Annotated in this window: 49 protein-coding genes and 1 tRNA gene (1 of these 50 only partly in view); 33 read left to right on the forward strand and 17 right to left on the reverse strand. The window is 65.4% G+C overall.

Annotated elements, in window-relative coordinates:
* Nucleotides 1–510: 510 nt before the first annotated feature.
* The gene (locus AC239G_RS04165; protein WP_487489872.1) at nt 511–1,347 is read right to left on the reverse strand and encodes a phosphosulfolactate synthase; all 837 of its coding nucleotides are present in this window, start codon (nt 1,345–1,347) and stop codon (nt 511–513) included.
* Nucleotides 1,348–1,416: 69 nt separating this feature from the next.
* Nucleotides 1,417–2,817 (reverse strand): MmgE/PrpD family protein, encoded by a 1,401-nt coding sequence (locus tag AC239G_RS04170; protein ID WP_229664015.1) that lies wholly within the window; start codon nt 2,815–2,817, stop codon nt 1,417–1,419.
* Nucleotides 2,818–3,023: 206 nt separating this feature from the next.
* Between AC239G_RS04170 and AC239G_RS04175 the strand changes: the two genes are divergently transcribed.
* The 4 genes from AC239G_RS04175 to AC239G_RS04190 all read left to right on the forward strand — a co-directional run bounded on the left by AC239G_RS04175 (nt 3,024) and on the right by AC239G_RS04190 (nt 5,283).
* A complete protein-coding gene (locus tag AC239G_RS04175) occupies nt 3,024–4,079 on the forward strand; it encodes a YeeE/YedE family protein (protein WP_139469227.1) in 1,056 nt (351 codons plus the stop codon).
* The gene (locus tag AC239G_RS04180; RefSeq protein WP_039207979.1) at nt 4,076–4,300 is read left to right on the forward strand and encodes a sulfurtransferase TusA family protein; all 225 of its coding nucleotides are present in this window, start codon (nt 4,076–4,078) and stop codon (nt 4,298–4,300) included. The genes AC239G_RS04175 and AC239G_RS04180 overlap by 4 nt, the downstream gene beginning before the upstream one ends.
* Nucleotides 4,301–4,391: 91 nt before the next feature.
* The gene (locus tag AC239G_RS04185; protein WP_139469229.1) at nt 4,392–4,925 is read left to right on the forward strand and encodes an O-acetyl-ADP-ribose deacetylase; all 534 of its coding nucleotides are present in this window, start codon (nt 4,392–4,394) and stop codon (nt 4,923–4,925) included.
* 4 nt (nt 4,926–4,929) lie between these two features.
* Complete coding sequence (locus AC239G_RS04190) at nt 4,930–5,283, forward strand: VOC family protein (RefSeq protein ID WP_139469231.1); 354 nt, start codon at nt 4,930–4,932, stop codon at nt 5,281–5,283.
* Between the two features lie 18 nt (nt 5,284–5,301).
* On the opposite strand, the gene AC239G_RS04195 is transcribed toward AC239G_RS04190, so the two are convergent.
* The 3 genes from AC239G_RS04195 to AC239G_RS04205 form a co-directional block, all read right to left on the reverse strand.
* Entirely contained in the window at nt 5,302–5,553 is a 252-nt protein-coding gene (locus tag AC239G_RS04195; RefSeq protein ID WP_139469233.1) for a hypothetical protein, read from the reverse strand.
* 121 nt (nt 5,554–5,674) lie between these two features.
* On the reverse strand, nt 5,675–6,355 hold the full coding sequence (locus tag AC239G_RS04200) for a response regulator (RefSeq protein WP_181271014.1): 681 nt from the start codon (nt 6,353–6,355) through the stop codon (nt 5,675–5,677).
* Nucleotides 6,352–7,530 (reverse strand): sensor histidine kinase, encoded by a 1,179-nt coding sequence (locus AC239G_RS04205; RefSeq protein WP_487489873.1) that lies wholly within the window; start codon nt 7,528–7,530, stop codon nt 6,352–6,354. Before AC239G_RS04205 ends, AC239G_RS04200 begins: the two co-directional genes overlap by 4 nt.
* A gap of 152 nt (nt 7,531–7,682) precedes the next feature.
* Between AC239G_RS04205 and AC239G_RS04210 the strand changes: the two genes are divergently transcribed.
* Together AC239G_RS04210 and AC239G_RS04215 are read left to right on the forward strand one after the other, a co-directional pair.
* On the forward strand, nt 7,683–8,087 hold the full coding sequence (locus tag AC239G_RS04210; protein ID WP_487489874.1) for a hypothetical protein: 405 nt from the start codon (nt 7,683–7,685) through the stop codon (nt 8,085–8,087).
* Nucleotides 8,084–9,592 (forward strand): multicopper oxidase family protein, encoded by a 1,509-nt coding sequence (locus AC239G_RS04215; RefSeq protein ID WP_482401479.1) that lies wholly within the window; start codon nt 8,084–8,086, stop codon nt 9,590–9,592. Before AC239G_RS04210 ends, AC239G_RS04215 begins: the two co-directional genes overlap by 4 nt.
* A gap of 36 nt (nt 9,593–9,628) precedes the next feature.
* Here the strand turns inward: AC239G_RS04215 and AC239G_RS04220 are convergent, their stop codons facing one another.
* Nucleotides 9,629–10,387, reverse strand: coding sequence for an SDR family NAD(P)-dependent oxidoreductase (locus AC239G_RS04220; protein WP_482401480.1), 759 nt, complete (start codon nt 10,385–10,387; stop codon nt 9,629–9,631).
* Between the two features lie 198 nt (nt 10,388–10,585).
* On the opposite strand from AC239G_RS04220, the gene AC239G_RS04225 reads away from it, so the two are divergent.
* Nucleotides 10,586–11,164: a dihydrofolate reductase family protein gene (locus AC239G_RS04225; protein WP_139469242.1), complete on the forward strand. Its 579-nt coding sequence runs from the start codon at nt 10,586–10,588 to the stop codon at nt 11,162–11,164.
* Here AC239G_RS04225 and AC239G_RS04230 read toward each other — a convergent pair.
* Entirely contained in the window at nt 11,145–11,894 is a 750-nt protein-coding gene (locus tag AC239G_RS04230; RefSeq protein ID WP_487489875.1) for a GTP pyrophosphokinase, read from the reverse strand. The genes AC239G_RS04225 and AC239G_RS04230 overlap by 20 nt on opposite strands.
* A 63-nt stretch (nt 11,895–11,957) precedes the next feature.
* Here AC239G_RS04230 and AC239G_RS04235 point away from each other — a divergent pair, with 63 nt between their 5' ends.
* A complete protein-coding gene (locus AC239G_RS04235; RefSeq protein ID WP_487489876.1) occupies nt 11,958–12,221 on the forward strand; it encodes a DUF2277 domain-containing protein in 264 nt (87 codons plus the stop codon).
* Nucleotides 12,218–12,604 (forward strand): DUF1304 domain-containing protein, encoded by a 387-nt coding sequence (locus AC239G_RS04240; protein WP_487489877.1) that lies wholly within the window; start codon nt 12,218–12,220, stop codon nt 12,602–12,604. The genes AC239G_RS04235 and AC239G_RS04240 overlap by 4 nt, the downstream gene beginning before the upstream one ends.
* A gap of 16 nt (nt 12,605–12,620) precedes the next feature.
* Here the strand turns inward: AC239G_RS04240 and AC239G_RS04245 are convergent, their stop codons facing one another.
* Complete coding sequence (locus tag AC239G_RS04245) at nt 12,621–13,391, reverse strand: IclR family transcriptional regulator (protein WP_039207955.1); 771 nt, start codon at nt 13,389–13,391, stop codon at nt 12,621–12,623.
* Between the two features lie 184 nt (nt 13,392–13,575).
* On the opposite strand from AC239G_RS04245, the gene AC239G_RS04250 reads away from it, so the two are divergent.
* From AC239G_RS04250 to AC239G_RS04260, 3 genes are read left to right on the forward strand one after another with little or no spacing between them, the layout of a single operon-like run.
* A complete protein-coding gene (locus AC239G_RS04250) occupies nt 13,576–15,033 on the forward strand; it encodes a benzaldehyde dehydrogenase (RefSeq protein ID WP_487489878.1) in 1,458 nt (485 codons plus the stop codon).
* A 28-nt stretch (nt 15,034–15,061) separates the two neighbouring features.
* Nucleotides 15,062–16,342, forward strand: a complete 1,281-nt coding sequence (locus tag AC239G_RS04255; RefSeq protein ID WP_487489879.1) for an MFS transporter — start codon at nt 15,062–15,064, stop codon at nt 16,340–16,342.
* 4 nt (nt 16,343–16,346) lie between these two features.
* Nucleotides 16,347–17,513: a PrpF domain-containing protein gene (locus tag AC239G_RS04260; RefSeq protein ID WP_434593949.1), complete on the forward strand. Its 1,167-nt coding sequence runs from the start codon at nt 16,347–16,349 to the stop codon at nt 17,511–17,513.
* A 3-nt stretch (nt 17,514–17,516) separates the two neighbouring features.
* Here AC239G_RS04260 and AC239G_RS04265 read toward each other — a convergent pair whose 3' ends face one another.
* Nucleotides 17,517–20,198 carry an ExeM/NucH family extracellular endonuclease gene (locus tag AC239G_RS04265; protein ID WP_487489880.1) on the reverse strand — a complete coding sequence of 894 codons (2,682 nt, stop codon included), beginning with the start codon at nt 20,196–20,198 and terminating at the stop codon, nt 17,517–17,519.
* A gap of 241 nt (nt 20,199–20,439) precedes the next feature.
* Entirely contained in the window at nt 20,440–23,847 is a 3,408-nt protein-coding gene (locus tag AC239G_RS04270; protein ID WP_487489881.1) for a bifunctional proline dehydrogenase/L-glutamate gamma-semialdehyde dehydrogenase, read from the reverse strand.
* 154 nt (nt 23,848–24,001) lie between these two features.
* Between AC239G_RS04270 and AC239G_RS04275 the strand changes: the two genes are divergently transcribed.
* From AC239G_RS04275 to AC239G_RS04295, 5 genes are all read left to right on the forward strand, one after another.
* Complete coding sequence (locus tag AC239G_RS04275) at nt 24,002–25,543, forward strand: FCD domain-containing protein (protein ID WP_181271006.1); 1,542 nt, start codon at nt 24,002–24,004, stop codon at nt 25,541–25,543.
* A 51-nt stretch (nt 25,544–25,594) separates the two neighbouring features.
* Nucleotides 25,595–26,206: a uridine kinase gene (gene udk, locus AC239G_RS04280; protein WP_139469259.1), complete on the forward strand. Its 612-nt coding sequence runs from the start codon at nt 25,595–25,597 to the stop codon at nt 26,204–26,206.
* A gap of 86 nt (nt 26,207–26,292) precedes the next feature.
* Nucleotides 26,293–27,897 (forward strand): HNH endonuclease, encoded by a 1,605-nt coding sequence (locus AC239G_RS04285; RefSeq protein ID WP_434593956.1) that lies wholly within the window; start codon nt 26,293–26,295, stop codon nt 27,895–27,897.
* A 171-nt stretch (nt 27,898–28,068) separates the two neighbouring features.
* A complete protein-coding gene (locus AC239G_RS04290; RefSeq protein ID WP_487489882.1) occupies nt 28,069–28,533 on the forward strand; it encodes a hypothetical protein in 465 nt (154 codons plus the stop codon).
* Between the two features lie 73 nt (nt 28,534–28,606).
* Nucleotides 28,607–30,133, forward strand: a complete 1,527-nt coding sequence (locus AC239G_RS04295; RefSeq protein ID WP_181271003.1) for a hypothetical protein — start codon at nt 28,607–28,609, stop codon at nt 30,131–30,133.
* Between the two features lie 19 nt (nt 30,134–30,152).
* On the opposite strand, the gene AC239G_RS04300 is transcribed toward AC239G_RS04295, so the two are convergent.
* A complete protein-coding gene (locus AC239G_RS04300; RefSeq protein WP_181271002.1) occupies nt 30,153–32,087 on the reverse strand; it encodes an FAD-binding monooxygenase in 1,935 nt (644 codons plus the stop codon).
* Between the two features lie 45 nt (nt 32,088–32,132).
* Nucleotides 32,133–33,536 carry an MFS transporter gene (locus AC239G_RS04305; protein ID WP_181271001.1) on the reverse strand — a complete coding sequence of 468 codons (1,404 nt, stop codon included), beginning with the start codon at nt 33,534–33,536 and terminating at the stop codon, nt 32,133–32,135.
* A 118-nt stretch (nt 33,537–33,654) separates the two neighbouring features.
* On the opposite strand from AC239G_RS04305, the gene AC239G_RS04310 reads away from it, so the two are divergent.
* From AC239G_RS04310 to AC239G_RS04335, 6 genes are read left to right on the forward strand one after another with little or no spacing between them, the layout of a single operon-like run.
* Complete coding sequence (locus AC239G_RS04310) at nt 33,655–35,145, forward strand: fumarylacetoacetate hydrolase family protein (protein ID WP_434593966.1); 1,491 nt, start codon at nt 33,655–33,657, stop codon at nt 35,143–35,145.
* Complete coding sequence (locus AC239G_RS04315; protein WP_167194155.1) at nt 35,106–35,846, forward strand: GntR family transcriptional regulator; 741 nt, start codon at nt 35,106–35,108, stop codon at nt 35,844–35,846. The genes AC239G_RS04310 and AC239G_RS04315 overlap by 40 nt, the downstream gene beginning before the upstream one ends.
* Nucleotides 35,843–37,348, forward strand: coding sequence for a 5-carboxymethyl-2-hydroxymuconate semialdehyde dehydrogenase (hpaE, locus tag AC239G_RS04320; RefSeq protein ID WP_181270999.1), 1,506 nt, complete (start codon nt 35,843–35,845; stop codon nt 37,346–37,348). Before AC239G_RS04315 ends, hpaE begins: the two co-directional genes overlap by 4 nt.
* Nucleotides 37,349–37,355: 7 nt before the next feature.
* Complete coding sequence (gene hpaD, locus AC239G_RS04325; RefSeq protein WP_181270998.1) at nt 37,356–38,492, forward strand: 3,4-dihydroxyphenylacetate 2,3-dioxygenase; 1,137 nt, start codon at nt 37,356–37,358, stop codon at nt 38,490–38,492.
* Between the two features lie 11 nt (nt 38,493–38,503).
* The gene (locus AC239G_RS04330; protein WP_139469275.1) at nt 38,504–39,289 is read left to right on the forward strand and encodes a fumarylacetoacetate hydrolase family protein; all 786 of its coding nucleotides are present in this window, start codon (nt 38,504–38,506) and stop codon (nt 39,287–39,289) included.
* Entirely contained in the window at nt 39,274–40,062 is a 789-nt protein-coding gene (locus AC239G_RS04335) for an HpcH/HpaI aldolase family protein (protein WP_139469277.1), read from the forward strand. The genes AC239G_RS04330 and AC239G_RS04335 overlap by 16 nt, the downstream gene beginning before the upstream one ends.
* Here the strand turns inward: AC239G_RS04335 and AC239G_RS04340 are convergent.
* Nucleotides 40,053–40,526 (reverse strand): DUF6194 family protein, encoded by a 474-nt coding sequence (locus tag AC239G_RS04340; RefSeq protein ID WP_216657199.1) that lies wholly within the window; start codon nt 40,524–40,526, stop codon nt 40,053–40,055. The two genes, AC239G_RS04335 and AC239G_RS04340, sit on opposite strands and share 10 nt — an antisense overlap.
* 26 nt (nt 40,527–40,552) lie before the next feature.
* Between AC239G_RS04340 and AC239G_RS04345 the strand changes: the two genes are divergently transcribed.
* Nucleotides 40,553–41,299 carry a MerR family transcriptional regulator gene (locus AC239G_RS04345; protein ID WP_139909695.1) on the forward strand — a complete coding sequence of 249 codons (747 nt, stop codon included), beginning with the start codon at nt 40,553–40,555 and terminating at the stop codon, nt 41,297–41,299.
* Nucleotides 41,300–41,308: 9 nt separating this feature from the next.
* On the opposite strand, the gene AC239G_RS04350 is transcribed toward AC239G_RS04345, so the two are convergent.
* Nucleotides 41,309–43,255 (reverse strand): LPXTG cell wall anchor domain-containing protein, encoded by a 1,947-nt coding sequence (locus tag AC239G_RS04350; protein WP_139907101.1) that lies wholly within the window; start codon nt 43,253–43,255, stop codon nt 41,309–41,311.
* Between the two features lie 816 nt (nt 43,256–44,071).
* Between AC239G_RS04350 and AC239G_RS04355 the strand changes: the two genes are divergently transcribed.
* The gene (locus AC239G_RS04355; RefSeq protein WP_487489883.1) at nt 44,072–45,421 is read left to right on the forward strand and encodes a PrsW family intramembrane metalloprotease; all 1,350 of its coding nucleotides are present in this window, start codon (nt 44,072–44,074) and stop codon (nt 45,419–45,421) included.
* 9 nt (nt 45,422–45,430) lie between these two features.
* Complete coding sequence (locus tag AC239G_RS04360) at nt 45,431–46,621, forward strand: MarP family serine protease (protein WP_487489884.1); 1,191 nt, start codon at nt 45,431–45,433, stop codon at nt 46,619–46,621.
* 24 nt (nt 46,622–46,645) lie between these two features.
* Here AC239G_RS04360 and AC239G_RS04365 read toward each other — a convergent pair whose 3' ends face one another.
* The 3 genes from AC239G_RS04365 to upp all read right to left on the reverse strand — a co-directional run bounded on the left by AC239G_RS04365 (nt 46,646) and on the right by upp (nt 49,407).
* Nucleotides 46,646–47,587: an endonuclease/exonuclease/phosphatase family protein gene (locus tag AC239G_RS04365; RefSeq protein ID WP_487489885.1), complete on the reverse strand. Its 942-nt coding sequence runs from the start codon at nt 47,585–47,587 to the stop codon at nt 46,646–46,648.
* 75 nt (nt 47,588–47,662) lie between these two features.
* Nucleotides 47,663–48,481, reverse strand: coding sequence for a winged helix-turn-helix transcriptional regulator (locus AC239G_RS04370; protein ID WP_139907110.1), 819 nt, complete (start codon nt 48,479–48,481; stop codon nt 47,663–47,665).
* 287 nt (nt 48,482–48,768) lie between these two features.
* Nucleotides 48,769–49,407: a uracil phosphoribosyltransferase gene (gene upp / locus AC239G_RS04375; protein WP_139469287.1), complete on the reverse strand. Its 639-nt coding sequence runs from the start codon at nt 49,405–49,407 to the stop codon at nt 48,769–48,771.
* Nucleotides 49,408–49,480: 73 nt separating this feature from the next.
* Here upp and AC239G_RS04380 point away from each other — a divergent pair, with 73 nt between their 5' ends.
* From AC239G_RS04380 to xdhC, 7 genes are all read left to right on the forward strand, one after another.
* A complete protein-coding gene (locus tag AC239G_RS04380; protein WP_139469289.1) occupies nt 49,481–50,032 on the forward strand; it encodes a tRNA adenosine deaminase-associated protein in 552 nt (183 codons plus the stop codon).
* Between the two features lie 32 nt (nt 50,033–50,064).
* The gene (locus AC239G_RS04385) at nt 50,065–50,496 is read left to right on the forward strand and encodes a nucleoside deaminase (protein WP_376906412.1); all 432 of its coding nucleotides are present in this window, start codon (nt 50,065–50,067) and stop codon (nt 50,494–50,496) included.
* Between the two features lie 63 nt (nt 50,497–50,559).
* Nucleotides 50,560–50,650 (forward strand) — tRNA-Ser (locus AC239G_RS04390).
* Between the two features lie 287 nt (nt 50,651–50,937).
* The gene (locus AC239G_RS04395) at nt 50,938–52,398 is read left to right on the forward strand and encodes an NCS2 family permease (RefSeq protein ID WP_139469292.1); all 1,461 of its coding nucleotides are present in this window, start codon (nt 50,938–50,940) and stop codon (nt 52,396–52,398) included.
* Between the two features lie 195 nt (nt 52,399–52,593).
* Complete coding sequence (locus AC239G_RS04400) at nt 52,594–54,051, forward strand: xanthine dehydrogenase small subunit (protein WP_139469294.1); 1,458 nt, start codon at nt 52,594–52,596, stop codon at nt 54,049–54,051.
* Nucleotides 54,051–56,429: a xanthine dehydrogenase molybdopterin binding subunit gene (gene xdhB, locus AC239G_RS04405; RefSeq protein ID WP_487489886.1), complete on the forward strand. Its 2,379-nt coding sequence runs from the start codon at nt 54,051–54,053 to the stop codon at nt 56,427–56,429. The genes AC239G_RS04400 and xdhB overlap by 1 nt, the downstream gene beginning before the upstream one ends.
* A protein-coding gene (gene xdhC / locus AC239G_RS04410; RefSeq protein ID WP_420097474.1) for a xanthine dehydrogenase accessory protein XdhC crosses the window boundary here: on the forward strand, nt 56,426–56,805 show its 5' portion. Its footprint extends 406 nt past the window's final position; the window shows 380 of its 786 coding nt (coding positions 1–380); the start codon lies at nt 56,426–56,428; its stop codon lies beyond the right edge, outside the window. Before xdhB ends, xdhC begins: the two co-directional genes overlap by 4 nt.

The raw sequence follows: 56,805 nt of genomic DNA on the forward strand, positions 1-56,805 counted from the left end.
ACTGATTCGAAGATGAGCCAGGGAGCGTTCACTGCGGGCAAGGTCCCGGCACCTGTCTTGACAGCTCAGTGTCAATATCGATATCCACTCCTGGGTTATGGGCGAGTGGAGATCTTCTGGCGGCTTCCGGCAGGCTATCAACTCGGTGACGTAGTCGTAGAAACGTCCACAAATGGCCTAGGCTCCGTTCTCGCTCCGCTAACTGGATTCAATCTGGCGTCGAACACAATCCCCAACGGAGATGGGACTTACACCACGGAAGTGCGCACCAACCTCCTTGGTGGGCTATTGGGGCTGGGAACTAAAGTGGAGATCGGACTCTATGTCGAGCAGGTCAGCGGTTGGCGATCTACCTCAGCATTAGTCGAGAGTAGCGCTGGTCTACTGGCCGGAGTTGGCGGAAGCTGCCGCAATCTGACGTGATTTCGGGAACCGACACTCCTTCTTGCAGGCGGATGCGCGGGTGTCCGAAAGGACGGACACCCTCGCACATTTCGACGCGACTTCAGATCACGGCGCCGGGTTGATCACCCGACCCCAGGTTGACTTATTGCCCCAGATGTTCTGGCGCAGCCCCTCGAGCTGGAGGATCTGCGAGTGGTCGACGAATAGGTTGCATTCGTTGCCGTAGTTCTTGATGTACCACTCGAAGACCGGCCCGTCGGCGGCTTCGAACATGACGTTCTCGAGGCCCAGACCGTTGATGATCGAGGCGGCCGCGGCGGTGTTCCACTCGTCGACGTTCTCCGTGATGCCCTCGGACTCGATCATGATGATCGCGGCTCCGGCGTCGAGCGCCCGCTTGCCGCGGTCGACGAGATCGCCGATGTCCTTTGCAGACTCCGCCGCCAGTTCGGCCTCACCGGAGTCTCCGCCGGAGCCGATCTGGATGCCCAGCTCCGGCTTAGCTTTGAGACCGGCCTTGACGACCTTCTCGACGAGACGCTCAAGGCCTGAGGTCGGGAGCATGATGAATCCGGTCGAGATCTCGGTGACGTCGAAGCCGACCTCCTTGGCCTCCTTGAGATACTGATCGACTGCGTCATCTCCGTAGCGCAGGACCGTCTCGATCCATCCGCCCGAGGACACATACGCCCCGTTCTCATGGGCGATATCGCTGAAGGCCTTCACCTGCTCGGCCGGGACGAGGGAGAACGATCCGCCCGCCCACTTGATCCCGTCGACCCACTGACCGGCGACATCGAAGACGTCCTGCAGGTGTCGTGTGCCGAAGGTTGAGTAGTACGGGGCGCGGATCTCGGTCATCCCGATGGTGCGGGGTTTGGCCGAGCGGTGGGCGCGGGGGACGAAGTTCATGGACACATCGAAATCGATGGCGTTCGACATGGTCTTTCCTTTCTTCGGGTGTCGGCGGTCGCCGACTGGGTGCCGGGATCTCCGGCGGGTGACTCAGCTTCAGCTGCGAGCCTGGGGGACGTGCGCGAGGACCGCGGTCAGCTCTCGGATCTGATGGTTCTCGAGGTCTTGGACAAGGTCGGCGATCTCGTCACGCAGCTCCGCCTCGGCGAAGGGGGACGTCAGTGCATCGAACTTCTTCCGGGCTCCCGTCCAGTCGAGAGGATGCGTGGTGAAACCCTCATAGTCGTCGGTGTTCGCCCGGAACTGGGTCCCATCGCCGAGGGTGACGACGAGGTCGGCGCACATCTGCTCGGGGAAGCGATCGCTGAACTCCGTGGAGGGAGTGATCGTGACCTTGTGCATGAGGTCTTGGACATCGTCGGCGACGATCCGTTCAGTCTCGTACTGCGCCGGATTGAGCTCACCGTCGAGGAGGACGACCGCGAGCATCCACGGCAGCGAATGATCGGCCTCCTCCTTCGTGCGGATGGAGCGCTTGTCGCCTTCTTCGCCGCCGCCGATGATCGAGTATGCGACATCGAAGGTCGTCAGCTCGACGCTGGCGATGGCATCGGCACGGAATCCCTCCTGGGAGCGGACGTCCTGTGCGGCGTCGAGGGCCGACTGCGAATGGATCTCCGCATTGTGCTTCTTGATGATCGTGTCCGTGACCTTCTCGAGATCCTCTGCAGACCAGTCGAGCTCGAAGTCTCCGGCCAGGGCCTTGAAGCCCTTGTTGCCTTCGAAGACCTCGGCCGGGCCTGTGATTCCGCGTGAGGCAAGGAGTGCGTCGAAGACACCCTCCTTCGACACGTGGGGATAGGCCAGGCCCTTCCAGTGGCTGAGGTCTCCGGTCCGGGTGACCCGCAGTGCGACGTTCGCGGTGCCGGCCATGGCGGCAGCATTCGCGATCTGTTCGACACCCAGACCCAACGCCTTCGCCGAGGCGGCCGCCGCAGCGAAAGCGCCCTGTGTCGTGTGGTCGAAGCCGAGGTCTCTCACCGGTGCGACATCCGAGAGCCGGGTGTGGATCTGATAAGCCACGGCGAAGGCCGTGAGAAAGTCCGCGCCCGAGGCGTCGGCCAGTTCCGCGGCCGCGAGGACCGCGCCCATATTGTCCGACGGGTGGTTGGTTTCGCCCTTGGCCAGGTAGGCATCCATGAAGTCGAGATATCGGCTCAGGGCGGAATTGAAGAACGCGGCGTGATCGGGGCTGGCCTGGCCACCGCCGATGAGCGTGGCTCCGCGTCCGTCCCCGAGGCCGTCGATGAGGGTTCTGATTTCCTGCAGTGGGGCAGCGTCCAGGGCGCCGATGGCGACGCCGATGGTGTCGAGGACGCGGATCTTGAGCTGTTCGAGGGCGGTATCGCTGAGCGTGTCCAGCGAGGCATCGGCGACGAACTGAGCGAGTGATTGCACCTCTGTCGGTGCGTGGTGCTGGTCCATTGTGACCTTCATTGTGACCCCTCCTTATTAGGTAAGGCGTACCTAAATAATGACTCCATAAGTATCTTGACGTCAAGATACTTTTGGTGAGACCTGAGTCACATCGGGCTGAGTGGGAGGCGCTGTGCCCGGCCGTGGTTGACTGATCATTGATTGTTGAGCAAAATGGACGGTTGTTGTGTTCGTCCGCGAACCTGCCGTGAACAGAAAGCAGCTCAATGATCATCACCGGACTCATCGTCGGCCTCGTCCTCGGATTCGTCTTCCAGCGAGGACGTTTCTGCGTGACCGGCGCCTTCCGTGACCTCACGCTGACGGGGAACACGCGCTGGTTCTCCGCCCTCATCGTGCTCATCGCCGTGCATTCCATCGGCCTGTTCCTGCTCAACAGCTTCGGAGTCATCACCCTCGAGGCGACGCCGTTCCCATGGCTGGCCTCGATCGTCGGCGGACTGATCTTCGGTTGGGCCATGGTCTACGCCGGAGGCTGCGCGACTGGCACCTACTACCGGGCCGGTGAAGGACTCGTCGGCAGCTGGTTCGCCCTCATCTTCTACGCCCTCTTCTCCGCGGTGATGAAGCTCGGCCCGCTCGCCGGCTTCACCGAGGGCATCCGCGCGATCACCCTGGACAACGGCAGCCTGCAGGCGAGCACCGGCATGAGCCCCTGGGTCTTCGTCGCCATCATCTCTGCAGTGGCGATCTGGCTGACCGTCCACCATGCCCGCAAACTCAAGACTCCGATGGCCACCCTGCCTCCGCGCAAGACAGGCCTGGCGCACCTGCTCACCGAGAAGCGCTGGAACCCCTTCGCCACAGCCGTGGTCATCGGCATCATCGCCACGATCGCCTGGCCGCTCTCCGCCGCCACGGGCCGCAACTCGGGTCTGGGCATCACCACCCCCTCGGCGAACCTCGTCGGATACCTCACCACGGGTGACACGCAGCTCATCGACTGGGGCGTCATGCTCGTCATCGGCATCCTTGTCGGCTCCTTCATCGCAGCAAAGGCCTCCGGCGAGTTCCGGGTCCGCGTGCCGGACAAGAGCGTGATCATCAAGTCGATCATCGGCGGTATCGGCATGGGCGTCGGCGCAGCCATCGCCGGCGGCTGCACCGTCGGCAACGCGATGGTCTCGACCGCACAGTTCGAATACCAGGGCTGGGTGTCGATGGTCTTCATGATCGTCGGCTCCGGAATCGCAGCGAAGGTCTCCATCAAACCGAAGAAGTCGCAGGCCGCAGCGCCCGCGGCGGAAAGCAGGACAGTATGAAGCAAGTACTCGAAACCGACGGCCAGGTCTGCCCCTTCCCCCTCGTGGAAGCCAAGGACGCGATGACCGGTCTGGAAGCCGGTGACGAACTCGTCATCAACTTCGACTGCACCCAGGCCACCGAGGCGATCCCGCAGTGGGCCGCCGAGAACGGCTACCCCGTCACCCACTTCGACCGAGTCACCGACGCGAGCTGGACCATCACCGTCCAGAAGGCCTGAATCGCAGGAGATGCCAACCACATCGGCCGGCGCAGCTGCAAAGCTGCGCCGGCCGATGTGCAATGTCAGTGTCGATGCATAGACTCAAGACATGAAGATCACGGTTCTCGAAGGCGATATCACCGAGGTGGCCGTCGACGCGATCGTCAACGCCGCGAATTCTTCGCTGCTCGGTGGCGGCGGAGTCGACGGAGCCATCCACCGCGCGGCCGGTCCCGCGCTCCTCGAAGCCTGCCGCGAGGTCAGGCAGACCACCCATGTGCGCGGTCTGCCGCCGGGTCAGGCCGTGGCCACCTCGGCGGGGGATCTGCCCGTCCGCTGGGTCATCCACACGGTCGGACCGAATCGGAACGCGGGCGAGGCTGATCCTGAGATCCTCGAGTCCTGTTTCGAATCAAGCCTCAACCTCGCCGAGGAACTCGGAGCCTCTTCGATCGCGTTCCCGGCCATCGGCGGCGGAGTCTACGGCTGGTCGCCCAGGGACGTCGCCGAGGCGGCTCACTCCGTCATCGTCGACGGACGATCGCGCGGCCGCTGGGAATCGATCGACGACGTCCAGTTCGTTCTCTTCAGCGATCAGATGACCAGCGTGTTCTGCCAGGTCTTCGACCACGATCAGTGGTGATGTCATGAAGGTCAACAGAGTCATTCCTGACATCGCGGTCGACGACCTCGACGCGGCGCGGGAGTTCTATGCGGGCTTCCTCGGGCTGAGCAGCGAGGAATTCAATCTCGGCTGGGTCGCACGCTTCACCTCACCGGGCACCGGCGCCAGCGTGCAGGTGCTCACCGACGATGAGACCGGGCAGACGAATCCCGTGGCTTCGGTGCTCGTCGAGGACGTCGACATTGCCTTTGCCGAAGCCCAGCAACAGGGCATCGAGATCGTCCACCCGCTCACCCACGAGGAATGGGGAGTACGGCGGTTCTTCGTCCGCGCACCCGACGGCAACGTGTTCAATATCGTCGCGCATCCGGAGTGAACCCACGCGGGGCAGTTTTCACGCTGCCCTGTGCCGCACTCTGTGTACGACCGCCAGCGCCAGTGCGCTGACGGCACACCCGGCGGCGATGAGCAGCGGAATTCCGGAGACGGCGGCCTCGACGACATATTCGGGGCCGGTCTGCAGAACCGGACCGACGATCTTGACGAGGAGGAAACCGAGGACGCCGATGAAGAGGAACAGCGCCGCCCTCTTGCCGAGAACCACCGCCAGGGGCTTCGGATACTGATAGGTCTGTGTCGTGCTCATGGTCGATCACCTGATGTTTTCGTCCACGGTCCAAACCATTTGGGCTGTGCCTGCCACGCTACGCCTGCAAGCAGAGTGTGCACTGGGGGATCTGAGGACGTTCGATGGGAGCAGCCGACGATCACCCGCGTGAAGCACCGCCCGGCCGAACCAGCCCCGTCTCATAGGCGAGCACGATCAGGGCAGCGCGGTCCCGGGCATCGAGACGAGTGAGCAGACGACTGACATAGGTGCGAGCAGTGGCGGGGCTGAGGAAGAGTTCGGCAGCGATCTCGTCATTGGTCAGCCCACGCCCGATTCCGCTGAGGACCTCGACCTCCCGTTCAGTCAGCTCATCGAGCCCATGCCCGTCCGGATCGGGTGAATGCCCCTCCGCGACGACCCGCATGACCGCGGCGGTGACAGATGGAGACAACAGGGCATCACCTGCTGCGACCGTGCGGATCGCAGCGCGCAGATCGTCGGGTGAGACGTCCTTGAGCAGGTAGCCTGCAGCACCGGCACGGATGGCGGCGAAGACGTTCTCGTCCTCGTCGAAAGTGGTGAGCACGAGCACCCTGACCCCGTCCAACGCGCCATCGTCGACGATGGCCCGCGTCGCCTCGATCCCGTCCATCACGGGCATGCGGATGTCCATGAGCACGACATCGGGGCGCAGCTCCCGCACATGCGACAGCCCTGACCTCCCGTCCGCCGCCTCGGCGATGACCGAAATGTCTCCGTCGCGTTCGGCCAGAGGCCGCAGACCCGCTCGGACCAGCTCCTGATCGTCGACGATGACGACGCGAATCGTCTCGGTCATTCGTCCTCCTCAACCTCGATCGGCAGATGCGCGATCACTTCAAATCCTTCACCGTTCGGTCCAGCAGCGAGGCGACCCCCGAGCAGCCCCGCCCGTTCCGACATCCCGCGGATGCCGGCACCGGCGGCCGTGTCCGCGGGCCCGCCGTGACCGTCATCGTGGATGCGCACGATGAGCTCGTCGCCGTGCACCTGCCCGGAGACGCGGGCCGCGCTCGCCCCGGAATGGCGGAGCACATTCGTCACCGACTCCTGGACGATCCGAAATGCCGCCGCATCGACGGCCCGCGGCAGCCGTGCCGGATCGACACCGAGGTCGACCGTGACGTCGAGGCCGGCGGCTCGGGCCGCCTCGATGACGGTGGAGATCGAAGCCAACCCCAGCGCCGAGGCAGGTCCCGGGTCGGTCACACCTGCGGACTCCTCGCGGAGGACCTTGACCGTGCGACGCAGTTCCCGCAGTGCCTCCGAGGTGGCACCGCGCACCCGTTCGAGTGCGGCCGCGCGGTCGTCCGGGTCCACGGCCTCGGCCGCCACTGAGGTGTGCAGGGAAGCCACGGACAGGGTATGGCCGATCGTGTCGTGGAGGTCGCGGGCGATGCGCACTCGTTCGGAGTGCATCCGCGCCTCGGCGGCTCGGGACTCCTCGGCAGTGGTGAGGGCGGCGATGCGCGCCGACTGCGTACGGGTCTCCCGGACCAAACGGACCACCGACCCCAGGGCGATCGCGGCGGCTGCCAGGGCAAGTTCAGTGACGAAGCCGTACCCGGTCAGTTGGGCGCGCGGATCGAGGTCATCGAACCGGTAGAACGTCGACACGGCAATCAAGACCGCAGCACCGAGCACCGCCCATGAGGTGCGCCGCACCTCGGCAGTCGAGTAGAGGGCACCGACCGCGGGCAGGACCATGCCGATCGGCGGCAGATTCAGAGCGTAGTAGGCGAAGATCCCGAACACGGTCACGGCCAGAACGGTCAGCGGCAGACGGCGACGCAGGAGCAACAGGGCACCGAAGCCGATGGCCCAGGCGACGCCGGGCAGCGGGGAGGACTCGGCATCGGCGGCGATGACCAGCGAGATCACCAGGGTCACCGCAACCGCCAGGGAGGCATCGGTCAGCCACGGTGCGAGGCGCTCGCGCTCCTCACCCGTCTCACTCACATCTGCCGAACCCATAGTCCAAGACTACGGAGCAAACGCGTCCGCCGCAGTCGTTCGGCGTCGATCGGGCAATCGCCTGCAGGCGACTCGAGCCTCGCCTCGGGGCGGGAGAAACTGACGCCTCAGTGTCGATGTGGCAGATCCGGCCGGCCGGAAGAGTGGGGGACATGAATACGACAACACATTCGAAACGTCCTCTGTCCTGGCCGCTCATCGTCGGTCTGTCCTCTCTGGCGCTGCTGTGGCCGCTGACCGGACTGTGGCCCATCCTCGGTGACGGCGCCGTCCGCGCCCTCATCCTGCTCGGTCTCACCGGAGCGGTGTGGATCGGGACCGTCGGCTTCGCCCGCGTCGCTCGGCCCGTACTCACCCTGACGATCTGCGGCGCGGCGCACGGCTTCCTCACCCTCGCATTCGGCGGACTGCTCGCCGGGACCGGGCTGATCAACAGCGGGCCGGCGGTGTTCATGGCACTCATCCCGAGCCTCGGAATGGGCGCCGGGATCGGCGCCCTCACCGGACTGGCAGCCTACGGAATCCAGGCGATGCTCGGGAGGCGAGAGCAGCGATGAGACGGCGCCCGCACGCCTCTGTCGCTGCCGGGGCCGCTGTCGCGGTGGTCGCCGCGGTCGGGCTGGCTGCCTGCGGAGTGTCGACCACCTCGGTGACGGAGGCCGAGTTCGACAACGAACTGGCCATCCCGCCGTTGGCGGAATCGACGGTCAACGGCGGAGTGCGCACCTTCGACCTCACCGCTGAGAAAGGGTCGACGGAGTTTCCCGGTCAGGACGGACCGACGGAGACCTGGGGATTCAATGGGTCATTTCTCGGGCCCACTCTGCGGGCCGAACGCGGGGAGAAAGTCGCCGTCGACGTTGCGAACGACCTCGACGAACCGACGAGCGTGCACTGGCACGGGATGCATCTGCCGGCGACGATGGACGGCGGTCCGCACCAGATGATCGATCCTGGTCAGTCGTGGAAGCCGCACTGGACGATCGACCAGCAGGCCTCGACCCTGTGGTACCACCCGCATCCACATGGAAAGACCGAGGACCACGTGTACAAGGGGTTGGCCGGGATGGTCATCCTCGACGACGATGCCAGCGCCGACGCGGATCTGCCGGACGAGTACGGCGTCGACGATCTCCCGCTCATCGTCCAGGACAAGTCTTTCGACGATGGTGAGCTCGAGCTCAGCGACGACGGGGCCGAACCGGGGATGCTCGGCGACACCGTCATGGTCAACGGCACCATCGGCGGGGTGCAGGAGGTGACATCGGAGAAGGTGCGGCTGCGCCTGCTCAACGGATCGACGGCGAGGACGTACGCCTTCGAATTCCCCGATCGGTCGATGGATCTCATCGCCGGTGACGGCGGACTCCTCGACGAACCTGCCGAGGTCGATCGGCTGAGGTTGGCACCGGGTGAGCGCGCCGAGGTGGTCGTCGACTTCACCGCAGGTGAGACGGTGCGGATGCGCTCGGCCGAGGTCGACCTCGGCGGGGTGGCGGTGCCGGCGACGATGGGCGGACACGATTCCTTCGACGTTCTCGAATTCCGTGCGGCCGAGACCCTGACGCCAGCTCCCGAACCCGCATGGTCGCCGTCGTCGCATGCTGGGGACGATGCCCTAGTTGAGGCTGAGGCAGCCAAGACCCGCAAGTTCGAACTCGAGGAACGTGAGATCAACGGCGAGCGGATGGACATGAACCGCATCGACGAGGTGGCCTACGTCGGTGACACCGAGGTGTGGGAGGTGCGCAGCAAGCAGCCGATCCCGCACAGCTTCCATATCCATGATGTGCAGTTCGAGGTGCTCTCGGTTGATGGGGAGGCGCCGCCGGTGGAGATGAGCGGAAGGAAGGACACGATCTACCTCGAACCGAATCGCGACTACCGGCTGCTCATGCGATTCGAGGACTTCGCCGACCCGACGATGCCGTATATGTATCACTGCCACATGCTGCTGCACGAGGACGAGGGCATGATGGGCCAGTTCGTCGTCATCGAGCAAGGTCAGGAGGCAGAAGTCGGGGTGCCGGCCGGGCATGACGGGGCCGGGCACGAGCACTGAGGCGGTGACAGTGCTCGTGCGTCATCGACAGAGCGATCACACCGCGGTGTAGCCGCCGTCGATGAGGTAATAGGCGCCGGTGACGAACGAGGCATCGTCGGAGAGCAGGAACGATACGACCTTTGCAACTTCATCGGCGGTGCCCAGGCGGCCGAGAGGGTGCTTGGCCTTGAGTCCTTCAAGCGTTTCGGCGTCCAGGCTCGATTCGAGCAGGGGAGTTGTGATGTAGCCGGGGCCGACTGCGTTGATGCGCAAGCCTTCGGTGCCGTATTCGGCGGCGGCATTCTTCGTGATGCCGACGACGCCGTGCTTGGCTGCGGTGTAAGCGCCGTTGTTGATCGCGGCGACGGTTCCGTGAACCGAAGCCATATTGACGATCGCCGACTCCGCTGCGCCGTTCTCGAGCATGGCCGGGATCTGGAAGCGCATGCCGTAGAGGACGCCGTTGAGGTTGACGTCGATGACCTTGTCCCACGAATCGAGGTCGGTCTCGCCGGCGGGCACCTGCTTGCCGCCGATGCCCGCGTTGTTCACGGCGAAGTTGAGTCCGCCGTAGGTGTCGACGGCGAACTTGACGACCTTCTCCGAGTCCTCCTTCGAGGACGTGTCCTGCCGGATTGCCGAGGCGGTGCCTCCGGCCTCGGTGACCTCACCGGCGACACGCTCGGCTGCCTCGAGGTTGATGTCGGTGATGACGACCTTCGCGCCCTTGGAGGCGAGGTCCTTGGAAATCGCCTCTCCGAGGCCCGATCCGCCTCCGGTGACGAGTGCGACCTTGTTCGTGAAATCTGCCATGGTGGTGACTCTCTTTCTCGAAAATCCTCGGGCCCAGCTGATGTGGCCCTCACCAGGCGTAACGAGGAAGAGTCGGAGAACATTCCGCTGTAAGTCGGCCTGTTCGGTCACACGGGGCATTGATCGAGGCCGGCAACAATGGTTAACTGGTTGCAATCTGCAACTAGATTGATGATCGCTGCGGCTCGAGGGGGAGCGATGGGAAAAGTGGCATGGGGTTTCACCTGTTCGATCGACGGATTCATCGCCGGGCCAGGCCATGACATGTCGTGGCTCTCGGCCTCCGAGCCGAACGCCGAAGGCACCACCGAGGGCATGGCGTCGAAGGTCGCCGTCATCATCTCCGGCCGCCGCGGCTACGACGCGGCCAAGGATCAGGCCGACGAACGCGATGAGCTGACGTCCGAGGCCTACGGGGGAGCCTGGTCGGGGACGGAGATCATCCTCACCCATCGTCCCGAGGAATTGGCCGGGGACGCCTCGGTGACCGCGATGAACTGCACCATCACCGAGGCAGTCGAGAAGGCCCAGCAGATCGCCGGTGACCGTGACATCCAGATCATCAGCGCCGATATTGCCCGGCAGGCACTCGAGGTCGACCTCATCGACGAACTCCAGGTCTACGTCGCGCCGGTCTTCCTCGGCGACGGAGTGCGGATCTTCGATGTTCCCGGCGGACGGCGGGTCGACTGGGAGCTCGAGACGATCGATACGGCGAACGCCCGCAGCTTCGGTCGCACGTACCGACCCAAGAGGTCTAGCCCTCCCGCCGACTGAGGTCCCAAAGGATCCGCAGAGCCTCCTGGTCGAACTCCTCACCGGAATCGACATCCGGTGAACCGCTCCTGACCTCGGCGTGGAGGCGTTCCATCTTCCGGTCGAGTTCGCTGGCCGCGTCGGCCGCCTCGGTGAGTTCGCCGACGAGACGTTCGGGAACGTCGCCGTCGAACTTGTAGTGGATCTTATGTTCGAGGCTCGCCCAGAAGTCCATCGCGATCGTGCGGATCTGCACCTCGCAGATGACCGGGGTCGGCCCGCTGCGGAGGAACACCGGGACCTCGAGGATCGCGTGCAGGCTGCGGTAGCCGTTGGGCTTCGGCTCTGCGATGTAGTCCTTGACCTCGACGAGGCGGACGTCGTTCTGCGCGGTGAGCAGCTCGAGGACGTGATAGGTGTCGGCGATGAAGCTGCAGGTGATGCGGATGCCCGCGATGTCCGTGATCTCCCGCCTGATGATCGCGGTGTCGAGCGGCAGGCCCCGACGGTGGACCTTCTCCAGCAGGCTCCGCGGCGACTTCACGCGAGAGGAGATGTGTTCGATCGGGTTGTAGCTGCGCGTGTGGACGGACTCCTCGCGCAGGATCGAGATCTTCGTGAGCACCTCGTCGATGACGAAGCGGTGGTGCATGATCAGCTGTGAGAAATCCAGGCGCAGCTGACGGATGCTTTCGATCTGCTGTGGTGTCAGGGCGGTCTCTGCTGGCGTCATCTCTTTCCGGATCTCCATTGTGGCCTCAGTGTATCGGCGGAACATCTGTTCTGTGTCAGTGCCGAGGAGTACCGTTTTGGCATGTGCAGAAACATCAGGACCCTCCATAATTTCGAACCTGCCGCCACCTCCGACGAAGTCCACGCCGCCGCACTGCAGTATGTGCGCAAGATCGCCGGCACGACGAAGCCCTCGCAGGCCAATGCTGAGGTCTTCGACGCTGCTGTCGAGGAGATCGCCCACACCACCCAGCACCTCCTCGATGCGCTGGTGACGAACGCGCCGCCGAAGAATCGAGAGGAGGAAGCGGAGAAGCGGCGAGCCAGATTCGCGGCTCGCGCATGACGATCGCCGGACTTGTCCTCGCTGGCCTCGCCGCCGCCCTGCACGTCTTCATCTTCTACATGGAGTCCGTCGCCTGGACGAGTCCACGTGCCCGCGCCACGTTCGGCACGACCGAGGCCGAGGCCGTGGCGACGAAGTCCCTGGCTTTCAACCAGGGCTTCTACAACCTCTTCTTGGCCCTCGCTGTGTTCATCGGCCTCATCGTCTTCGGTGCAGGCTCTGCCGCGGTCGGTCTCACCCTCGTCTTCGTCGGGGCAGGATCGATGCTCGCCGCAGCGCTGGTGCTCGCACTCTCAAGCCGTGAGCTGCTCGCCTCCGCGCTCAAACAGGGCACGCTGCCGTTGTTCGGTGTGGTCTGCCTACTCGTCGGTGTGCTGGTCTGAGTCGCAGCGATCTGACTCAGCCGGCGAATCGATGATCGGCGGTAAGGTCCTGCGTGATCCTCGCCGAGGCGGTCCGCAGGACCCGCATGATCGCGGGCACGCCTTTACGGTGCTCCGAATCGATGACGACGCCGAGCCCGGCGATCGCCGCCCCGCCGGCGTCGAAGACAGGAACCGTGATTCCTGTCGTGCCCTCATCGATATGGCCGGAGAGCTCCGCGAAATGGTGAGACCGGATGGAAGTGAACATCTTGCGCAGAGCTGCAGGATCCGTTGTCGTCTTCTCCGTGATGGCAGACAGCGGCCCCCGCAGATACGCCTCACGCACATGTTTGGGCGCATAAGCCAAGAGCACGAGTCCACAGGACGACGCATGAGCCGGCAGTCGACCGGCGGTCTTCGACCGGTGGATGACCGCATTCGGCGCCGACATGCGCTCGATGATGAGCACCTCGCGTTCCCGCAGGATGCCCAACTGCGTGTTCTCACCGACGAACTCGTGTACACCCATCATGTGCGGCCTGGCCACCGAAGCCAGATCGACGGCATCGGAGGCGCGGTTCGACAGCTCCCACATCCCGACGCCGATCCGGATGCGGCCGTTGGGGTCGCGCTGGAGCAGATCGTGACGCATCATCTCACCGATGAGTCGGTAGGCCGTCGACTTCGGCAGTTCGGCACGCTCGGCGATCTCGTCGGTGCTCAGGCTCTGATGGTCCGGGTCGAAGGATGCGAGCACGCGCACGAGCCGATCGATCATCGAGTCGCCGGAAGGAGAGTTCGCCATGCCTCGGATTCTAGCGGTTCTCCATCGAAATTCTCAATGAATGGGAGCGTTGTGGCTTCGGGTGGTGCGGGTCACTACTCTGACGAGAGGTGCACCACAGTCCTCCGTCGACTGTGCCCGCAGATCGGTTCGTTGCACGGAACCACAGACATGACCCGCCCCGACAAAGAAGTGAGGACAGACAATGACTGATTTCCTGGGAACCGACTGGCACGAGAAGATCTTCACCGGCACCTGGGCCGCCGGCTCAGGAGAGACCTACGACGTCATCGAACCGGCCACCGGTGAGACCCTCGGCCGCCTCGGTGCCGCCAGCGCCGACGACGTCACCGCCGCCGCCACGCGAGCCGCCGCTGCACAGAAGGATTGGGCAAGGACCACCCCGGCCGAACGGGCCGCAGTGCTGCGCCGCGCCGGTGCTCTGTGGGCCGAACACGCCGAAGAGCTCTCCGGATGGATCATCCGCGAAGCCGGCTCCATCCCACCGAAGGCCGCACTTGAGATCTCCTCCGCCGAAGCCATCTGCTTCGAATCCTCCGCCTTGCCCAGCCACCCCAAGGGGCAGGTGCTCACCTCGAACGAACCCCGCTGGTCCTTCGCCCGCCGAGTGCCCGCCGGAGTCGTCTCCGTCATCGCCCCGTTCAACTTCCCCCTCATCCTCGCTATGCGCTCCGTCGCCCCGGCCCTGGCATTGGGCAACGCGGTCCTGCTCAAGCCGGACCCGCGCACCGCCGTGTGCGCCGGAGTGGCGATCGCGAAGGTCTTCGCCGAGGCGGGACTGCCCGAAGGACTGCTCCAGGTCCTGCCCGGCGGCCTCGACGCCGGTGAAGCCGTCGTCGCCGCACCCGAGGTCTCCGTCATCTCGTTCACCGGCTCCACCGCGGCCGGACGCAAGGTCGGCGAAGCCGCCGGTCGCCTCCTCAAGCGCTGCCACCTCGAGCTCGGGGGCAACAATGCGCTCGTCGTCCTTCCCGGAGCCGAGGTCGGTCCCGCCACCTCGGCGGGGGCCTTCGGATCGTGGATGCACCAAGGCCAGATCTGCATGACCACAGGCCGCCACCTCGTCCACGAATCCATCTACGACGAATACGTCGAACAACTGGCCGAACGCGCCCGCAATCTGCCGGTGGGCAACCCCGCCACCGAGGAGGTCGCGATCGGACCGATCATCGACGAGAAACAGCGCACCCACGTCCGCGACATCCTCGACAAAGCCACCGCCGACGGTGCCACGCTCGTCGCCGGAGGACCGGGCGAAGGCGCCTTCGTCCCACCCACGGTGCTCACCGACCTCAGCCCTTCGAACCCCGCCTGGGCGCAGGAGATCTTCGGCCCCGTCGCCCCGGTGGCCCGTTTCTCCACCCTCGACGAAGCCGCCGAGATGGTCAACGCCAGCGAATACGGTCTCTCTTTGGGCATCCTCGGCGATGTGGGTCTGGCCATGGACCTTGCCGATCTCGTCGACACCGGCAAGATCCACATCAACGAACAGACCGTTTCCGACGAGGCCAACGTCCCCTTCGGTGGCATGAAGGACTCCGGCAACGGATCCCGTTTCGGTGGAGCCGAAGCCAACATCGAAGCCTTCACCGAAACCCAATGGGTGACGATGCGCTCGTCCATCGCGCCTTACCCGTTCTGACCTGCACGACAACACCCCGGAGACACCGATGTCCGCAACCACCCCATCTGCATCCACGACCGGTTCCGCCTCGGCGGGCCGCTGGCCGGCCGTCCTGTGCTGGCTGGCTGTCGCTTTGGAGGGCTTCGACCTCGTCGTCCTCGGCGCGGTCATCCCTGAGTTGCTGGCCACCGAGGCCCTCGGATTCACCCCCGAGGCGGCCACAATGGTGGCCACGCTCAGCCTCGTGGGCGTCGGCCTCGGCGCCGTATCCGTCGGCCCCGTCGTCGACCGGATCGGACGACGGTGGGCGATCATCGGCTGCGTCATCGGCTTCAGCGTCTTCACTCTGCTCGTCGCGTTCGCTCCGAACGTCGCACTGTTCACCACCTACCGGTTCATCGCCGGACTGTTCCTCGGTGCCGTGATGCCCAGCGCTCTCGCCTACATCAGCGAGTACAACAAGTCGGGTAAGACCGGAAAGGCCACGACGCTGACGATGACCGGCTACCATGCCGGCGCCGTCGCGATCTCCCTGCTGGCCGTCGCCTACTCCCACAATTGGCACCTGCTCTTCCTCGCCGGCGGAATCGCCGGCCTCGTCATGGTGCCCCTCCTGATCTGGAAGCTGCCCGAATCCGAAGTCTTCCTCATCGCTCAGGAACTCAAACGCAACCCCGCTGCCGCGGAAGCGGTGGATGCCGACGCTGCTGATCCGTCCGGCACCGTCGACGCGCAGGCGAAGACAGGAATGGCGGGACTTTTCGAGGGCAAGCTGGCGCTGGTGACCATCGGCGTGTGGGCAGCGAGCTTCATGGGACTCCTGTTGGTCTACGGACTCAACACCTGGCTGCCGAAGATCATGGCCGACGCCGGCTACGAGGTCTCGGACTCGCTGGTCATGCTCTTCGTCATGAACATCGGCGCCGTCGTCGGACTCGTCCTGGCCGGCTGGATGGCCGATAAGCACGGGACGAAGAAGATCGTGCTCATGTGGTTCGTCCTCGCAGCCATCTTCCTCGCCGCACTGTCGATTCCGATGACCAGCCAGGTGCTGCTCAACATCGCGGTATTCATCACCGGAGTCTTCGTCTTCTCCGCCCAGGTGCTCGTCTACGCCTTCGTCTCGGCCATCTACCCGGCTCAGGCCCGCGGCACCGCGCTGGGCATGGCTTCGGGCATCGGGCGAATCGGTGCCATCGTCGGTCCGTTCATCACCGGTGCCCTCGTCACCGCGGGCATCGCCTACCCGTGGGGCTTCTACCTCTTCGCCGTCGTGGCAGTCCTCGGGTTCGCTGCCATGGCGATCGTGCCGAAGTCGCTACGCTGAAAGCATGACTCGGTGGATCGATGCCACGTTCGTTCGCGGCGGCACAAGCAAGGGACTGTTCTTCAGCGAATCCGCGCTGCCGTCGCTGAGTCCCGACGGGGACACGGCGGAGTGGGACACGATCTTCTGCCAGGCGATGGGCTCGCCCGATCCGTTCGGCCGTCAGCTCGATGGAATGGGCGGGGGAATCTCCTCGCTGTCGAAGATCGTCGTCGTGGCCGCCTCGGCGAGGGATGGGGTCGACCTCGACTACACGTTCGGTCAGGTCTCCGTCACCGAGGCGGCCGTCGACTATTCCGGCAACTGCGGAAATCTGTCGTCCGGGGTCGTGCCCTTCGCCTTGTCGGCCGGGCTGATCTCCGCAGCCGATGGATGGCATGTCTTCCGGCTGTTCAATACGAACACGCAGAAACTCGTCGACGTCGGCCTCGGCGTCGTCGATGGGCAGGCCGACGTTACGGGAGATCTGGTGCTGCCCGGAGTCAGCGGAACGGGCGCACCGCTCGAACTCATCTACCCCGACCCGGCCGGCAGCCGCACCGCCGGACTCCTACCGACGGGGAAGGCAGCCGAGTCCATCACTGCCGGTGGGGCGATGTTCGAGGTCAGCCTCGTCGACGCCACCCTGCCCGTCGTCATCGTCCCGGGTGCTGCGATCGGACTCAAGGGCACCGAATCTCCGGAGGAGATCGACGCGAACAAGCACGCGATGGGCATGATCGCGGAGCTGCGCCGCAACGCCGCTGTGCGGATGGGGCTGTGTGAGTCACCGGAGGAAGCGCCGGACGTCGTGCCGAAGGTCGCCGTGGTCACCGCCCCACAGCCCACCCGACTGCTCGACGGAACGACCCTGGCCGCCGAGGAGGCCGACCTGCTCGTGCGAATGATCTCCATGGGGCAGACGCACAAAGCCGTGCCCGGAACCGGAGCCATGTGCCTGGCCGCGGCCGCGCAGATCCCGGACACGATCATCAACCGCATCATCCGACGCTCCAGGCCCGGGTCCGACACCGGGGACGAAGACAAAAATGTCGGGCCGGAAGTGCGGCTGGCCACCCCTTCGGGCGTCGTCACGGCCGGTGCCGTCTTCGACGCGGACACGGTGACGGCCGCCTCCCTCTTTCGCACGGCACGAGTGCTCATGCGGGGGCAGGTGGCCGTCACCGACTAAGCGTCACCAACCGTTGTGGCGACCGTTCTTCCCGGCGTTCTTGCCTCCAGGGTGATCACCGTCGCGGCTGCCCCAATGGTTGCCGTTCTTGCCACCGTTCTTCCCCGCGTTCTTTCCGCCGGGGTGGTCGCTCGAACCGTCGGCGTCGGCGTTTTCCGCAGCGTCTGCTCCGGCGTCGTCGTCCCCGCCTTCATCTGAGGAGTCGAAGAGGCCGACGACGACCGGATCATGGTCGGAAGCCCGGAACTGGTCCGGAGCGAAGAGGTCGCTGACGTTGTAGTTGAAGCGGCTGTATTCGAGCGCCAGGGACTCGACCGAGTTGATGTTCCAGACATCGGCCCCGGTGACGGAGCCGAAGGCCGTTGCCTCCGTGCCTGCACCGTCGGCTTCGTCCGAGGCGTCGAGGGCGAGGACATGATCGAGGCTGCCTGTGCGCGAACCGAAGACATACGTGGATTCGTCCGTCTTCTCCGCCGCGATGTCCTTGTATCCGGCCTCGTAGAAGACCTGCATCGGGTCCTCCTGAGTGTAGGAGTTGAAATCGCCGAGGAGGTAGACCAGGTCGCTGTTCGCTGCCTCCTGTTGGTCACCGGCAAACCCGACGAGCGCTTCGGCCTGCTTCACGCGATCGGCGTTCGACGCGCCCTGACCGTCACCGGAGTCCTCGTTGCCCGGACCTGACCCGGATCCCTTGGACTTGAAGTGGTTGGAGATCGTCACGAAGGTCTTGTCCTTTTCGATCTCACCGGTACCGTCCTTCGGGGCGAACGCCTGGGACAGGGGTTCGCGGGCATTGGAGAACGCATCCTGGTCGTCAAGGATCGTGGAATCGTTCTGCGGGGCCACCTCGGCGGGTTGGTAGATCAGGGCCGTGCGGATGACATCCTCATCGGAAGGAACGGCGGAAGGGGAGTCGACGAAGTCCCATTTCTCGGTTCCGGCGGCCTCGTTGAGGCGCTTGACCAGGGTCGCCAGCGCGTCGTCGCGGTCCTTGCCGAACGCGGCGGAATTCTCGATCTCCATGAGCGAGACCACCGAAGCGTCGAGCTTGTTGATCGCGGTGACGATCTTCGTCTCCTGACGCTTGAGACTCTCCGCATTCGCGGCACCGCGGGCATCGCAGCCGCCGCGGACGGTGATGTGGTTGCCCTCGCGGTCGTCGTAGTACTGGCAGCCAGAGAGCTGGTCACCGGTGGTGGTGAAGTAGTTGAGGACGTTGAAGCTGGCGAGGCTGACCTGCCCGCCGACGGACTCGGGAGCCTCGGTGCGAGTGTCGGTGAAAGTGGTCGGCTGGACCGCCTCGGCGTTGTCACCGGTCAGACGGGTCGTCGGCTGGAATCGCCACTTCTCGTGATCGAAGCCGAGCACGACCGGGGAGGTGAAGTTCGCCTGCGCACCGACGCGGACCGGGTCCTCTTTGCTGAGGTAGGGCAGGGGGATGTCCTTGTCGGCCTTGAGGAAGTTCACGGTGGCGCCGTCGTCGAGGACGACCTCACGGTCGAGGTTCTCGGCTTCCAGAGCCTTTGCCTCGGGGGTGCCGGGGCGGTGAACGTCGGTGGGTTGGTCGAGCGTGCCCTCACCGGTGGCGAGGACGACCTCGCCGTACGTATTCGTGTTGTAGTTGTCGGCCACGGTCAGCGATTCGCTCGGCTGCAGGAGCATGCCTTCGAGGGATTCGCGCTTCTCATCTCCTGCAGGAAAGGCGTCTTCGACGGGTTTGACCGCCTCGGCGGGTTCGTCGACCGTTTTGAGACCGGACGCGGATACGGAGATCTGGGTCTGACCGTAGTGTTCGGATACGGTGCCGGTGACCTCGACATGGTCGTCGATGCTGATATCGGCGACGGTGTCGGGGGAGTAGACGAAGATGCCGTCGGATGCTGCACCGTCGGCACGGTCGGCTCCGCCGGTGCCCGGGGTCTGGATGTAGTAGCCGTTCAGCCCGCCCTCGGGGTAGGCGGCGGTGACGACACCGCGGGTGGTCACGGTCTTGCCTTGGATGGGGCTGGCGTCGCCCGTGCCCTGGATGTCGGCGATCGGCGTGACGCCTTCGGGAGTTTCGCCGTCGTCGCCATCGTCGTCGCTGCCTTCTCCGCCGTCGCTGCTGTCGGGCAGGGCGTCCGGGGTGGGGGCTGCCGACTTCCATGCGTCGCCGGTGAGCTGGATCGACTGGCCGCCGGCGGCAGTCGCACCGGTCGGTTCGGCTTCCTGGCCGATGACGAGCGCGGGGGTGAAGGTGTTCTTCGTGCCGGTGACGCCCTTGCCGTCGACGACGCCGCCGATCTGCTGGAAGTCGACCAGCTCGCCGTCATCGTCGATGACGAAGGCGCTCGAGCCGTACTCGCCGTCGGTGGCCGAACCGGCCTTGACGGAGTTCGTGATCGACACGTCGATCGCGACGGCACCGGAATCGCCGACCGTCGTGTCCTCGGGCACGGTGACGGTGTTCTCCTGCGCCTGGACGCTGCCGCCGCGTGTCACCGAACCGAAGGTCCACCCGGAGATGTCGGTGCCGGGGTCGGCGGCGACTTCGATGAAGTCGGTCGCGAGGGTGTAGGCGATTTCGGAGATGTGGATGTCGCTGTCTGCGGCGGCATCTGCTGCGGCTGCCGGTGCGAGGGGGAGGGCCAGGCCCGCGACGAGACTGAGCGCCGCGGCGGAAGAGAGGGTGGTCGTGACTTTCATGGGAGCCTTTCGGGCGGATGAGCGGCTGTGCGCACCGTGACGATCACGTGGGCAGTCCCTTGCACCCTAGCGGCTCACTCATCGACGACAGCGGCGAAGATGTGAACAACTTGTGAACAGTCGAACAGTCCACTGAGTGCCACGGGTGGCACTCATCCTACACAACCCGCCCTGCCCCAGAACTACCTGACGGCGGCCCAGCAACCTCGCGCGAGGTTGCTGGGCCGCCGTCAGGTAGCAATTAGGAGGTGAGGGTGGCGGCGAGCTCGTGGAAGTCGCGGCTCGGGTTGCCGAAGCGGTGCAGGGTCATCGACACCGCCTGCTCCTGCACGTAGTACCGCAGCTCCACCCGCCCCGAGGTGGTCACCGGCTCATCGATGATCGCGACCTCCGGGCGAGGCGCGGCCGCAGCCAACAGTTCGTCCTCGAACCGACCGAGGACGCGGATGCGGGCACCCACCGTGTCGTCGTAGCGACCCTGTCCGACCATCTCGGCGAACAGATCCGCCGACTCCGTGCGGGCGGGGACACCGGCGTTCGTCACGGCGATCTTCACCTCGGCGGGCACATCCTCGGCGACGGACAGCTGCACCGTCGACCCCACCGTGGTGGCGGCGTGGAGGGAGCGTTCGAGATCGAACAGGCTCGCCTGGGCAGTGACGCGCAAGGTGACCGGCCGAGGACGGTAGCGGAAGATGTTCGCCTCCGCGCGCAGTCCCGTATGGTCCTTCGCCGCACCGAATTCGGCCTCGAACCAGCGCTTGTCATCGGCCTTGGCCGCCTCGAGATTCTGGCTGCCGGCATCGGCGAAGTGGCCGAAGAGCATGAGATAGTTCGGCCCGCCGGCCTTCGAACCCAGGCCGACCGAGGACTGCTTCCAGCCGCCGAACGACTGCCGACGCACGATCGCACCGGTGATTCCGCGGTTGACGTAGGCATTGCCGACCTCGACGCGGTCGAGCCAGGTGGTGACCTCCTCGGGGTCGAGGGAATGGATGCCGCCGGTGAGGCCGAAGTCCACGGCGTTCTGGAACTCGATGGCCTCATCGAGGTCCTTGGCATGCATGAGACCGAGCACCGGACCGAAGACCTCGGTGAGGTGGAAGAAGGAACCGGGCTTGACCCCGTCCTTGATACCCGGGCTCCACAGACGACCCGAATCGTCGAGCTGCTTGGGCTCGAGCAGCCAGGATTCTCCAGGTTCGAGCGACGTCAGCGCCCGACGCAGCTTGTCCGAGGGATCCTCGGTCAGCGGACCCATGGTCGATGCGAGATTCGACGGCCAGTCGACGACCATCGACGAGGCGGCATCGATGAGCTGGCGACGGTAGCGCTCGGAATCGTAGGTCGAACCGACCATGATGCCCAACGAGGCGGCCGAGCACTTCTGTCCGGCATGTCCGAAGGCCGAATACACGAGGTCGGCCATGGCGAGGTCTCGGTCCGCCGCCGGGGTGATGACCAGGGCGTTCTTGCCCGAGGTCTCTGCATTGACGTGGAGTTCGGGTCGGAAGGACTTGAACATCGCTGCGGTCTCCGAGGCACCCGTGAGGATGACCCGGTCGACGTCGGGATGCGAGACGAGGTGCTGGCCGAGGTCCCGCTCGACCGGAGCGCACAGCTGCAGCACGTCCTTGGGCACGCCGGCCTGCCACTGGCAGTCGATGATGAGCGCCGAACAGTGCGGGGTCGGCTTCGACGGCTTGTGGATGACAGCAGATCCCGCCGCCAGCGCCGCCACGGTTCCGCCGGTGGGAATGGCCACCGGGAAGTTCCACGGGGGAGTGACGACGACCATCTCATCGGGAGTGAAGGTCGCGCCCTCAATGTTCTCGAGCTCGAGCGAATTCAGCGCGTAGTAGCGGATGAAGTCGATGGCCTCGGACACCTCGGGATCGGACTGCGACGGCATCTTGCCGACCTCCGCGGCCTCGACGGCGATGAACTCGCCGCGACGGGCAGCGAAGATGTCCGCGGCGCGGTGGAGGATCTCGGCGCGACCGGCGGCGCCGAGGGCCCGCCAGTCGGCAGCCGCGGCGCGACCGCGGGCGATCATCTCATCGAGCTCGTCCGTGGACTCGACCTTGGGCGCGTTCGGACGATCGTCGAGGTAGCCGGGGGCGGTCGCCTCGGCGATGATGCTGCGCACCCACTCCTGGTTGGCAGGAAGGGACGGGTCGGTGTCGGGCTCATTGAAGAACTGGGTCGGCACCACGGTCTCGCCGAGTGTTTCGGTCGACCGGTTCTGGTGGCGGTTCGGGGCCGGTGCGGTCTCGCCCTCGGTGTCGAGGATCGATTCGAGCTGGTCGACCGACGCGGTGAACCGGTCGGCTTCGCGCTTGAATACGTCGTTGCCGTTGGCGAGGTCGAAGATGCCGGACATGAAGTTCTCGGACGCAGAGTTCTCTTCAAGCCTGCGCACGAGGTAGGAGATCGCGACGTCGAACTCCTTCGGATGAACGGCCGGAACGTAGAGGAGGAGGTCTCCGACGTCCTCGGTCACGGCGGCGGCCTGTTCGCTGGCCATACCCTGGAGCATCTCGAACTCGACGCGGTCGGTCACGGAGCGTTCGACGGAGAGGTGGTGGGCGAAGGCGATGTCGAAGAGGTTGTGCCCGGCCACGCCGATGCGCAGCCCCTTCATCCGCTCCGGGGTGAACAGCCAGTGCAGGACTCGCTTGTAGTTCGCGTCCGTGGACTGCTTCGAATCGCACGTCGTTGCAGGCCAGCCCGCGATTTCGGCGTGCACGGTCTCCATCGCCAGGTTCGCGCCCTTGACGAGGCGGACCTTGATCCCGACTCCGCCGTTCTCGACACGGCGGGAAGCGAATTCGCTCAGCCGCTGCACCGCTCCGAGCGCATCGGGCTGGTAGGCCTGGATGACGATTCCGGCCTCGAGATCCTTGAATTCCGGTTCGGAGAGCAGTCGCGTGAACACCGCGATCGTCAACTCGAGGTCCTGGTACTCCTCCATGTCGAGGTTGACGAACTTCGCGCCGGTCGGGGCTTTCGCGGCCTGCTGGTAGAGCGGACGGAGGCGGTCGACGACATAGTCGACGGTCTCGTCGAAGGCCCACATCGAGATCTGCGAGGCCACGGAGGAGACCTTCACCGACACGTAGTCGACATCGTCGCGGGCGAGCAGCCGGTGGGTCTGCTCCAGGTGATTGTCGGCTTCGCCGTCACCGAGCACGGCCTCGCCGAGGAGGTTGATGTTGAGCCTGTGACCGTCGGCGGTGAGGGCGGCGACGGTCTTGCCGAACTGCTTGTCCCGGGCGTCGACGACCATGTGGCCGACCATCTGACGCAGGCGAGTGCGGGCGGCGGGCACGACGACCTGCGGGGCGATCTTGGCCAGTGCGGCACCGGCCTTGATCTGTGCACGGTCGAGGTACGACATCGTCTCAGGGGCTAGCTTGCCGACCTCGGTCAAGGCGTCGGCGGCGGCGTGGACATCATCGGTGCGCACGACCCGATCGACGAACCCGACGGTGAAGTCGAGGCCGTTGTCGTCGGAGAGGACGGCGGAGAGGCGTTCGGCCGCGGGGTTCTTCGCCGTGGTCATCGACGTCGACACTCGCAGCCACCGGCGGACGGTGTCGATCGACTGGGCAGTGAGCGTGGCGAGGTCGGTTTCGGTGTGCAGCAACTGTGCTCCTTCGGTGCTCGGATTCGGTGCTCTCACGCGTCGGCGCTGACCGTGGAACCTGGGTGTGAGATCAGTATGCGCCGCCGAAATCCGGGGGTGAAGAGATGGAGTCGACCGCCGTGAATGTTTGAGTCAGAAGTCCTAAGATAGAGTGATGTATTCCGCTGAGTTCCGTCGTGACGCCGTGGCGCTGCTGACGACGTCGACCCTCGCCGAGGCGGCCGCGCGCACGGGAGCATCGCCGTCGACCCTGCGTCGTTGGGCGAGCCGATCCGACCTCGCGGATCGTCCCCGCAGCGGCCGCCCGCCGATCCAGGAGACCGCTGACCGGGTCGTCGAAGCACTCGTCGCCACCGCGGGGGCCAGGATCTCCGGACGGGACTATTCGACTCGTGCCCTGGCCGAGGCGACGGGGTTGAGTCAGAGCATCGTCTCCCGGTCGGTGCGGGCGCTGACGGTCCCCGTCGCCGAGGTGGCCGGTGCCTCGGAGCTCATCCTCGCGGCCAGCGGGTTTCCCCTCGTCATCGTCGGCGTTCGCAGGAACGATGCAGGTGGGGGCGGAGATCGTGGAGAGTCCGCGACGATCGTGCCGCCTCGGCGAATTCAGCGGCGCATCGCGGGAATCACCGCGGCCCTGCGCACCGCGGGCGTCGGGCGGTGGGCGCAGCGCTTCGACAGCGAGCATCGGCAGGTGCCAACCGCCGAACTGCTCGCCCTGCTCGACGGTGATGGTGACTTCCTCGTGTTCGACCCCCTCGGCGAGGTTCCTGACGACCTCTCCGACGGGGCGGGAGCCCGGGTGAGGGCGTGCGCGGAATTCGACGATTTCGTCACCGTACTCAAGAGCCGCCTCGGCGAGTGTCAGGACATTCCCGGGTCTCTGCTCGATCTGCTCGCCGACCGCGTCCGGAACGGACTCGAAGGTGTGCTGTGGTGGGAATCGGCTCCGTACGAGCCTCAGAGAAGTTCTATTACTTCTGACTCAATGGAGATATCGTCGTGGCTGCCGAAGGAGACCCGATCGATCACCGAGCATCTGGCGATCGCGCTGCGCGAGGAGATCATCGACTCCGGATATGAGCCGGGGGACCGGATCAATCCGCGCCTGCTCTCCCGCCGAATGCAGGTGCCCAGGGCCTCGGTCGATGCGGCGCTGCGAAGGATGGTCGATGACAAACTGCTCGACGGATCCCGCGGCGGCGCGCGGATTCCTCTAATCACGACCGTCGACGTGCTCGACCTCTACGCCGCGCGCATGGCCATCGGGGAGGTTGTGCTCAGGTCCCTGGCCCTGCGTCCGCAGCGCTACCTCGTGCCCGTGCAGCTGGCCCTGCGACAGGTCGAAGCCTCGGCGCCGACGCGCAGCGGAATCGATGTCGAGGACGCCGACCTCCATTTCCAGCAGGAACTGGCCCGTGCTTCGGGTCTGCGGGAATCGGCGCGTGCCTTCGAAGCCCTGACTCTGCGGCTGCGTCTGTTCATCTCCATCTTGCAGCTCGACTATTCTCCGGCCAGCGACCGTATCGTCAGCGATGATCGGGCCATGTTCCGTGCGCTCAGCCGAGCGGATGCGAAGACGGCGATCGAGGTCTGGCGCGGCAAGGTCGACAATGCGGTGAGACATATGGCCGGTCTGCTGGGCAGGCGGCGCTTCGACCAGGAGCTGTGGACCCAGCTGACCCGCAGCCTCGGGTGAGTACGGAAGCCGGGACCCGCCTCGGCGGGGGTCGTGGTCTATATTTGTGCCGTGGAGACTTTGGTTGTGGGCGTGGCCGGCGGAACCGGCAGCGGAAAGACGACGCTGACTCAGGCGCTGTTGGACAAGTGCGAAGGACCGCCGTCCGTGCTCTTCCACGACAACTACTACAAGCGGCGCGACGAGCTCACCTACGAGGAGCGCGAAAAGGTCAACTACGACGATCTCGATGCCTTCGACAATGACCTCTTCGTCGACCATCTCACCGCATTGCGGAACTCCGAGGCGGTCGACAGCCCCGTCTACGACTTCTCGATCCACAACCGCAGCGACGAGACGACGCGCGTCGAACCCGCGCCGGTCATCATCGTCGAAGGCATCCTCATCTTCGCCGAACCGCGCATCTGCCGGCTGCTCGACATCAAGCTCTTCGTCGACACCGACGCCGATGTGCGTCTGCTGCGCCGGATCAAACGCGATGTCGTCGACCGTGGGCGGACGCTGCAGTCGGTGGAGGACCAGTACTTGGGCACGGTCAAGCCGATGCACGAACTCTACGTCGAGCCGTCGAAGCGCAATGCCGACCTCATTATCCCCGACGGCGGCCACAACATCGTCGCCATGGACATGATTCTCAACCGCATCCAGCGCGGAGTCGGCTGAGGCTGAAATAGGGTCTGACCTGGCCGTATTGGGTCATTCGGGGCCGTTCGCGAAGTCGTGTCAGTGCCGACGGGTACCGTTTCTATATGGACGTCGACCCCGCACGGGAACCAGCGCCGGTTCCGGATCCGCTGACCGAGATCACTCGGTTCGGTGAGCTCCTGCGCGGTCTTGACCCGGGTGGCACCGAGGCTGAGACACTCGAGCGGATCACTGCGCTCGAGGAGCTCAAGTCTGCCGTCGTCGCCGCACAGTCGCGGGAGGCAGTGGCGTTCGAAGCGCTGCGCATCGAGCGGGACCGGCACAACAGGGTGCCCGCGATCGACTGCGGAAAACGTGCCGGAGACGAGGTCGGGCTGGCGAAGAAGGTCTCGCCCGGATCGGGGCGGAAGTTCCTCAGCACCGCCCGCTCGATCGTCATCGGGATGCCCAATACCTTCAAAGCCCTGTCCAAGGGGGAGATCTCCGAGGACAAGGCGCGCATCATGGTCGATGAGACCGCGGTCCTTGCCGCCGCCGATCGGCGCAAGGTGGACACGCGGATGAAGCGCAGTCTGGAACCGTCCGGGTTGCGCAGCCTGCGCGCCGAAGTGCGTGCGCTCAGTGCGGAGATGGACGCCGAGGCGGCCGCGAAGCGGGCGGCGAGAGCTGAGTCCAATCGTCGTGTGAATCTGACCGTGATCGATGACGGGATGGCCAGGATCTCTGCGATCCTGCCGCTGGCTCAGGCCGTCGCCGCCTATGAGAGTCTCCGTGCCGGCGCCGAGTCGATCACTGCCGCCGGTGACGCGGGCGGGCGGAATCGCCAGCAGGTGCTCGCCGACACCTTCGTCGAACGATTGAGCGGCCAAACGAGTGCGACGGCGGTGCCTGCGGAGATCCATGTGCTCGTCGAGGCCGAATCTCTGCTCTCGGACGGGCTCGTACCCGCCTGGCTGCCCGGGTTCGGACCGCTGCCGGCGCAGACGGCACGGAAGTTCATCGTCGCGAACGAAGCGAAGATGTTCATCAGCCGGATCTTCACTCGTCCCGACGACGGGCAGCTGGTGGGGATGGATGCGAAGAGTCGGGAGTTCACCGGCCGACTGCGGCAGATGATCACCTTCCGCGACGATGTGTGCCGGACACCGTGGTGCGACGCCCCGATCCGGCATGCCGATCATGCCCTTCCCGTTGCCGCTGGCGGAGCTACCACCTGGGAGAACGGTTCAGGTCTGTGTGCATCCTGCAATTACGCGAAGGAACATCCCGGGTGGAAGCATGAGGCCACAGCGGACGGGCTGCGCGTCACCACGCCGAGCGGACGATCGTACGAGGTGACCACGCCCGCGGTGGTCCGCCGCATGCGGTTCCCGCGTCCCGAAGCGGTGTCCGAACCGGGTGGTTCGCCGCCGGGGCCGGATTGGCGGCAGACCTTCTCCCGTTTCCTCGAACCCGATAGGGATGAGGCCAGGAGAGTGGTCGGGAAAGACCAACCGCAAGAGGCGGCTCAGCCGGACCAGCCGGTCGAATACCAGACGATCGAACCGAAGTGCGTGCTGCCCGAGCAGCTGCCACCCCGCTACTGCACTCGTGCCGAGAAGATCGCCGGTTGGCGCAGCCGCAATGCGCACCGACGACCGAGTGCACAGGACTGCAACGGCAGCCCGGTCGAAAGGCAATTGGTTCGGATGGTGTTCGGGCCCGACTGAGCCGCGTGTCGGATCTGGAACATCGCGGGAACACCTGTCACACGGACACTGCAGAGAATCGTAGTTATGGACAGGGCGGGTAAGAGCGGAAGCACACGACTGACGACGGCGCGGGGGCGAAGTCTCAACCTCGTGGCGCGTGTGCTCCCATTAGGGGCGGTGGCCTGCTGGGTGATCACGATCTTCGTGCCGGTCCTCGACAGCGGAGGCCCCGGATCGATGCAGATCCGCGTGACGTCTCTCGGTTTCTCGCCGATCGATATGAACGACCTCGACGAGGTCTACCTCGTGCTCTGGATCGTCATCCTCACCGGCGCGTTCACTGCTTGGCTGCTGTCAGCGTCGAAGTGGTGGTCGATCGCGGCCATCGTTCTGGGCACGGTTCTGGGACTGCGACTCCTGCAGATGGTCGCCGATCCGCCGATCATGATGTGGGACGGGCAGACGGCCGACGGCATGCCCACAGGAGGCATGGAGGTCGCCTACCCGGCGGCAGGGTTCGGCCTCTGGGTGCTCGGCAGCCTGCTGTTCTTCGCCGCTGGTATCTGTGGTCTGGTCGCAGCCGCCCAACAGGACCATCACCGTCGTGAACGGATCAAACGCTGCATGTCGAAGCGTCATGGTCCCGCCGGGTGAGGCTCGATCCGGCCGACTGCTTGTGCGATTCGCGCAAGCGCTGTCACTGTCAGCTCTCTGTCTGTGGATCGTCATGCTGTGGGTTCCAGTGGCTGCCAGCCCTGAGGACACGTCGGAAGAGCCGCAGCCGCCGCGCATCATCGTCACTGCTCTCGGCGGACCGCCGTTCGACCTCGATGAGGCTCGGGGCTCGATGGTCCTGGTCGCCGCCGGCGTTCTCATATGTGCGGCTGCTTCGCCCCTGCTCACCGTCAGGTCTCGGCCCGATTCGCACCCGTGGCCGGACGTCGTCGGGCGCCTATGGTCGGTGGGAAATCTCTTTCTGAGCGTCTGCGTCTTCCTCGTATCGGCCGACATGTTGGCCAATATGCCGACGTTCATGTGGGACGCCGTCGATGATCGCGGACGCCCGGTCTTCGGGATAGTCGTCGCCGAACCGGCGCTGGGCGCAGTCCTTTGGGCTATCGGGGGCCTCAGTCTGCTGGCCGCGGGAGTCTGCGGCCTCCTCGGCGAGGTCAGGCGGAGGAAGGCAGCACCCGCTCACTGCGCAAACGCCAGAATCACCCCGTGGCCCCGAGGGAACCGAACACATCGTCTCGCACAGCGGCTGCCGTGGGTCGCGCTCGCCTGCTGGGTGCTGATGATCTGGGTGCCGCTCTTCGACAGCGGCGACCATGGTGATGATCGATTGACGGTGACATCGTTCGGACGGGTACCCTTCGATCTCGCCGACCGCACCCCGGGGGTCATCCTGCCCTGGGTGGTCGTTCTCGCCTGCGCAGCGACCGCGAAACGGTTCGACACCTTTGCCCACTGGCCTCTTTTGTCGGTGGCAGTCGGAGTCGGTCTGTTCATCCAGCAGGCGACTATGGTCATCGATCTTCCGCGAGAGCGCGTCGAAAGCACCGACGCCACCGGTGAAACGCTCAGTGCCATTATCGTCGGGTATCCGTCAGCAGGTCATTATCTCTGGACGATCGGCTGCTGGGCACTCATCGCCGCAGGCATCTGCGGACTCCTCAGCGATCGACGGCGGATCGACCGGCAGATGCAGAGGCAGGCACAGCGTCCGACGAAAAAGATCAACCGCAGACGCCAACGCAAGCTGCAGCAGTGGGCCCGGCTGCTTCCGTTCACCGCGGTCGGAGTGTGGACCGTGACTGTCTTCGTCCCCGTCGTCGACAGCTTCAACGACGACGGTCCGCGCATTCGAGTGACTTCACTGGGAGAATGGACGATTGATGACGGCGGTGACGTCGATCTGTTCTTCCTGATCATCTGGGCACTCGTGGTCGCCATCGCCGCGCTCGGGGCCGCCTTCGCCCCTGCCCGCTGGTGGGACGTGACAGCTGTGATCATCGCAGCACTCATCGTCCTGGTCCTCTTCAGCTACCTCGTCAGTCCTCCGGTGCTGATGTGGGACGGGCAGCTGCCTGACGGAACACCGACCGGAGGGATGGAAGTCGGTCGCCCGTCGTTCGGCTTCGGGCTGTGGCTCATCGGCGCCGCAGCCCTCGTCGCAGCTGGGATCTGCGGACTCCTCACGCAGACCAAATGCGTCCGGCCAGCAGTCCAGGGACCACCAGCCGGAGGCGTTTGAGAACAGAATCGTTCCGAAATCACTTCACGGGTTCGAAGACTCCCGCGAAATAGTCGCCGATCTCGGTATGTGCGTCCAAGGGGAAGACGCCAGAGACATACTGGTCGGGTCGGACCACGACGACGGCACCATCGCGGCTGATCTCACGGGCTTCGAAGATGTCCTCGTCGGGCAGGGTCGCGTAGATCTTCTCCACGTATTCGAGGTCAAAGGCACCGATATGCGGACGGAAGACCTTCGGCACATCGGGGAACGCGAACTCCTTGTGCTCCTGCTGGTAGATGACGCTGAGCTCGACGAGGGCATCGAGGTCCTCACCCTCCCTGCGGTAAGCGACCAGGGGAGAGGCCTGATCCGATTCGAGCCACGCAGCCAGAGCTGCCACCTTCGACTCACCGCCCGAGTTGCCAGCACTGCCGTCGACGACAGGAGCGGCCCGATCGGCGAAGACATAGACCCTCCAACGACCGTCGGCGCGGGCCTCATGTCCGAGGTGGATGAAGTTCGCATCGCAGCTGCGCTTGACCCGAGCCGACTTGAACCGCTTGCCGATCGGGAATCCGGCCGCGAGCTCCTGATGAGTCGTCGGCGTCGTGATCATCGACTCCGTGTACTCGGTCATGAACCCTGCCGGGAACTCCGCGGTCTTGACGTAGAAGTCCTCGAGGTAGGTCTTGTCCGGCAGCTCCTCCTGCGGAGTCGCCATGAGCGTCGACCATTCCTTGTCGAACTCGATGAGGTTCTTCGCCGCCACCTGACGTTCGGCCGAGTAGGTGCGCAGCAGTTCCGTCGACGACCGACCGGAGATGACCTGGCCGAGCTTCCACGCGATGTTGAAGCCGTCCTGCATCGATACGTTCATTCCCTGACCGGCTTTCGCCGAGTGAGTGTGGCAGGCATCGCCAGTGATGAACACGCGCGGACACTGAGAATCGGGCACGGTCTCGTCGGTGTCGTCGAAGGCATCGGTGAGCCGGTGCCCGACCTCGTAGACCGAATGCCAGGCCACGTTCTTCACATCGATGCTGTAGGGCGAGATGATCGCATTCGCCCGGCGGATGATCTCGTCGATGCTCGTCGCCCGCACCTTGCGCGCATCATCCTCGGGCACCTCGCCGAGATCGACGTACATCCGGAACAGATGCCCGCCCTCGCGGGGGATGTGGAGGATGTTTCCGTGCTTCGACGAGATCGCGCACTTGGTGCGGATATCGGGGAAATCGGAATTCGCGAGCACATCCATCACGCCCCAGGCGTGATTGGCCTGGTCACCGGACATCGTCCGTCCGATCGACGATCGGACTTTCGACCGGGCACCGTCGCAGCCGACGACGTAGCCGGCGCGGATGGTGCGTTCCTCCCCGGCGCGCTCGCCGGCCGTGTAGCGGACGGTGACGGATACCGGATGATCCTTCGCCGAGGCGGCCGCGGCGTCCTGGTCGACCGCGAGGTCGACGAATTCGATCCCATAGTCGGGTGTGATCTTGCCGGGGGACTGGGCGGCGAACTGGGCGAAGTAGTCGAGCACGCGTGCCTGGTTGACGATGAGGTGGGGGAATTCGCTGATGCCGTGCTCGTCATCCTTGGGCCGACCGGTGCGGATGATGTTCTCGGGGTTCTCCGGATCCGGATTCCAGAACGCCATCTCGGTGATGTGATAGCCCTCGCGCATGATCTCCTCGGCGAAGCCGAACGCCTGGAAGGTCTCGACAGAACGGGCCTGGATGCCGTCGGCCTGACCGATGACCAGCCGCGAATCGCGCTTCTCGATCATCCGAGTGTTCACGTGCGGGTACTGCGACAGCTGTGCCGCCGCGATCATCCCCGCAGGGCCGCTGCCGACGATGAGGACATCGACTTCATCGGGCAGATCATCTGCGCGCTCGATCCCGTAGCCAGCGGCTTCCTCGATCCGCGGGTCCGCGGACACGTAGCCGTTCTGATGGAAATGCATGTCAACCTCCGGTTCGTGACACGTCGTCGTGATGTTTGAATGCTATCAGTTCATATACGATCTGGTGTCGGCGGGGTGGTGCCGATCACCGTCATCGCTGGTCAGCTGCGGCGACCCGATTCCGATGATCGGGCTCACTGACTGCTCGTCCTCGTGGTCTGGACCGAGCGGAATGCCGGTGCGATCACGCAGCAGCAGAGTCGCGGCGAGGGCGAGCACGGCGACGACGCCCAGGTACACCGCCACCGAGGCGGTCGTTCCCGTCGATGACACGAGCCCCTTCGCGATCGTCGGAGCAAAGGCGCCGCCGAGGATCGACCCGATCGCATAGGACACCGAGACCCCGGAGAAGCGGACGCTGGAGGGGAACAGCTCGGCGTACATCGCCGGCTGCTGACCGTAGGTGAAGCCCAGACCGATCGTGAGGACGACGAGACCGAGCAGGAGCATGCCCACCGAGCCGGTGTTGACCAGCGGGAACAGAGAGAAGATACCCGCGAACAGGAGGATCCAGCCGAGGATGTAGGTGTTCCGGCGTCCGATCCTGTCCGAGACGGCTCCCGCGATGATCGTGAAGACCAGCCAGGACACCGCCGAGGCGGCGACGGCCCAGAGCACGGGACCGCGTTCGAGGCCGATGGGTCCGGTCGGATCCGTGGCGTAGTTCTGGATGTATCCGCCGGTGGTCATGTACCCGGCGGCGTTGTTGCCCATGAACACGAGGGAGGCGAGGATGACGAGCAGCCAATGGCTCTTGATGAGCTTGCCCAGCGGGTTCGTGACCTGTTCCTTGCGCTCGGCGATCTCGTGGAAGACCGGGGATTCCTCGACTCCGCGGCGGATCCAGTAGCCGACGAAGACGAGCACGATGGAGAGGAAGAACGGCACCCGCCAGCCCCATTCGAGGAAGGCATCGCCCGGGGCGATCGAGGTCATCAGGGCGAGCACGCCCGAGGACAGCAGAAGGCCGATGGACACCCCGATCTGCGGGAAGGAACCGCGCAGTCCGCGTGACTTCTCATCAGCGTGTTCGACGGCGAGCAGAACGGCTCCGCCCCATTCTCCGCCGGCCGAGATTCCCTGGACGATGCGCAGTGCGATGAGCAGGATCGGAGCCAGGACGCCCGCGGTTTCGAAGGTCGGCAGGAAGCCGATGAGCGCGGTCGCGGCACCCATGGCGATGAGGGTGATGATGAGGACCACCCGGCGGCCGAGCTTGTCACCGAAATGTCCGGCGAGGAATGCGCCCAAAGGGCGGAAGAGGAAGCTGATCCCGACCGTCGCGAAGGCGACCATGGTCGAGAGCGTCGATCCGAGCGGGCCGAAGAAGAGCTCGTTGAAGATCAGCCCCGAGGCCGCCGCGTAGAGGAAATAGTCGTACCACTCGATGCTCGTGCCGACGATCGTCGCGAATGCCACCCGGGTCTGAGTGTGCTTCTGTGCTGCCATGACTCCTGTGTCCTGTCGTGCGTCCCAACCACGTTCTCTGTGGCCTGGATTAATTGTTCCCGGGAACCGTATCATATACGATCTGTAGTGAAGCCAATCGAAATGAGGTGTGAGATCGATGTCGACTCCAGCAGGTGTTCCGACCCGTCCGGGCAAGATCATTGCCGTTCATGTGGCCTATGAGTCCCGTGCGGCACAACGAGGAAAGCGCCCCGCCCAGCCGTCGTACTTCCTCAAGGCGGCCAGCTCCGTCGCCGCCACCGGCCAGACCATCGAACGCCCCGCCGGCACCTCGCTGCTCGCCTTCGAAGGTGAGGTCGCCATCGTCATCGGCGCCTCCGCCCGCAACGTCACCGAGGCCGAGGCCTGGTCGTATGTCGCCGGCGTGACCGCGTCGAACGACTTCGGCCTCTACGACATGAAGACCCCGGACAAGGGATCGAACGTGCGCTCGAAGAGCCGCGACGGATACACCCCGCTGGGCCCCGAACTCATCCCCGCCGCCGAGGCGGCCCCCGACTCCCTGCGCCTGCGCACCTGGGTCAACGGCGAGGTCGTCCAGGACGACGGCACGCGAGCCGATCAGCTCATCTTCACCCTCCCGCGCATCGTCGCGGACCTCAGCCAGCACCTCACCCTCGAGCCCGGCGACGTCATCCTCACCGGCACCCCTGCCGGATCCTCCGTCGTCGCCCCCGGTGACACGGTCGAGGTCGAGGTCACGGCCGCCTCGGCGAACGGGGAAGAGCTGAGCTCAGGACGACTGACCACCACGGTCGTCGACGGCCCCGGAGACTTCGACGAGAACCTCGGCAGCCTGCCCGCAGTGAACGAAGCACTCACCGTCGATGCCTGGGGCTCACGCGAAGCCGCCCTACTCGCCCCGGAGGGCGATGCCGATGACACTGCCGCGACGGCACTCGGCGATGACCTCATCGCCAAACTCGCCGAGGCTCCGACCGCGGGTCTGTCGGCTCAGCTGCGGTCGCGCGGACTCAACAATGTCGTCATCGAAGGCGTGGCCCCGCTGAAGCCGGGCGCGAAGATCGTCGGCACCGCGAAGACGCTGCGCTTCGTGCCCAACCGCGAAGACCTGTTCAAGTCCCACGGCGGCGGTTACAACGCACAGAAACAGGCCTTCGACTCGATCCGCCCCGGCGAGGTCGTCGTCATCGAGGCCCGAGGCGAATCCGGCTCTGGCACCCTCGGCGACATCCTCGCCCTGCGCGCGAAATCACTCGGCGCCGCCGGCGTCGTCACCGACGGGGGAGTCCGCGACTCCGCCGAGGTGGCCGAGATCCTGCCCGTGTTCTCCACCGCGAAGCACCCCGCCGTGCTCGGCCGCAAGCACGTGCCGTGGGAATCGGACGTGGCCGTGGCCTGCGGAAACGCCACCGTCCTGCCCGGCGATGTGATCGTCGCCGATGACGACGGAGCCATCGTCATCCCTCGTGACCTCGTTGAAGAAGTCGTCGACGCGGCACTGGCGAAGGAGATCGAGGACGGCTGGGTGGCCGAACAGGTCGCCGCCGGCAACCCGATCGAAGAGCTCTTCCCGCCCAAGGGCGAATGGAAGGCGAAATTCGACGAGTGGAAGGCCTCACGGTGACTGCGACTGCGTCCCTGAGCAAGGCCGAGACCGCCTACCGGTGGATCCGCGAACGCGTCGCCGACCAGACCTATCAGCCCGGGCACAAGCTCGTGCTCGCGCAGATCGCACTCGAACTCGACACCTCAGTGGTGCCGGTGCGTGAGGCCATCCGCCGGCTGGAAGCCGACGGGCTCGTGACCTTCGAACGCAACGTCGGGGCCCGCGTGGCCATGGTCGACCAAGGGTCCTACACCCAGTCGATGGAAACGGTCGCGATCCTCGAGGCCGCGGCCGTCGCCCAAGCACAGGGCCACCTCGGCGTCGATGATCTCGATGCTGCGGAGCAGATCAACGATCGGATGCGGGCTCTGCTCGACGATTTCGAACCGGCCGAGTTCACTCGGCTCAACCACGAGTTCCACGAGATGCTCTACCGGCGCTGCCCGAACGAGCGGCTGTGCACCCTCGTCGAACTCGAATGGGACCGGCTCAACCACCTGCGGGATTCGACGTTCTCCTTCGTCCCCGAACGGGCACTCGAGTCGGTGGAGGAGCACTCCCGCATCGTCGCCCTCATCCGGGCTCGCGCCTCGGCGCAGGAGGTCGAACGGGCCGTGCGCGAGCACCGCTCGGCCACTCTGCGCAGCTTCCAGAACTCCCAGACGACCACAGCCCCAAGCACGGATTTGATTGCAGATTCACGAAAGGACAAGTCATGACACAGTCCACCACCCCGCCGGCAGGTATGCCGGAGAAGATCCGCCACTACATCGGCGGAGAATTCGTCGACTCCGTCGACGGAGACGAATTCGACGTGCTCAACCCGGTGACGAACGAGCCCTACATCAAGGCCGCCTCGGGCAAGAAAGCCGATATCGAAGCCGCCGTCGCAGCGGCGAAGCAAGCCTTCGACGAGGGCCCGTGGCCGCGGATGCTTCCGCGTGAACGCGCCCGGATCCTCAACAAGATCGCCGACATCGTCGAATCCCGCAAGGACGAACTCGCCGCGATGGAGTCCTTCGACTCCGGGCTGCCGATCACCCAGGCCAAGGGCCAGGCGGCGCGCGCGGCGGAGAACTTCCGCTTCTTCGCCGACCTCATCGTCGCCCAGGTCGACGACGCCTTCAAGGTCCCCGGCCGCCAGGCGAACTACGTCAACCGCAAGCCCATCGGCGTGGCCGGACTCATCACCCCGTGGAACACGCCGTTCATGCTCGAGTCCTGGAAGCTGGGACCGGCGATCGCGACCGGCAACACCGTCGTGCTCAAACCCGCAGAGTTCACCCCGCTCTCGGCCTCCCTGTGGCCGGGCATCTTCGAAGAGGCCGGACTGCCCACCGGTGTGTTCAACATGGTCAACGGCTTCGGCGAAGAGGGCTTCGCCGGCGACTCGCTCGTCAAGCACCCCGACGTGCCGCTCATCTCCTTCACCGGTGAGTCGAAGACCGGCCAGACGATCTTCGCCAATGCCGCCCCCTGGCTCAAAGGCCTGTCGATGGAGCTCGGCGGAAAGTCCCCGGCCGTGGTCTTCGCCGACGCGGACATCGAGGCTGCCGTCAACGCCACGATCTTCGGCGTCTTCTCCCTCAACGGGGAGCGCTGCACCGCCGGTTCGCGCATCCTCGTCGAGCAGTCGATCTACGACGAATTCGTCGAGCGCTATGCCGCTCAGGCGGGGCGCGTGAAGGTCGGTCTGCCCTCGGATCCCGCCACCGAGGTGGCTGCGCTCGTCCACCCCGAGCACTATGAGAAGGTCATGTCCTACGTCGAGATCGGCAAGTCCGAGGCCCGCCTCGTCGCCGGCGGCGGACGCCCCGAAGGCTTCGAAACCGGAAACTTCGTCCAGCCGACCGTGTTCGCCGATGTGCAGCCCGACGCGCGGATCTTCCAGGAGGAGATCTTCGGCCCCGTCGTCGCCATCACCCCGTTCTCCTCCGACGAGGAGGCCCTGGAGCTGGCGAACAACACGAAGTACGGTCTGGCCGCCTATATCTGGACCTCGGACCTCAAACGCGCCCACAACTTCTCCCAGGCCGTGGAGTCGGGAATGGTGTGGCTGAACTCGAACAACGTCCGCGATCTGCGCACCCCCTTCGGCGGCGTCAAGGCCTCGGGACTCGGCCACGAAGGCGGCTACCGGTCGATCGACTTCTACACGGAACAGCAGTCCGTGCACATCAACCTCGGCGAGGTCCACAATCCTGTCTTCGGAAAGCAGTGAAGCAGCCATGACCAAACGCACTGATATGACCCGGACCTCGGCCGGCTATTTCGTCAGCCAGGAGACGGGCATCTCCACCGACAACCCCATCGCCACTCCGCAGGTGAGCCCGCCCGACATCCTCCGCTGCGCCTATATGGAACTCGTCGTCACCGACCTCGCCGCGTCGCGGGAATTCTACGTCGACGTGCTCGGACTCTACGTCACCGAAGAGGACGAGAACACGCTCTACCTGCGTTCGACGGAGGAGTTCATCCACCACAATCTCGTCCTGCGCAAGGGCGAGGTCGCCGCCGTGGCTGCGTTCTCCTACCGGGTGCGCAGCCCGGAAGAGCTCGACAAGGCAGTAGCCTTCTACACGGAACTCGACTGCGATGTCCGACGCAATCCCGACGGCTTCGTCAAGGGCGTGGGCGACTCCGTGCGCGTGGTCGACCCGCTCGGCTTCCCGTACGAGTTCTTCTACCAGTCCGATCACGTCGAACGCATGTCGTGGCGCTACGACCTGCACATCCCCGGCGAACTCGTCCGCCTCGACCACTTCAACCAGGTCACCCCGGATGTGCCGCGGGCCGTGAAGTACATGCAGGACCTCGGCTTCCGCGTCACGGAGGACATCCAGGACGAGGAGGGCACGGTCTACGCCGCGTGGATGCGCCGCAAGTCCACCGTCCATGACACGGCGATGACCGGTGGCGACGGACCGCGCATGCACCATGTCTGCTTCGCCACCCATGAGAAGCACAACATCCTCTCCATCTGCGACAAGCTCGGTGCCCTGCGCCGGTCCGACTCGATCGAGCGCGGACCCGGCCGCCATGGCGTCTCGAACGCGTTCTACCTCTACCTGCGCGACCCCGACGGTCACCGCGTCGAGGTGTACACGCAGGACTACTACACCGGCGACCCGGACAACCCGGTCATCACGTGGGACGTCCACGACAATCAGCGCCGCGACTGGTGGGGCAACCCCGTCGTGCCGTCCTGGTACACGGACGCCTCGCTCGTCCTCGATCTCGACGGCAACCCGCAGCCCGTGCACGCCCGCACGGACGATTCGGAGATGGCCGTGACGATCGGTGCCGACGGGTTCTCCTACACCCGCGCGGATGAGAATGAGGGCAAGCTGGGCAACCAGCTCTGAAAGGAATCCACATGCTCGATGAGGCAACGATCGCGGTCATCGCCGACGATCTCGCTCAGGCGGAGCAGACTCGGTCGAAGATCGGTCTGCTCACCGCGAAGTATCCGGACATGACGGTCGAGGACTCGTATGCGGTGCAGAACGAATGGCGCCGTCGCGGTGAAGCCGCCGGTCGTCGACTCTATGGTCACAAGATCGGACTGACCTCGAAGCCGATGCAGCAGGCCACCGGCATCACCGAACCCGACTACGGAGCGATCTTCGCCGATCAGGTCTATGACACCGGGTCCGTGATCGACCATTCGCAGTATTCGGGCGTACGCATCGAGGTCGAACTCGCCTTCGTGCTGCGCGACGAACTGCGCGGACCCGACGTCAGTCTCTTCGACGTCCTCCGGGCCACCGAATACGTCGTCCCCGCACTCGAGGTGCTGTCCTCGCGCATCGAGATGGAGGGCCGCACGATCGTCGACACCATCTCGGACAATGCGGCACTGGGGGCGATGGTCCTCGGCGGCCGTCCCGTTGCCGTCGATGCCGTCGACCTGCGTCGCGTGAACGCCCTGCTCTACCGCAATGAGACGATCGAGGACTCCGGAGTCGCCGCCGCCGTCCTCGACCATCCGGCCCGCGGAATCGTGTGGTTGGCAAACAAACTCGCCGAGCACGGAGATGTGTTGCAAGCCGGAGAGACCGTGCTCGCCGGGTCGTTCACCCGCCCCATGTGGGTGCATCCCGGCGACACCGTGCACGCCGACTACGGAGAGCTGGGAGTCATCACATGCCGTTTCGAGTAGAGCTTCCGCAGACCTTCGCCGACCGGGTGGCCGGCCTCGGCGACGGGGAGTACCTGGCCGGGATGTGGGTGTGCTCGGGTTCGCCCGTGGCCGCCGAGATCGCCGCCGCCTCGGGAATGCAGTGGGTGCTCATCGACGCCGAGCATTCCCCGATCGGACTCGAGACGACGACGAGTCTGCTGCGCGCGATGAACGGCTACCCGGCGACCCCCGTCGTACGGGTGCCGGTCAACGACACGGTGCTCATCAAGCAGCACCTCGACCTCGGCGCGCAGAATCTGCTCGTGCCGATGGTCGATACGAAATCCGACGCCGAGGCGGCTGTGGCGGCCGTCCATTATCCGCCGAAGGGTGTGCGCGGGGTCGGTTCGGCCCTGGCCAGGGCCTCCCGGTGGAACGCCGTGGACGGGTACCTGGGGCGCGCCGATGAGTTCGTGTCCCTGACGGTGCAGATCGAATCGGCGACCGCGGTGGACAACGCCGCTGAGATCGCCGCGGTCGACGGAATCGACCAGATCTTCGTCGGGCCCTCCGACCTGGCTGCGTCGATGGGGCTGCTCGGTCAGCAGACCCATCCGGACGTCACCGATGCGGTGGCTCGGACCTTCGAAGCAGTGAAGGCCGCCGGCAAACCCGTCGGTGTCAACGCCTTCGACCCCGAGCAGGCACGGAAGTACCTGGAAGCCGGAGCGTCCTTCGTCCTTGTCGGCGCCGACGTCGGTCTGATGATGAACGGCGCCCGCGCCTGGGCCGACACTTGGGTTCAGGACTGAGCTCGCTCCCAGCGGTGCCGGGCATCATCGTGGGCGGCGATGAGGAGTTCGTCGACCTGCTTCTCAGTGCGTGAGCCTGGATTCACGACCGCTACCCACCCCTGCCTGCGATACAGCGGGTGGGGGTGGATTGCGTCTGTGACGGACTGCTGACCCGGGGTGTCCGCGTTCGCGTCGACGTCGGGGCCGGGCTCGCCGAAGAGTGCGGAGAACCGGGCACGCCCGATGTGGAGATTGAGCCTCCAGCGATCGGGAGCCGAGAGCTCGGAGGCCGTGTCGTCGGGGTAGTCCTTGGTGATGATGGTGGCGAACGGCTGAGTGTTCGCAAGCACTTCTCCGTCGGGAGCGAAATAGAAGAAGTGGTCTCCCCAGGTCAGCTCGGGGTACGGGCCGCCGGCCTCGGGAGCGATGTGGAGCAGTCCGTCGAGAGTGTGGAAACGGTCGATGATCTCGTGCATACTCATGGTTCAAGTGTGCACTTGAAGTGCTTATGTCGGGTTTTTGTCGGGAGGTGATCACTCTGCGCACTGCGGACGTGGCTTCGCTCAGCGGGTATTCGGTGCAGCAGATCCGTCAGCTCGAATCCCGCGGTGTCATTCCCGCAGCCGCTCGGGAGGACAATGGCTACCGGCGGTATTCAGACGTGCATGTCAGTGCATTGTCCGCATACCGTGATCTTGCTTTCGCCGTCGGTCCTGTTGCGGCCCGATCGGTGATGACCGAACTTCCGCGGCTCGATCCCCGTGAGGCGATCGCCCTTCTCACCGGCAAAGTGACTGAAGTGGACGAGCATCGACGTCAGGTCGTTGCAGCACGCTCGATGCTGCTCTCGATCCAGTCAGAAGCTGAAACTGCCGGCGAGCATGGGCGCGAGACGACCGACGAATCGATGACGATCACCGAACTTGCTGAGGCGGTGGGCGTGCGTGCATCCACGTTGCGATACTGGGAATCGGAGGGACTGACTACCCCGCACCGGGTGGGCTCCGGAGCTCGAACCGCGCGTCTCTATCGGTTCGGAGCGATCAGAGATGCAAGGATCACTGCCGCGCTGCGGTCCGGAGGGTACGGCATTCACGAGATCCGCGAAGCTTTGGCAGTGGTGCGAGGGCTCGGTGATACGAGCTCGATGCTCGCCGCACTCGACGACAGACTGGACGATCTGGCGTTGCGTGGGGCGGCGGTCTTGCGAGCCGGGGGTGTTCTCGCCGGCACGATCGGCGGAGAACACCCCTGAGCTCACTTCTCAGTCCGTCTCGCGGCGGCTGCCGGAAATCAGCAGGATCGTCGAGCCGAGTCCGACGAGGACGATGCCCAGGCCGATGAGCATCCCGTTGCCTGTCGTGCCGGTGCGGGGCAGCTCACCGGATGGTGCCGGGGCCGCCGGAGATGCGGGGGTCTCGGGAGTTTCCGCGACCGGTTCGACCGGTGGAGATTCGGGTTTCTCCGGGGCCTCAGGATTCTCCGGCTGTTCCGGGGGAGCCGGAGGGGTGCTTGGCTCCTCCGGCGGCGTGCTGGGTTCTTCCGGGGGAGTCGACGGCTTCTCCTCGGGTGGGCGGTGCACGGTCTCGGCGGGAACGCCCCAGTCGCTCGTCCACGCCTTGTTGACGTCGCTGCCCTCGATCGCCGTCACATAGGTGACCCAGCCGACGGGCATGTCGATCGGCTCCGTGTCGATCTCGACGCGGCCGTTCTCGTCGGCGTTGACGGTGAAGTCCTGCACGGACAGCTCGGTGCCGTCGGGCTTCTTCGACTGCGCGGGCTCGGTCTCCACGTGGTAGGCGGTGATGGTGAGGACGGCTTCGGAACCCGGCCGCAGTCCGGTCACGGCCACCTCGTCGTGGGTAGATGTCCCCTCGAGCACTGCCTCGGTGTCGGCGGTCGGAGTCCACGGGGCGAACCCCGTCTCACGGGGTTGGCCGTGGATTCCCTTCCATTCCTTCGTTGCCTTGTCCCCGGCGATCGTCTCGGTGAAGTACAGCCAGCCGCGGAAGTCCTCGGGCACGGTGATCTCGTCGGATGTGTGGGTGCCGTTGCCGACATTCTTCGAGGTCACGGATCCGATTTCGCGAGCGTCATCGTTCTTGATGCCCTGCCTCGGTGCCGTCGCGGTCTGCCACAGGGTGTGTTCGACGGTGACGGTGTGGTCGCCGATGAGGCCGGAGACGGTGAATTCGTCGGTGACCGTCTCACCCGGTGTCGGTGTCTGGTCGGAGATCTCGGTGGTCACCTTCGGCTGGGAACTCAGCTCCAGTGACGCCTTGTCCGTGACGGAATCGGGGGTGTCCGGGGTGATGACTCGCTGTACCCGAGTGCCGGACGTCGGTTCGAAGACGCGCACGGTCTGCGGGGCGACCTTCGCCGAGGCGGTCACGGACAGAGTGCCGGGGGCGCTCGCCCGCAGTGTCGTGGCCACGGGTTCCTTCCCCGTGGTCACAGTCGTCGGGGCTTTCGCAGTGCCGGTGGTCTTGAGCGTGACAGGAACGTCGGGGACCTGTGCACCTGAGGCGCTGAGCAGGGACACCGTCAGCGTCGCCTCATCGGTGGGAGTACCGAGGACCTTCGGCTTGTCAGTTTTGTCGGAGGCCCAGGAGTCAGGAGAAGTGGTGGATTCCGGGGCGGCATAGGGTTCGAGCACGGGCATGCGCATGACCGGCTCGAGGCTGATGTCGAGGGTGTAGGGACCGGCCAACTTCTTGGCCTCGGCGAGGATCGTCGAGTGCTTCTTCGCGGCCGCCGCGAACTTCTTGCCCAGATCGGCCGGCTTCTGCGGCGGCACCTTGTGATCGTGGGGGAGCGCCTTGTCGAGTCGGGCCATCGCGCTCAACGCGGCCTGCACATCTTTCGACGTCGAGCCGGCATATTCGTGCAGTGCCCACGCTGTGCGAGCCGAGATGACCGTGTCGGCCTTCGCATTCTTGAAGTGCTTCGGCAGCGGAGACTTCTTGCCCGCATCGATGCAGTAGGCGGAGGTGTCAGGGAAGGTCCGGTAGGAGCCGTACCAGGTCTTGCCCTGTTTCGCATGGTGCCAGATGCCCGGACCGTAGGCGTTGGGTGCGGTGTGCACCGGAACCTCGCCGAGGCCGACCGGCGGTCCCGCGGCCATGGCCGGTCCCAGCCCGATGAGCGAAGCGATTGTGAGGACGGTGAGCAGCAGCGCGGTGCGCAGCGATGCGATTCTGAGAGTGATCATGGACCGATTCGACATTGGGCGCTGGCTGGTCATCTAGGGCTGATTGAGGGGCTGTGGATACCGCTTTGAGCGTCCACAGGTTCTGACGTGTGAGTGGGGGAGGTGCTGGTCGCTGCAGGGAGGGGAGTGGCCCCGGGGAGGAACGGCCGCGTCGGGTGCGTGTGGTGGGCGATGCCGACCGTCGGGCGACGGTCGTGGGTGCAGGGGCGGTCTGACGGCCGTCTGGTTCCCCCGCCGACACAGAGTCGACGAAACTGCGTCCATCCACAGTCGAAAATGGTTGAGTGGGGCGGGGGACGTCGTTTGAAGAACGTGGCAGTCGGCTGAAGTGTTGCTGGACGGATACACGGCGGGGCCGTTCACGGCGGGCTGGGACTCTAGACTGAGGTGAGCGGAAATTCCCCCATCGCAGAAGGACAGACTATGTCGGCACAGAACGGTCCCGGTTCGCAGAGACCGCAGCCGCCCCAGGTGCAGGGCCCACCGAACCCGAACGTGCCCCCGGCACAGGGACAGATGCCGCCTCAGGGCCAGGTCCCTCCGCCGCAGCCACACAATCCGCAGCAGGGGCAGCCGCAGAATCATGATCGGTTCCGGCCGCGACCACAGGGGTCGCAGCAGCCGAACCAGCAGCAACCCGGCGGGTCGCGGCCGCAGCAGCCGCCCATGCAGGGACAGAATCGGCCCCCAGCGCCGGGTCGACCCATGCCGCCGCAGAACCAACCGCCCATGCAGGGACAGCCGATGCAGGCACCCGGCCGACCCATGCAGCCTCAGATGCAGCCGATGCCGGGCCAATCCATGGCTGGTCAACCCATGCCTGGCCAGCCGGTGATGTACGCGCCCCCGCCTGCGCAGGCCCGCGTCTATGCTCAGCCGCGGTTTGCTCCGACGGTGACGCAGGAGATGCGTATCCGTGCAGGCATGCAGGCACCCCAGCAGGTCGTCACCGACACTCCCTGGACCGGCGCCGTGCGGAAAACACAACCGGAGACCGAACCCGACTCGACCGGAAACATCGTCCGGCTCGTCGCTGCAATCCTCGTACTCGTCGGGCTTGTCATCGGATTGGCATTACTTGCCCTGCTCGGCGGACTGAGCTTCGGCGTCCGCCTCTTCGGTCTCATCGGACTCGCGGCGATCCCTCTTCTCGGCATAATCGCCTACGTCCTCTGGCTCGACCGCTGGAGACCGCAGCCGAAGCTCCTCCTGGGCATCTGTCTCCTCTGGGGTGCTGTCGCCTCGGTTATCCTCACCCTCGGCTTCTCACTCGTCGGTGAGGTCGCGCTCTATATGATCGGCATCAATGGTGTGCCCGACGTCATCGGTGCGGTGATTCAAGCTCCGATCCTCGAGGAATCGACGAAGACCGTCCTCCTCCTCGTCATCGTCCTTGCCGCTCGCCGCTATTTCGAAGGGCCCCTCGACGGGCTCGTCTACGGTTCGCTCATCGGTGCGGGCTTCGCCTTCACAGAGAACATCCTCTACCTCGGCCAGTCGTGGAACGACGGCGAGTTTCTGGGCCTCGCCATGACGTTCGCCATGCGCTGCCTCGGATCGCCGCTGCTCCACACGGCGTTCTCAACCTGCGCTGGTGTGTCGATCGGACTCGCCGCCCGCAAATGGCCGTGGTGGTCACTCATCCTCATGTGGCTGCCCGGACTTGCACTCGGCATGATCCTGCACGGTTTCTGGAACGCCTCGATGACGTTCCTCGGTGTCCTCGGCCAAGCGACCAGTGACGTGATGGGCGGAATGCTTCCGCAGATCATCGGCCTCGTCGTCCTCAGCGTCATCCTCTCCGCCGCCTGGGTGACGCTCGGTCTCATCCTGCGCCGCAGCGAACGCATGCACACTCAGAACATGCTCGGTGACTATGCGAACTCCGGTTGGCTCACCCATGCCGAGGTCGACATGCTCGGCACCTGGAAGGGCCGGAAGAACGGACGCGACTGGGCGAAGTCGTTCCCGGGCGGCAAGGAGGAGATGAAGACCATGATCCGCACCTCCGGCAAGCTGTCGACGACGCGGATGCGCGTGCTCGCCGGAATCGGCGGAGAACAGGAACGCAAGATCGAACGGGCCGAACTCCAGCAGTTCGCCGACGCCCGTGAACGTCTGCTCGCGGCCTCCAAACAGACCGCCTCCCAACAGACTGTGCGGTAAGTTCCAGCGGTGACGATCTTCGACATTCTCCTCATCGTCCTCGGCATCGGGGCGCTCTTCGCCGGGTTCCGCCAGGGCATCATCACCGCCCTCGGAACGGCGGCGGGCTTCATCGTCGGCTGGATCCTCGGCCGATTGCTCTCCCCGCTCGTCGAATCGCTGAGCGCCGGCACCGACGTCATGGACAACCAGGGCGTGCTCATGCTGCTGGCCTCGATGCCGTTGGTCCTCAGCGTCCTCTTCGCCTTCGCCGGCAGCGGCATCGGGGCGTGGATCAAGAACAATATGGACTCCGACCTCGGCCAGGGCATCGACGCCGTCGGCGGCACCGTCACCGCCGGAATCGTCTATGTCCTCGTCATCTGGCTCGCCGCCGGATTCATCCGCACCACCCCGCTCGTCGAACCCAACCGCTGGGTCGCCGACTCCTCCGTCATCGCCGCGATCGACCGCACCATTCCCTACTCCTCCCAGAACGCCCTGGGCGGACTGGCGAAAGGACTGAGCGCCTCCGGATTCCCTCAGGTGTTCTCCGGGCAGCCCGAACAGATCCGCGGAGTCGGAGAACCCGACGAAGGCATGGTCGACGTCGGACGCAGCGTCGAGGACTCGGTCGTCAAGATCACGACGACGGCCACCAGCTGCGCCACTGGTTCGGAAGGCTCCGGCTTCGTCTATGAAGACGGACTCGTCGCCACCAACGCCCACGTCGTGGCCGGATCCACTGAGTTGGCCGTACAGGTCGGGGGCAAGGGCAGACCCTACCGCGCCGAGGTGGTCGAATTCGACGCCGAAGCCGATGTGGCCGTGCTCCGGGTCCAGGGTCTCGATGCTCCCGCTCTCGACTTCGGCAACGGGCTCGGACCGGGAGACGACTCCGTCGTCGTCGGATTCCCCGCGAACGGTCCCTATACGATCTCACCGACCCGAGTGCGGGAGAAGATCAACGCCCGCGGACTCGACATCTACGATTCGCAGTCGGTCGTCCGCGAGGTCTATGCACTGCGCGGAATCGTCAGGGAAGGCAATTCGGGCGGCCCGCTCATCGACGCCGACGGAAACGTCGTCGGCATGGTCTTCGCCCGCTCCGCCACCGATGACGAAACCGGCTACGCCCTCACCCGAGCCGAGATCGCCGACGAACTCGACGCCGGTGCCGTCGAGCGCGCACCGCAGCCGACGGGGCAGTGCACGAACTGAAACCAGTGCACGAACTGACCCCGACTACTTGAGGTCGAGCCCGGCGAGGACGGCGCGGTGGTCGCTCGACCCGCGTTCTAGCACCTCGTCGGAGGTGGCGTCGAAACCTCGGTAGAGGACATGGTCGAGCCGGGTGACGGGGAACTGGGAGGGCCAGGTGAAGCCGAAGCCGCCTCGGGCCTCTTCCCGGGTATCCTGCAGCGGCGGCACCAAGGTCTCCATATTGTTGTCCGTCGTCGCCGTGTTGAAGTCGCCGGCGACGACGACATGTTCGGCACCATCGGTCTCCACCGTCGTGGCAAGGCGGCGCAGAGCGGCATTGCGCATCGATTCGTGGCCAGGGCGCACCGAAGGCATATGCACGGCGTAGAAGCGGATGTCACCGTGATCGGTCGAGATCGTGGTCGCGAACGCGCGCGGCCACTGCAGGCCGAGGTCGACCTCCTCGGGCTCCGACATCGGCCACTTCGACCATACGCCGATGGTGTCGACGACCTGCGAATGCTCGAACGAGGAGTCGAGCTCCTTGTGGATGATCTTGCCGGACAGGGATTCGAGTTCCTGGATCGTGACGATGTCCGGATCACGGTCGACGATGTTCTGCGCGGCAGCCGTGGGCTGCGGCATCCTCGCCCCCACATTGTGAGTGGCCACCGTCAGGTCCGGATCACCGGAATCCTCGTTCGGCAGCAAGGCGGGGCCGAACATCCCCGTCCACACCAGAGCGGGCACGAGGAACCCGATGGCCGAGAGCCACGAGAAGCGGATGAGGAACATGAGCAGCACGAGCGCGAGGAAGACTCCCGTCCACGGCAGCACCGATTCGAGGATGAGCGCGATGCCCATCCGCGTCGGCAGCAGATCGTGGAGAAGCAGGAATGCCGCATAGAGGATCCCGAAGATCAATGCGGTGATGCCCTTCGCGGGGGTGTGCCTTCTGCGCGGTGAGGAATATGCCTGGTTCATCGATCAACGATCTTAACCGGGAAGTCTGGCCCCACGCTGGAAGCGACTTGCGACGCGGCTCACAGCCGCACGACGTCAGCGACGCGCAGTCGCGCTCCACACAGTCACATCGGGGTGGGTGTCGTAGCGATAACCCGAACCCCTCATCGTGCGCACCACGGAGGCATATTCGCCGAGGCGGCGCCGCAGTCGGCGGATGTGGACGTCCACGGTGCGTTCGTCGGGAACCTCACCGCCGGACCATACCGCGGTGATGAGGTCCTCACGGGGCAGGGTCTCATCGGCATGGGAGACGAGGGTGGCGAGCAGGTCGAATTCCTTCGTCGTGACATCGACGAGGTCGCCGTCGATGCGGACCTCGCGGCGAGGGATGTCGATGCGCAGACGTTCGCCGGTGGCCTGGGTGTAGGCGTCGCCGGCCCGTCCGCCGAAACCGCGGGGTGCGGGAGCCGCCGGAGCAGCCTCCTCGCGCAGGGCCGGCGGGTGGATGCGGTTGGGAATGCGCGAACGCACGGGGCCGTGTGTCGCCGCCGGTGCACCGGTCGCAGCGGGGGAGCCGTTGGCCACGGCTCGCACGGCGTCGATATCGCTGCCGCGGCCCTCCGGTGCCAAGGCGATGACGGCCTGGGTCTCGGCCTGGCTGGCGAGTTCCTTGGCGTAGGCCTGCAGCTCAGCGGCGATTGCGGAGAGGTTCGTGCCGTCGGCGGCGGCCTTGGTCTCGTCGAGTCCGATGTAGACGATGATTCCGCGGGCGGCCTTCGGCGAGGGGACGACTCCGGCGGGCCCGTAGGTGTGCGGTGGGTTCTGCGGGTCGACTGCGCTCAACCTGGCTCCTGCACGTCGAGTGGCCACTGCACTGCGGGGGTGGACGTAGGCGGGTTCTGGATTCGGCATAGCTGTCCTTTGCTCCGACCATGAGGTCGATATGACTGGAAGAGTCCGCTGCTTGAGTGAACTCGTTCGAGGCCGGACAGCGGGAGTACGATCACCGACCACGAACGCAGGGCATACACATATGTGCGCCCGGCATTCGCATCTGATGGATCGTCGAAGTCATGACTTCATTATTTGTCACAAAACTTCGGCCGCGCAAAGGAAAACCCGAAAATGAGACGACTGTGACGAAATATGACGTCACAGTCGCCGGGGTCGACGACCGAAATCGTCATCCGCAGGTGCCGTCAGTCGACGATTCCGTACATCCGGTCCCCGGCATCGCCGAGTCCGGGCACGATGTAGCCCTTCTCGTTGAGCTTCTCATCGAGTGCCGCGGTGTACACCTTCACCTCGGCGGAATCGCTGTAGTCGCGCTCGATGCGCTGGACGCCCTCGGGTGCGGAGACCAGGCACACGGCGGTGACGTCGCGAGCTCCGCGAGCGAGCAGGAAGTCGATCGCCATGGCCAGGGTGCCGCCGGTGGCGAGCATCGGATCGACGACGAAGATCTGCCTGCCGGTGAGGTCATCAGGCAGGCGATCGGCATAGGCGCTGGGCTCGAAGGTCGTCTCGTCGCGGACCATTCCGAGGAAGCCCACCTCGGCAGTGGGCAGGATGCGCAGCATTCCGTCGAGCATGCCGAGCCCGGCGCGCAGGATCGGGACCACGACGGGGCGGGGCTCGGCGATGCGGGTGCCGACGGTCGTCGTCACCGGAGTCGAGATCTCCTTGTCTTCGACGGCCACCGAGCGGGTCGCCTCATAGGCGAGCAGCATGACGAGCTCTTCGGTGAGCTGTCGGAAACGAGCGGAATCCGTATTCACATCGCGCAGAGCGGTGAGTTTGTGGGCGATGAGCGGGTGGTCGGCTACGTGAAGATGCATACCCCAAATGGTACGGGAGAACTTCGGGCTCAAGGCAGTGGTCAACGCGGGGCGAAGCGTTCACAATGGAGGCATGTCGTACTTCACTGAGATCCTGGCCGATTCCGGCGATGGCTTCCGCGCCCTCGATGTCGACGTCCGTGACGCGAACGACCTCGACGACCTCGTCGATATGATGCGTTCGGCAGCCGGCGATGACGGAGAGGCCGTGGCCGTCATCGAACACGAAGACGAATGGTTCGGGCTCGTGCGCCTGTGCCGGAACAATGAGGTCAAGGTCTTCCTGTCCGACCTCGCCGCGGCCGAGGCGAGCCCGTTCGCGGAGATCTTCGCCGACTTCCTCGACTCCCGTCCCGACGCCTACGACGCCGAGCCCGAAGAGGACTTCGGCGCCGAGGAGGACGAGGCCGCGGTCGATGAGGAGGACGACGAAGACGAGGTCGAAATGCTCGAGTTCGACGCCGATGCCGAATGGGGCGGAGACGCCGATATCTACTCCGACCGCGGAGTCCCGGCCGCCACCCTCATCGACCAGGTCGAAAGCTATCGGTCCGACCCGGCCCGCGTCGTCGCCCATGTCGGTGAGACCGTCGGCTTCGCCGATCAGCTCGAGGCCGCACGCTGACCGCTGCGTCCGTGACCCGGCTCGATGAATGGATGGGTCATGCCCTCGCCGAGGCGGCCCTGGCGCCCGCTCATGACGACGTTCCCGTCGGGGCCGTGGTCATCGACGGTGCCGGTGAGATCATCGGGCGCGGTCACAATCGACGCGAGATCGATGCCGACCCGCTCGGCCACGCCGAACTCATGGCGATCTCAGCCGCCGCCTCGGCGAGAGGCGAATGGCGCTTGGACGGCTGCATCCTCGTCGTCACGCTGGAACCGTGCGCGATGTGCGCCGGAGCCCTCGTCGGCTCACGCATCGACAGGGTCGTCTTCGGCGCCTATGACGACAAGGCCGGGGCGGTCGGCTCGGTCTGGGATCTGCTGCGCGACCGCGCCGCACTCCACCATCCGGAGGTCACCTCGGGCGTACGGGCGGAGGAGAGTCGGGCCCTGCTGAGGGAGTTCTTCGCGGCCAGACGCTGACGTGTCCCAGCTCACGGCGAACCGATTTGGACGCAGAAAGTCCGCCGCTGTACAGTTGTCGGCGGTGGCGTGTCCGAGCGGCCGAAGGTGCAACACTCGAAATGTTGTGTAGGGCAACCCCCTACCGTGGGTTCAAATCCCACCGCCACCGCCAAGGGAAACCCCTGATCAGACGCTTCTGGTCAGGGGTTTCGTCTGTCTCGTCGAAGGATGGCATCGGCGCGGGCAGAGGTGTGATGATTGACACACCAGGGTCGAGCGGCGAGACTTGCTCGGTGAAACAGAAAGAGTTTTCCGGGATATGGAATTACTTTTCGGTATCCCGGTCCGGTATCCGGGGTTGAAGACTCGACTGTCTCATTGCGCATGTTCAAGGCGCAGGGCCGACGACGATGATGTCGCCGGCTGACCAAATCGAACAACCTGAGGTGGTCCATGAAAATGGCTGACAACGACCAAGCGGTGCAGACCGCATCTTCGAGACCGGGGCTTCTCGACAAATTCTTCGAAATCACCCATCGAGGCTCGACGATCAGACAGGAGATCCGCGGAGGCATCGTCGCCTTCGTCGCGATGGCCTATATCGTCGTCCTCAATCCGCTCATCCTCGGCGGTTCCCAGGACATCGCCGGAGACAGCCTCGACTTCGCCCAGCTGACCGCGGTCACCGGGCTCGTCGCCGGCGTCATCACGATTCTCTTCGGCGTCGTCGCCCGACTGCCCTTCGGTCTGGCCGCAGGCCTGGGCATGAACAGCTTCCTCGCCGTCTCAGTCGTCCAGGAGGTCACCTGGGCCGATGCGATGGGACTGGTGGTCATCAACGGCGTCATCATCGTCGTCCTCGGTGCCACGGGCATCCGCACCGCGATCTTCAACGCCGTCCCGCATGCACTGAAGATCGCGATCACTGTGGGCATCGGACTCTTCATCGCCTTCATCGGCTTCGTCAACGCCGGGTTCGTCACCCGCACCCCGGCCGGCCCACCCGTCCAGTTGGGTCAGGACGGATCGATCGGCTCCCTGCCGACGCTGGTCTTCGTCTTCGCGCTCGTCCTCATCGGCATCCTCGTGGCGCGGAGGATTCCCGGCGGCATCCTCATCGGCATCATCGTGGCCACGATCGCCGCGATCATCATCCAGGCGTTCGCGAAGCTCGGCACCGTCGGCGACCCGGTCAATCCGGACCCGCTGGGCTGGAACCTCTCAGCTCCGGAATTCCCGAAACAGGTCATCGCCCTTCCCGACTTCGGTCTCATCGGCGCCTTCGACCTCGTCGGCGGCTTCCAGCACATCGGAGTCCTCGCGGCCACGATGCTCGTGTTCACCCTCGTGTTCACGAACTTCTTCGACGCCATGGGCTCGATGACCGGACTGGCCCGCAGCGCCGGACTGCAAACTGAGGACGGAATGTTCCCGCGCATCCGCGGAGCCTTCATCGTCGAAGGTCTCGGCGCGGTCTTCGGCGGCGGTGCCTCTGCCTCGTCGAACACGGTCTTCGTCGACTCCGCAGCCGGAATCGCCGAAGGCGCTCGCACGGGTCTGGCCGCCTGCATCACCGGTGTGCTGTTCCTGCTGTCGATGTTCTTCTCACCGCTCATCGCCGTCATCCCGATGGAAGCCGGAGCCGCTGCGCTCGTCGTCGTCGGCGCCATGATGGTTACGCAGATCCGTGAGATCGACATGACCGACTTCCGCACCTCGCTGCCGGTCTTCCTCACCATGGTGACGATGCCTCTGACCTATTCGATCGCCAACGGCATCGGCGTCGGATTCATCTCCTGGGCGCTCATCCACGCCATGAGCAACCGTGCCCGTCAGGTCCACTGGCTGCTGTGGGTCGTCTCGGCCGGATTCGTCCTGTACTTCGTTCGCGGCCCGATTTCGGCTATCTTGGGGGCATGAGAACAATGGTTGGACACTCAGCTTGGGGAAAGGGTCAGATCGCCCACGGGGCTTGACCTGCGGGGACGCCGAGTCCCCTCTTCCGCGTTCTTCTGCGCTGTTCGCATGGATAACCAGAGGCTCGAAGAACGAAGCAAATTGTTCCAACCATGCACTGTGCGCCTCAGTGGAGAGGCGCGGGAGGTGTGAAGTGCGATGTCCGCAGCGACAACGGACCAGTCAACTGCCGAAGTGACAATCAACGGGACCGTTCGTGAGTTCGACGGCCCACCCCATACGAATGCGCTGGACTTCCTGCGCGGTCAGGGTCTGACCGGAGCGAAGGAAGGCTGCGCCGAAGGCGAATGCGGGGCCTGCGCGATCATGGTCGCCCGCCCCGATGAATCCGGCGGAACCCGCTGGACCTCGGTGAACTCCTGCCTGCTGCCGGCAGCAGCCCTCGACGGGGGAGAAGTCGTGACCTCCGAAGGTCTGGCCGACGGAGACACCGTCCACCCCGTCCAGGAAGAGATGGCCGTGCGCGGCGGATCCCAATGCGGATACTGCACCCCCGGCTTCATCTCCTCGATGGCCGCCGAATACTACCGGCCCGACCGCTGCGAGGACGGCTTCGACCTCCACTCCCTGTCGGGCAATCTGTGCCGCTGCACCGGCTACCGCCCCATCCGCGATGCCGCGAATGCGCTGGGACAGCCCGCAGCCGACGATGCGCTGGCCGCCCGCCGTGACCGCCCCGCCCCTTCGGCTCGAGCCACCGACTACCAGCGAGCCGACACCGCCACGGGAAAGATCGGGCGCTACCGTCGTCCCGCCACCCTCGCCGAGGCGACCTCCATCCTCAGCCAGGATCCCGAGGCCACCGTCGTGGCCGGGGCCACCGACTGGGGCGTCGAGGTCAACATCAAGGGAGCACGCGGTAAGAACATCCTCGCCGTCGACCGGCTCGAGGAGATGCGCGGAATCCGCCGGACCGAGTCGTTCGTCGAACTCGGTGCCTCCCGCACCCTGTCCGAACTCGAACGTGAGCTCGCCGGAGACATTCCGCTGCTGGGCAAGCTGTTCCCACAGTTCGCCTCCCGCCTCATCCGCAATGGGGCGACCATCGGCGGCAACCTCGGCACCGGTTCGCCTATCGGCGACACACCGCCGGCTCTGTTGGCGCTGGAGGCCGAGCTCGTGCTCACCTCGGTGCGCGGATCCCGGACCGTGGCGCTGGCCGACTACTTCACCGGATACCGGCAGACGGTGCGGGAGTCCGATGAACTCATCACCGCCATCCGCATCCCGCTGCCGCTGTCCCCGCTGACGTCGTTCCAGAAGATCGCCAAGCGCCGTTTCGACGATATCTCCTCGGTGGCGATCGGCTACGCCGTCGACATCCAGGACGGATTGATCGCCAAGGCCCGGATCGGCCTCGGTGGAGTCGCCGCCACCCCGCTGCGCGCCACCGCCACCGAAGCCCTCCTCGAAGGCCGGCCATGGACATTGGAGACCGTGCACCAGGCGGCCGAGACCCTCGCCGCCGAAGGCACCCCGATGGACGACCACCGGGCGAGTGCGAAATACCGGACCGCGATGCTGCGGTCCTCCCTCGAACGCTTCTACGCCGAGCAGCTCGGCCACCCGGCCGTGACCAGCAAGGAGGTCAAGTGATGAGCCAGCTCTCCCAGCGCCCCGCCGACCCGGTCGTCGGCGAACGCCACCACCATGAAAGCGCCTTCGGTCACGTCACCGGTACCGCGCTCTACACCGATGACCTCGTCGGACGCCTCACCGGGGTCCTCCACGCCTTCCCCGTGCAGTCGACGACCGCGCACGGCCGCCTCGGCGCCATCGATATCGAACCCGCCTATGCGGTGCCCGGAGTCGTCAAGGTCATCACCGCCGCCGATATCCCCGGCGTCAACGATCAGGGCGTCAAACACGATGAGCCGATGCTGCCGGTCGACGAGATCATGTTCTTCGGCCAGCCCCTGGCCTGGGTGCTCGCCGAGGATCTCGAAGCCGCGAAGGAAGGCGCGGCGGCCGTCACCGCCGAGGTCGAGGAACTGCCGTCACTGGTGACCGTGCGGGATGCGATCGCTGCCGACAGCTACCACGGCAAGCCCCTGTCGATCGACAAGGGCGAGGTCGACTCCGCGTTCGCCGATGCCGCTCATGTCTTCGAAGGCGAATTCGAGTTCGCCGGTCAGGAGCACTTCTACCTCGAGACGCAGGCCTGCCTGGCGCATGTGGACGAGAACGAACAGGTCTTCATCCAGTCCTCGACCCAGCATCCCACCGAGACTCAGGACATCGTCTCCCACGTCCTCGGAGTTCCCGCCCACGAGGTGACCGTGCAGTGCCTGCGCATGGGCGGCGGCTTCGGCGGCAAGGAGATGCAGCCCCACGGCTACGCAGCCCTGGCCGCGCTCGGTGCGAAGCTCACCGGCAGGCCGGTGCGGCTGCGTCTCGACCGCACCCGCGATATCACCATGACCGGCAAGCGGCATGGCTTCCATTCGTCCTGGAAGATCGGATTCACCGAGGAGGGGAAGATCCTCGCCCTCGATGCGACGCTGACCGCGGACGGCGGGTGGAGCCTCGACCTCTCCGAACCGGTGCTCACCCGCGCCATGTGCCATATCGACAACGCCTACTGGGTGCCCAACATCCGGGTCACCGGCCGCATCGCCAAATGCAATAAGACCTCGCAGACGGCGTTCCGCGGATTCGGCGGCCCACAGGGCATGCTCGTCATGGAAGACATCATCGGCCGTGTCGCCCCGCAGCTGGGGCTCAGCGCCCGCGAGCTGCGCCGCCGGAACTTCTACGCGCAAGGTCAGGACACCCCCTACTATCAGCCGGTGCGTCATCCCGAGCGGATCGGGGCGTGCTGGGACCAGCTCATCTCCCAATCCGATCTGGAAGCCCGCGAGGCTGAGATCGAGGCATTCAACTCGGGCAGCGAGCACATCAAACGCGGTCTGGCGATCACCCCGGTGAAGTTCGGGATCTCGTTCAACCTCACCGCATTCAACCAGGGCGGGGCGCTCGTGCTCGTGTACAAGGACGGTTCCGTCCTCGTCACCCACGGCGGCACCGAAATGGGGCAGGGGCTGCATCAGAAGATGCTGCAGGTCGCGGCCACCACCCTCGGCGTGCCGCTGTCGACTGTGCGTCTGGCGCCGACGCGCACGGACAAGGTGCCCAACACCTCGGCGACGGCGGCGAGCTCCGGATCCGACCTCAACGGCGGAGCGGTGAAGAACGCCTGCGACCAGATCCTTGATCGGCTGCGGCAGGTGGCCGCGGGCATCCTCGGAGCACCCGCCCATGAGGTGGAGATCTCGCGGGGAATCGTCTCCGCGCTGTCCTCACCGAAGACGGTGACCTGGGAAGAGCTCATCAACACCGCGTACTTCCAGCGCATCCAGCTCTCAGCCTCAGGTTTCTACCGCACCGAGGGACTGCACTGGAACCTCTCGCAGATGCGCGGCGAACCGTTCAAGTACTTCGCCTACGGGGCCGCGGTGTCCGAAGTCGAAGTCAACCGCTTCGACGGCTCCTACACCCTGCGCCGCGTCGACATCGTCCACGACGTGGGAGACTCCCTGTCACCGCTGCTCGACCTCGGACAGATCGAGGGCGGCTTCATCCAGGGCGTCGGCTGGCTGACCCTGGAGGACCTGCGCTGGGACGAATCGGATAAGCCGAGCCGCGGCCGACTGGCCACTCAGGCAGCGAGCACATACAAGATTCCGAGCTTCTCCGAAGTCCCCGAGATCTTCAACGTCGCCTTCCTCGACAAAGCACATGAAGAGGGAGCCGTGTACGGGTCGAAGGCTGTGGGCGAACCCCCGCTGATGCTCGCCTTCTCCGTCCGCGAAGCCCTGCGCGAGGCCGTCGGTGCCTTCGCGCGACCCGGCCACAGCGTCGACCTCGCGTCCCCGGCCACACCGGAAGCGGTGTTCTGGGCGATCGAAGAAGCCCGCGGGCAGGACTCGGGGGCGGCCGCCTCGGCGAGGGAAGGACAACGAGTTCCGTCATGACCTGGATGGACACCGCAGCCGAGCTTCGCGCAGCTCGGGTGCCGGCTGTCCTCGTCACTCTCGCCGCGGTGCGCGGGCATGCCCCACGCGAGGCGGGAGCGAAGATGATCGCCACCGCTGATGACCTGTTCGGGACCATCGGCGGGGGCAATCTCGAGATGACGGCCCTCACCCGTGCCCGGGAGCTGCTCTCCGAGGGGCAGACGGCTCCGGAGATGCTCACCTTGCGGCTCAACGACAAGGCTCCGGCCAAATACGGTCGCCAATGCTGCGGCGGAGAGGTCACCATGCTCTTCGAACCCCTGCCCGTGCCCGCCTCGGTGGCGATCTTCGGGATCGGCAACATCGGACTCGAGCTCACCCGGATCCTCGCCCG

The sequence above is a fragment of the Brevibacterium sp. Lmc1 genome (assembly GCF_057654315.1).

Excerpts from the sequence above, each read along its gene's own strand:
- AC239G_RS04340 (WP_216657199.1), bottom strand. The coding sequence starts at position 40,526 with ATGAGTATGCACGAGATCATCGACCGTTTCCACACTCTCGACGGACTG.
- AC239G_RS04250 (WP_487489878.1), top strand. The coding sequence starts at position 13,576 with ATGACTGATTTCCTGGGAACCGACTGGCACGAGAAGATCTTCACCGGC.
- AC239G_RS04285 (WP_434593956.1), top strand. The coding sequence starts at position 26,293 with ATGGACGTCGACCCCGCACGGGAACCAGCGCCGGTTCCGGATCCGCTG.
- AC239G_RS04335 (WP_139469277.1), top strand. The coding sequence starts at position 39,274 with ATGCCGTTTCGAGTAGAGCTTCCGCAGACCTTCGCCGACCGGGTGGCC.
- AC239G_RS04350 (WP_139907101.1), bottom strand. The coding sequence starts at position 43,255 with ATGATCACTCTCAGAATCGCATCGCTGCGCACCGCGCTGCTGCTCACC.
- AC239G_RS04225 (WP_139469242.1), top strand. The coding sequence starts at position 10,586 with ATGGGAAAAGTGGCATGGGGTTTCACCTGTTCGATCGACGGATTCATC.
- AC239G_RS04380 (WP_139469289.1), top strand. The coding sequence starts at position 49,481 with ATGTCGTACTTCACTGAGATCCTGGCCGATTCCGGCGATGGCTTCCGC.
- AC239G_RS04205 (WP_487489873.1), bottom strand. The coding sequence starts at position 7,530 with ATGGGTTCGGCAGATGTGAGTGAGACGGGTGAGGAGCGCGAGCGCCTC.
- AC239G_RS04180 (WP_039207979.1), top strand. The coding sequence starts at position 4,076 with ATGAAGCAAGTACTCGAAACCGACGGCCAGGTCTGCCCCTTCCCCCTC.
- AC239G_RS04395 (WP_139469292.1), top strand. The coding sequence starts at position 50,938 with ATGGCTGACAACGACCAAGCGGTGCAGACCGCATCTTCGAGACCGGGG.
- AC239G_RS04370 (WP_139907110.1), bottom strand. The coding sequence starts at position 48,481 with ATGCCGAATCCAGAACCCGCCTACGTCCACCCCCGCAGTGCAGTGGCC.
- AC239G_RS04400 (WP_139469294.1), top strand. The coding sequence starts at position 52,594 with ATGTCCGCAGCGACAACGGACCAGTCAACTGCCGAAGTGACAATCAAC.
- AC239G_RS04215 (WP_482401479.1), top strand. The coding sequence starts at position 8,084 with ATGAGACGGCGCCCGCACGCCTCTGTCGCTGCCGGGGCCGCTGTCGCG.
- AC239G_RS04210 (WP_487489874.1), top strand. The coding sequence starts at position 7,683 with ATGAATACGACAACACATTCGAAACGTCCTCTGTCCTGGCCGCTCATC.
- AC239G_RS04200 (WP_181271014.1), bottom strand. The coding sequence starts at position 6,355 with ATGACCGAGACGATTCGCGTCGTCATCGTCGACGATCAGGAGCTGGTC.
- upp (WP_139469287.1), bottom strand. The coding sequence starts at position 49,407 with ATGCATCTTCACGTAGCCGACCACCCGCTCATCGCCCACAAACTCACC.
- AC239G_RS04240 (WP_487489877.1), top strand. The coding sequence starts at position 12,218 with ATGACGATCGCCGGACTTGTCCTCGCTGGCCTCGCCGCCGCCCTGCAC.
- AC239G_RS04310 (WP_434593966.1), top strand. The coding sequence starts at position 33,655 with ATGTCGACTCCAGCAGGTGTTCCGACCCGTCCGGGCAAGATCATTGCC.
- AC239G_RS04330 (WP_139469275.1), top strand. The coding sequence starts at position 38,504 with ATGCTCGATGAGGCAACGATCGCGGTCATCGCCGACGATCTCGCTCAG.
- AC239G_RS04275 (WP_181271006.1), top strand. The coding sequence starts at position 24,002 with ATGTATTCCGCTGAGTTCCGTCGTGACGCCGTGGCGCTGCTGACGACG.
- hpaD (WP_181270998.1), top strand. The coding sequence starts at position 37,356 with ATGACCAAACGCACTGATATGACCCGGACCTCGGCCGGCTATTTCGTC.
- AC239G_RS04220 (WP_482401480.1), bottom strand. The coding sequence starts at position 10,387 with ATGGCAGATTTCACGAACAAGGTCGCACTCGTCACCGGAGGCGGATCG.
- AC239G_RS04245 (WP_039207955.1), bottom strand. The coding sequence starts at position 13,391 with ATGGCGAACTCTCCTTCCGGCGACTCGATGATCGATCGGCTCGTGCGC.
- AC239G_RS04165 (WP_487489872.1), bottom strand. The coding sequence starts at position 1,347 with ATGTCGAACGCCATCGATTTCGATGTGTCCATGAACTTCGTCCCCCGC.
- AC239G_RS04305 (WP_181271001.1), bottom strand. The coding sequence starts at position 33,536 with ATGGCAGCACAGAAGCACACTCAGACCCGGGTGGCATTCGCGACGATC.
- AC239G_RS04300 (WP_181271002.1), bottom strand. The coding sequence starts at position 32,087 with ATGCATTTCCATCAGAACGGCTACGTGTCCGCGGACCCGCGGATCGAG.
- AC239G_RS04260 (WP_434593949.1), top strand. The coding sequence starts at position 16,347 with ATGACTCGGTGGATCGATGCCACGTTCGTTCGCGGCGGCACAAGCAAG.
- AC239G_RS04230 (WP_487489875.1), bottom strand. The coding sequence starts at position 11,894 with ATGGAGATCCGGAAAGAGATGACGCCAGCAGAGACCGCCCTGACACCA.
- AC239G_RS04365 (WP_487489885.1), bottom strand. The coding sequence starts at position 47,587 with ATGAACCAGGCATATTCCTCACCGCGCAGAAGGCACACCCCCGCGAAG.
- AC239G_RS04315 (WP_167194155.1), top strand. The coding sequence starts at position 35,106 with ATGGAAGGCGAAATTCGACGAGTGGAAGGCCTCACGGTGACTGCGACT.
- AC239G_RS04190 (WP_139469231.1), top strand. The coding sequence starts at position 4,930 with ATGAAGGTCAACAGAGTCATTCCTGACATCGCGGTCGACGACCTCGAC.
- AC239G_RS04235 (WP_487489876.1), top strand. The coding sequence starts at position 11,958 with ATGTGCAGAAACATCAGGACCCTCCATAATTTCGAACCTGCCGCCACC.
- AC239G_RS04355 (WP_487489883.1), top strand. The coding sequence starts at position 44,072 with ATGCCTGGCCAGCCGGTGATGTACGCGCCCCCGCCTGCGCAGGCCCGC.
- AC239G_RS04185 (WP_139469229.1), top strand. The coding sequence starts at position 4,392 with ATGAAGATCACGGTTCTCGAAGGCGATATCACCGAGGTGGCCGTCGAC.
- AC239G_RS04255 (WP_487489879.1), top strand. The coding sequence starts at position 15,062 with ATGTCCGCAACCACCCCATCTGCATCCACGACCGGTTCCGCCTCGGCG.
- AC239G_RS04295 (WP_181271003.1), top strand. The coding sequence starts at position 28,607 with ATGCTGTGGGTTCCAGTGGCTGCCAGCCCTGAGGACACGTCGGAAGAG.
- hpaE (WP_181270999.1), top strand. The coding sequence starts at position 35,843 with ATGACACAGTCCACCACCCCGCCGGCAGGTATGCCGGAGAAGATCCGC.
- AC239G_RS04175 (WP_139469227.1), top strand. The coding sequence starts at position 3,024 with ATGATCATCACCGGACTCATCGTCGGCCTCGTCCTCGGATTCGTCTTC.
- AC239G_RS04265 (WP_487489880.1), bottom strand. The coding sequence starts at position 20,198 with ATGAAAGTCACGACCACCCTCTCTTCCGCCGCGGCGCTCAGTCTCGTC.
- AC239G_RS04195 (WP_139469233.1), bottom strand. The coding sequence starts at position 5,553 with ATGAGCACGACACAGACCTATCAGTATCCGAAGCCCCTGGCGGTGGTT.
- AC239G_RS04170 (WP_229664015.1), bottom strand. The coding sequence starts at position 2,817 with ATGAAGGTCACAATGGACCAGCACCACGCACCGACAGAGGTGCAATCA.
- xdhB (WP_487489886.1), top strand. The coding sequence starts at position 54,051 with ATGAGCCAGCTCTCCCAGCGCCCCGCCGACCCGGTCGTCGGCGAACGC.
- AC239G_RS04345 (WP_139909695.1), top strand. The coding sequence starts at position 40,553 with ATGTCGGGTTTTTGTCGGGAGGTGATCACTCTGCGCACTGCGGACGTG.
- AC239G_RS04385 (WP_376906412.1), top strand. The coding sequence starts at position 50,065 with ATGGGTCATGCCCTCGCCGAGGCGGCCCTGGCGCCCGCTCATGACGAC.